Origin of the sequence: Paenibacillus sp. 7523-1 (assembly GCF_002276415.1) — a bacterium.
Classification (GTDB): domain Bacteria; phylum Bacillota; class Bacilli; order Paenibacillales; family Paenibacillaceae; genus Paenibacillus; species Paenibacillus illinoisensis_A.
On record NZ_NPBR01000005.1, the window covers coordinates 288,358 to 346,028 of the forward strand.

The 57,671-nt window shown below is 45.1% G+C and carries 47 protein-coding genes and 1 pseudogene (2 of these 48 only partly in view); 10 read left to right on the forward strand and 38 right to left on the reverse strand.

The window, feature by feature from the left end:
• Positions 1 to 1,088 carry the 3' portion of a GxGYxYP domain-containing protein gene (locus tag CHH60_RS04775; protein ID WP_095358165.1) on the forward strand. 970 nt of this gene lie to the left of the window's left edge, so 1,088 of the gene's 2,058 nt are visible here — the last part of the coding sequence; the start codon falls outside the window, past its left edge; its stop codon occupies positions 1,086 to 1,088.
• A gap of 143 nt (positions 1,089 to 1,231) precedes the next feature.
• Here CHH60_RS04775 and CHH60_RS04780 read toward each other — a convergent pair whose 3' ends face one another.
• The 8 genes and pseudogenes from CHH60_RS04780 to CHH60_RS04815 form a co-directional block, all read right to left on the reverse strand.
• Entirely contained in the window at positions 1,232 to 2,368 is a 1,137-nt protein-coding gene (locus tag CHH60_RS04780) for a glycoside hydrolase family 76 protein (protein WP_095358166.1), read from the reverse strand.
• 33 nt (positions 2,369 to 2,401) lie between these two features.
• Positions 2,402 to 3,289 (reverse strand): carbohydrate ABC transporter permease, encoded by an 888-nt coding sequence (locus tag CHH60_RS04785; RefSeq protein WP_095358167.1) that lies wholly within the window; start codon positions 3,287 to 3,289, stop codon positions 2,402 to 2,404.
• A 10-nt stretch (positions 3,290 to 3,299) separates the two neighbouring features.
• Positions 3,300 to 4,247, reverse strand: a complete 948-nt coding sequence (locus tag CHH60_RS04790) for an ABC transporter permease (RefSeq protein WP_095358168.1) — start codon at positions 4,245 to 4,247, stop codon at positions 3,300 to 3,302.
• Positions 4,248 to 4,361: 114 nt separating this feature from the next.
• Positions 4,362 to 5,999, reverse strand: a complete 1,638-nt coding sequence (locus tag CHH60_RS04795) for an extracellular solute-binding protein (protein WP_095358169.1) — start codon at positions 5,997 to 5,999, stop codon at positions 4,362 to 4,364.
• 212 nt (positions 6,000 to 6,211) lie between these two features.
• Positions 6,212 to 7,867 carry a sensor histidine kinase gene (locus tag CHH60_RS04800; RefSeq protein ID WP_095358170.1) on the reverse strand — a complete coding sequence of 552 codons (1,656 nt, stop codon included), beginning with the start codon at positions 7,865 to 7,867 and terminating at the stop codon, positions 6,212 to 6,214.
• Positions 7,836 to 8,588 carry a response regulator transcription factor gene (locus CHH60_RS04805; protein ID WP_095358171.1) on the reverse strand — a complete coding sequence of 251 codons (753 nt, stop codon included), beginning with the start codon at positions 8,586 to 8,588 and terminating at the stop codon, positions 7,836 to 7,838. The genes CHH60_RS04800 and CHH60_RS04805 overlap by 32 nt, the downstream gene beginning before the upstream one ends.
• 248 nt (positions 8,589 to 8,836) lie before the next feature.
• A complete protein-coding gene (locus CHH60_RS04810; protein ID WP_095358172.1) occupies positions 8,837 to 9,343 on the reverse strand; it encodes a GNAT family N-acetyltransferase in 507 nt (168 codons plus the stop codon).
• Between the two features lie 108 nt (positions 9,344 to 9,451).
• Positions 9,452 to 10,035: pseudogene (locus CHH60_RS04815) on the reverse strand (arginase family protein); the annotation flags it as partial.
• 209 nt (positions 10,036 to 10,244) lie between these two features.
• Here CHH60_RS04815 and CHH60_RS04820 point away from each other — a divergent pair.
• Positions 10,245 to 10,583: a winged helix-turn-helix transcriptional regulator gene (locus CHH60_RS04820; RefSeq protein WP_095358173.1), complete on the forward strand. Its 339-nt coding sequence runs from the start codon at positions 10,245 to 10,247 to the stop codon at positions 10,581 to 10,583.
• A gap of 38 nt (positions 10,584 to 10,621) precedes the next feature.
• Here the strand turns inward: CHH60_RS04820 and CHH60_RS04825 are convergent, their stop codons facing one another.
• From CHH60_RS04825 to CHH60_RS04870, 10 genes are all read right to left on the reverse strand, one after another.
• The gene (locus CHH60_RS04825; RefSeq protein WP_095358174.1) at positions 10,622 to 11,653 is read right to left on the reverse strand and encodes a phosphotransferase enzyme family protein; all 1,032 of its coding nucleotides are present in this window, start codon (positions 11,651 to 11,653) and stop codon (positions 10,622 to 10,624) included.
• Between the two features lie 193 nt (positions 11,654 to 11,846).
• Positions 11,847 to 12,323, reverse strand: coding sequence for a GNAT family N-acetyltransferase (locus CHH60_RS04830; protein ID WP_095358175.1), 477 nt, complete (start codon positions 12,321 to 12,323; stop codon positions 11,847 to 11,849).
• 119 nt (positions 12,324 to 12,442) lie between these two features.
• Positions 12,443 to 12,958, reverse strand: a complete 516-nt coding sequence (locus tag CHH60_RS04835) for a nucleoside deaminase (RefSeq protein ID WP_095358176.1) — start codon at positions 12,956 to 12,958, stop codon at positions 12,443 to 12,445.
• 55 nt (positions 12,959 to 13,013) lie between these two features.
• Complete coding sequence (locus tag CHH60_RS30055; protein WP_217989972.1) at positions 13,014 to 13,184, reverse strand: hypothetical protein; 171 nt, start codon at positions 13,182 to 13,184, stop codon at positions 13,014 to 13,016.
• A gap of 582 nt (positions 13,185 to 13,766) precedes the next feature.
• Positions 13,767 to 14,468: an ankyrin repeat domain-containing protein gene (locus tag CHH60_RS04845; RefSeq protein WP_095358178.1), complete on the reverse strand. Its 702-nt coding sequence runs from the start codon at positions 14,466 to 14,468 to the stop codon at positions 13,767 to 13,769.
• Between the two features lie 9 nt (positions 14,469 to 14,477).
• Entirely contained in the window at positions 14,478 to 15,986 is a 1,509-nt protein-coding gene (locus CHH60_RS04850; RefSeq protein ID WP_095358179.1) for an S-layer homology domain-containing protein, read from the reverse strand.
• 119 nt (positions 15,987 to 16,105) lie between these two features.
• Complete coding sequence (locus tag CHH60_RS04855) at positions 16,106 to 16,798, reverse strand: response regulator transcription factor (protein ID WP_095358180.1); 693 nt, start codon at positions 16,796 to 16,798, stop codon at positions 16,106 to 16,108.
• Positions 16,799 to 16,803: 5 nt separating this feature from the next.
• Positions 16,804 to 18,273, reverse strand: a complete 1,470-nt coding sequence (locus CHH60_RS04860) for a sensor histidine kinase (protein WP_095358181.1) — start codon at positions 18,271 to 18,273, stop codon at positions 16,804 to 16,806.
• 223 nt (positions 18,274 to 18,496) lie between these two features.
• Positions 18,497 to 19,069, reverse strand: coding sequence for a sugar O-acetyltransferase (locus tag CHH60_RS04865; RefSeq protein WP_095358651.1), 573 nt, complete (start codon positions 19,067 to 19,069; stop codon positions 18,497 to 18,499).
• A 37-nt stretch (positions 19,070 to 19,106) separates the two neighbouring features.
• Positions 19,107 to 20,069 carry an ROK family protein gene (locus CHH60_RS04870; protein ID WP_255247826.1) on the reverse strand — a complete coding sequence of 321 codons (963 nt, stop codon included), beginning with the start codon at positions 20,067 to 20,069 and terminating at the stop codon, positions 19,107 to 19,109.
• Positions 20,070 to 20,366: 297 nt separating this feature from the next.
• Here CHH60_RS04870 and CHH60_RS04875 point away from each other — a divergent pair, with 297 nt between their 5' ends.
• Complete coding sequence (locus CHH60_RS04875) at positions 20,367 to 20,978, forward strand: TetR/AcrR family transcriptional regulator (RefSeq protein ID WP_249280998.1); 612 nt, start codon at positions 20,367 to 20,369, stop codon at positions 20,976 to 20,978.
• A gap of 41 nt (positions 20,979 to 21,019) precedes the next feature.
• Positions 21,020 to 23,335 carry an MMPL family transporter gene (locus CHH60_RS04880; RefSeq protein WP_095358182.1) on the forward strand — a complete coding sequence of 772 codons (2,316 nt, stop codon included), beginning with the start codon at positions 21,020 to 21,022 and terminating at the stop codon, positions 23,333 to 23,335.
• Between the two features lie 209 nt (positions 23,336 to 23,544).
• Here CHH60_RS04880 and CHH60_RS04885 read toward each other — a convergent pair whose 3' ends face one another.
• The gene (locus CHH60_RS04885) at positions 23,545 to 24,018 is read right to left on the reverse strand and encodes a GNAT family N-acetyltransferase (protein WP_176475983.1); all 474 of its coding nucleotides are present in this window, start codon (positions 24,016 to 24,018) and stop codon (positions 23,545 to 23,547) included.
• A gap of 116 nt (positions 24,019 to 24,134) precedes the next feature.
• A complete protein-coding gene (locus CHH60_RS04890; protein ID WP_095358184.1) occupies positions 24,135 to 24,338 on the reverse strand; it encodes a DUF6366 family protein in 204 nt (67 codons plus the stop codon).
• A 229-nt stretch (positions 24,339 to 24,567) separates the two neighbouring features.
• Here CHH60_RS04890 and metE point away from each other — a divergent pair, with 229 nt between their 5' ends.
• Positions 24,568 to 26,862, forward strand: coding sequence for a 5-methyltetrahydropteroyltriglutamate--homocysteine S-methyltransferase (gene metE, locus CHH60_RS04895; RefSeq protein ID WP_095358185.1), 2,295 nt, complete (start codon positions 24,568 to 24,570; stop codon positions 26,860 to 26,862).
• A gap of 90 nt (positions 26,863 to 26,952) precedes the next feature.
• On the opposite strand, the gene CHH60_RS04900 is transcribed toward metE, so the two are convergent.
• The 9 genes from CHH60_RS04900 to bamE form a co-directional block, all read right to left on the reverse strand.
• Positions 26,953 to 27,789 carry an alpha/beta fold hydrolase gene (locus CHH60_RS04900; RefSeq protein WP_095358186.1) on the reverse strand — a complete coding sequence of 279 codons (837 nt, stop codon included), beginning with the start codon at positions 27,787 to 27,789 and terminating at the stop codon, positions 26,953 to 26,955.
• A 229-nt stretch (positions 27,790 to 28,018) separates the two neighbouring features.
• Complete coding sequence (locus CHH60_RS04905) at positions 28,019 to 29,104, reverse strand: YhgE/Pip domain-containing protein (protein WP_095358187.1); 1,086 nt, start codon at positions 29,102 to 29,104, stop codon at positions 28,019 to 28,021.
• A gap of 98 nt (positions 29,105 to 29,202) precedes the next feature.
• The gene (locus tag CHH60_RS04910; RefSeq protein WP_176475984.1) at positions 29,203 to 29,634 is read right to left on the reverse strand and encodes a MarR family winged helix-turn-helix transcriptional regulator; all 432 of its coding nucleotides are present in this window, start codon (positions 29,632 to 29,634) and stop codon (positions 29,203 to 29,205) included.
• A gap of 177 nt (positions 29,635 to 29,811) precedes the next feature.
• Entirely contained in the window at positions 29,812 to 30,486 is a 675-nt protein-coding gene (gene bshB2 / locus CHH60_RS04915) for a bacillithiol biosynthesis deacetylase BshB2 (protein ID WP_095287745.1), read from the reverse strand.
• Positions 30,487 to 30,509: 23 nt separating this feature from the next.
• Entirely contained in the window at positions 30,510 to 30,854 is a 345-nt protein-coding gene (locus CHH60_RS04920; RefSeq protein ID WP_095287272.1) for a YojF family protein, read from the reverse strand.
• A gap of 160 nt (positions 30,855 to 31,014) precedes the next feature.
• Positions 31,015 to 32,400, reverse strand: coding sequence for an MEDS domain-containing protein (locus tag CHH60_RS04925; protein ID WP_095358189.1), 1,386 nt, complete (start codon positions 32,398 to 32,400; stop codon positions 31,015 to 31,017).
• A 197-nt stretch (positions 32,401 to 32,597) separates the two neighbouring features.
• Positions 32,598 to 33,278 carry a hypothetical protein gene (locus CHH60_RS04930; protein ID WP_141236935.1) on the reverse strand — a complete coding sequence of 227 codons (681 nt, stop codon included), beginning with the start codon at positions 33,276 to 33,278 and terminating at the stop codon, positions 32,598 to 32,600.
• Positions 33,279 to 33,442: 164 nt separating this feature from the next.
• A complete protein-coding gene (locus CHH60_RS04935; RefSeq protein WP_176475985.1) occupies positions 33,443 to 34,135 on the reverse strand; it encodes a CPBP family intramembrane glutamic endopeptidase in 693 nt (230 codons plus the stop codon).
• Between the two features lie 188 nt (positions 34,136 to 34,323).
• Positions 34,324 to 35,061 (reverse strand): outer membrane protein assembly factor BamE domain-containing protein, encoded by a 738-nt coding sequence (gene bamE / locus CHH60_RS04940; protein ID WP_176475986.1) that lies wholly within the window; start codon positions 35,059 to 35,061, stop codon positions 34,324 to 34,326.
• A gap of 293 nt (positions 35,062 to 35,354) precedes the next feature.
• Here bamE and CHH60_RS04945 point away from each other — a divergent pair, with 293 nt between their 5' ends.
• Together CHH60_RS04945 and CHH60_RS04950 are read left to right on the forward strand one after the other, a co-directional pair.
• Entirely contained in the window at positions 35,355 to 36,134 is a 780-nt protein-coding gene (locus CHH60_RS04945; protein WP_095358193.1) for a DUF817 domain-containing protein, read from the forward strand.
• Positions 36,135 to 36,263: 129 nt separating this feature from the next.
• The gene (locus CHH60_RS04950; protein WP_095358194.1) at positions 36,264 to 36,812 is read left to right on the forward strand and encodes a hypothetical protein; all 549 of its coding nucleotides are present in this window, start codon (positions 36,264 to 36,266) and stop codon (positions 36,810 to 36,812) included.
• A 121-nt stretch (positions 36,813 to 36,933) separates the two neighbouring features.
• On the opposite strand, the gene CHH60_RS04955 is transcribed toward CHH60_RS04950, so the two are convergent.
• From CHH60_RS04955 to CHH60_RS04970, 4 genes are all read right to left on the reverse strand, one after another.
• Entirely contained in the window at positions 36,934 to 42,627 is a 5,694-nt protein-coding gene (locus CHH60_RS04955) for a pectinesterase family protein (protein WP_095358195.1), read from the reverse strand.
• A gap of 229 nt (positions 42,628 to 42,856) precedes the next feature.
• Positions 42,857 to 44,002: a glycoside hydrolase family 88/105 protein gene (locus tag CHH60_RS04960; RefSeq protein ID WP_095358196.1), complete on the reverse strand. Its 1,146-nt coding sequence runs from the start codon at positions 44,000 to 44,002 to the stop codon at positions 42,857 to 42,859.
• Positions 44,003 to 44,034: 32 nt separating this feature from the next.
• On the reverse strand, positions 44,035 to 45,534 hold the full coding sequence (locus CHH60_RS04965) for an extracellular solute-binding protein (RefSeq protein WP_095358197.1): 1,500 nt from the start codon (positions 45,532 to 45,534) through the stop codon (positions 44,035 to 44,037).
• 62 nt (positions 45,535 to 45,596) lie between these two features.
• The gene (locus tag CHH60_RS04970) at positions 45,597 to 46,454 is read right to left on the reverse strand and encodes an ABC transporter permease (protein ID WP_255247859.1); all 858 of its coding nucleotides are present in this window, start codon (positions 46,452 to 46,454) and stop codon (positions 45,597 to 45,599) included.
• 414 nt (positions 46,455 to 46,868) lie between these two features.
• Between CHH60_RS04970 and CHH60_RS04975 the strand changes: the two genes are divergently transcribed.
• Positions 46,869 to 47,753, forward strand: a complete 885-nt coding sequence (locus CHH60_RS04975) for a carbohydrate ABC transporter permease (protein ID WP_095358198.1) — start codon at positions 46,869 to 46,871, stop codon at positions 47,751 to 47,753.
• Positions 47,754 to 47,867: 114 nt separating this feature from the next.
• Here CHH60_RS04975 and CHH60_RS04980 read toward each other — a convergent pair whose 3' ends face one another.
• On the reverse strand, positions 47,868 to 50,111 hold the full coding sequence (locus tag CHH60_RS04980) for a helix-turn-helix domain-containing protein (RefSeq protein ID WP_095358199.1): 2,244 nt from the start codon (positions 50,109 to 50,111) through the stop codon (positions 47,868 to 47,870).
• A gap of 233 nt (positions 50,112 to 50,344) precedes the next feature.
• Between CHH60_RS04980 and CHH60_RS04985 the strand changes: the two genes are divergently transcribed.
• On the forward strand, positions 50,345 to 51,139 hold the full coding sequence (locus CHH60_RS04985; RefSeq protein ID WP_095358200.1) for a helix-turn-helix transcriptional regulator: 795 nt from the start codon (positions 50,345 to 50,347) through the stop codon (positions 51,137 to 51,139).
• Between the two features lie 68 nt (positions 51,140 to 51,207).
• Here CHH60_RS04985 and CHH60_RS04990 read toward each other — a convergent pair whose 3' ends face one another.
• The gene (locus CHH60_RS04990; protein WP_095358201.1) at positions 51,208 to 51,954 is read right to left on the reverse strand and encodes an SDR family NAD(P)-dependent oxidoreductase; all 747 of its coding nucleotides are present in this window, start codon (positions 51,952 to 51,954) and stop codon (positions 51,208 to 51,210) included.
• Between the two features lie 326 nt (positions 51,955 to 52,280).
• Between CHH60_RS04990 and CHH60_RS04995 the strand changes: the two genes are divergently transcribed.
• Positions 52,281 to 52,727: an Lrp/AsnC family transcriptional regulator gene (locus CHH60_RS04995; protein WP_095287284.1), complete on the forward strand. Its 447-nt coding sequence runs from the start codon at positions 52,281 to 52,283 to the stop codon at positions 52,725 to 52,727.
• Positions 52,728 to 52,803: 76 nt separating this feature from the next.
• Here the strand turns inward: CHH60_RS04995 and CHH60_RS05000 are convergent, their stop codons facing one another.
• From CHH60_RS05000 to CHH60_RS05010, 3 genes are all read right to left on the reverse strand, one after another.
• Positions 52,804 to 54,357, reverse strand: a complete 1,554-nt coding sequence (locus CHH60_RS05000; RefSeq protein WP_095358202.1) for an acetamidase/formamidase family protein — start codon at positions 54,355 to 54,357, stop codon at positions 52,804 to 52,806.
• A gap of 237 nt (positions 54,358 to 54,594) precedes the next feature.
• On the reverse strand, positions 54,595 to 57,165 hold the full coding sequence (locus CHH60_RS05005) for a glycosyl hydrolase family 95 catalytic domain-containing protein (protein ID WP_255247827.1): 2,571 nt from the start codon (positions 57,163 to 57,165) through the stop codon (positions 54,595 to 54,597).
• A protein-coding gene (locus CHH60_RS05010) for a glycoside hydrolase family 88/105 protein (protein ID WP_095358655.1) crosses the window boundary here: on the reverse strand, positions 57,162 to 57,671 show its end. It continues 594 nt past the right edge of the window; the window shows 510 of its 1,104 coding nt (coding positions 595-1,104); its start codon lies beyond the right edge, outside the window; the stop codon is at positions 57,162 to 57,164. Before CHH60_RS05010 ends, CHH60_RS05005 begins: the two co-directional genes overlap by 4 nt.

The window sequence follows — 57,671 nt, forward strand, 5'->3', positions numbered from 1 at the left end:
CCGGAACGAAGGAACTGACGGCTGAAGTGGACATGTGGAACCAGTATAAGGTATCCGCTGGGAATATCCGTCCTCTCTCTGCAGAACAGCGTGAACCCTATGGTTATTTAAGGGACTATGCGGTCGCCAATAAAGCGATGGTGTTTTGGCTTGACTCCAATGTACCTGAGCAAAAAGCTCTTTTTGAGAAAATCATGTCTGATGTAAAATCGGGAACTCCCTACCTTGGCTGGTTTAGCAATGATGTGGAAGGTGAATTCAGCTCTGTTGAAATTGCCTCCCGTTATGGTGTTTACGTACTCGCTGCCGACTGGTTCAGTAATCTGACTGTATTCTCGGGAACCGAGCCGAAGTTCAAGCCTGTCCAAAAATCTCCACGTCCCCAGTTGGAGAATAAAATTTATGTAACGTATACCTTCACTGAAGGCGATAATTTTCAATACAATCAGCATCGCATGCGAGTGATGTGGGACGATCCGGCGCGAGGCAAGGTTCCACTCAACTGGACGTCAAGCCCGCTTCTCTATGAGGGCGCACCAGCGATATTGAATCATTATGTAAATACGGCGACTGCCAATGATCTGCTGATTGCCGGACCATCCGGTGCGGGATATTTCTATCCGGGTGCATGGCCAGATTCGAGCTTTCGGCAATTTTTGCAACAAACCGAAAAATATCTCAAAAAGACTGGTATGACAATCTCGTATGTTTTAAACCGGGAAGACAGCGAAAATATACCACTCACCCCATTTAAGGCAAACGCTTACGAGAAAGACTATCATTCGCCAGGTCTATTCATTAGTTATGAAGATAACTATGGCGTTGAGATCGTTGGCAAAAGTCTGCCGGTATCTACGATTCGTGGAATAAGTACGGCCCAGGACGGGCTACAGGTCCTCAATGAAGCAAAAGCGACCTGGGATGGAAAGTCGCCGTTGTTCATTTCTCTTGGATTGCTTGCCTGGAGCATGACTCCATCCGATGCACTTGCACTCACCGAAGAGCTGGGAGGAGAATTTGAAGTGGTTCGAGCGGATGACTATTTCTCCCTCATTCGAGAAAGTAAGCAATTGCCTGCTATTAAATAGTCTTCATGCTTCATACGGCATAGTACCCCAACGCTTAAAAGCATCGTAACCCTTAATAGGGCTACGATGCTTCTTTTACGTAGTGCGACAATCCGAATTGCTCATGCCCAAAAGGTTTCAACCTAACACTTTTTTAACTTTTGCTATTTCTGTTGTTTTCCTGGCTTGGAATGTTTACCTGTCTCCAGCTTCGCAGCTGCCTCAAGCAGAAAGACACCGCTTAGCTGGGCCGTAAGATGGAGCGGATTCTGAGCGGGTTGACCCCAGGCCTGACCGAATAATCCGTTTTTCCGGCTGCCTTTCGATAACGCATCTGCATTTCGGAAGATCGCTTGCTTCAGAGTCTTGTTATGCCCGGCATCATACAGCTCCGCCATATAACGGATCAATATGCCTTTGAACAAGGCACCATCTCCATCCCCATCTTCTAAGAAAATTCCTGTTTTCTGATTCGTCAAGGTCTTCAGGGAACCTGCTGCTGTCTTCTCTGCATCCTGCAAATACACCTGATCTCCCGTAATCCGGTAGAGTTCTACTCCGGCACCTATGAATGTGCCCTGGTTATAGGTGAAGATCCATGCTTCATTCACATCAAGTGTACCGTCTTCACGCAGCACCAAGCCATCTGCGACAAGTCCTGTTTGCGGATTAACGAGATAGCGTTTTTCCCAGTCGTATATTTTTTGAGCCCATTCCAGATCCTGAGGATCACCAAAACGCTCATACAGCCTTGCTGCCAGAATCGAAGCCGGACCACTTGAACACGCATTACGGTTGTATCGCTGGTCCTTCTTCCAAGCCATGCCTCCAAGGTCATCTTCCCACCAGGCTGTCTTGATATCTGTCCAGAGTTCCAGCACGTAATCTTTCATTTCTTCACTGCCTGTGGCATCGTAAAGGCGTAGAGCAGCAAGAGCCAGCCATTCCATATCATCATAAAATTCATTATGAAGCGAACCATTGCGTTCAATAATACTGCGCACCAGTTCTTCCGCCCGTTCCGTATACGCTTCGTCACCTGTTCGTTCGTATCCGTCTACCAGTGCATCAACCGCATGAGCTTTCCACCAATAATTCAGAGGCTCTTCACCTTCCGGTGTCGAAGGATAAGCGTTATTCATCATTTGTGCTTCATCGTTCCAGTAATACTGTTCCAGTTTCTCTTGCGCCCACTGCGCTTGACTGGCATAGTGCTTTTTGCCTCCACCACTTGCACCCATCGTCGTAACCAGAATTATACTGAGCACCACCGTCAGACTTACGATTTTCTTCTTTCGCATTCGAATATCCCTTCCCTTCTTAAAGTCATCAGATTATTCCTTTACTGCCCCGAGGACGATACCGTGGATCAAATAACGCTGTAGAAAAGGATAGATTAAAAGTATGGGAATCATCGAGACCAGAATTTTGGCAGAATTCAAAGTCGTGTTCGAAATTTTATTATACTGCTGAAGCTGTTCAACAGAGAGATTCTGCATTTGGTCTCGCGTGAGACTAAGCCGCTGCAGGTAAGTCTGTAGTGGTATTTTGGAGCTGTCGTTAATGAGAATGATTCCGTCAAAGAAGTTATTCCAATGTCCAACGATGACAAATAACATAATGGTCGCCAAACTCGGCATGGAAATCGGGATGAAGATGTTAAGCAGAATTTTGATCGGACTCGCTCCGTCAATAAAGGCAGCCTCTTCAAGTTCCTTGGGTATGCCTTTGAAGAAGTTCATGAGCAGAATCACATTGAATACGGGTACCGCACCCGGTAAAACCAGCGCCCAGATGCTGTTAATCAGCCCTAGCTTGCTAATCACCATGTACCAAGGAACAATACCTCCGCTAAATAACATCGTAAACACGATAACCCACATGTATGTGTTCCGGGATCTGAACTGTGAAATACTGCGTGACAATGGATAGGCCATTAGAATGGTCAAAATCATATTGATCGCACCGCCAAGCACCACCCGTTCAACCGAAATCAGAAACGCATTCCAGAACTTCGTATCTTTCAAAATCTGTGCGTAGGATGAGAAGTTCAGCTCCACCGGAAGAAAATAAACCCGGCCTGCATTAACTGCCGTACTGCTGCTGATGGAAACCATAATCGTATTTACAATCGGGGCCAGGGACATGAATGTAATCAGGATCAACGTGAACATAATCAATAGTCGGGATAGCCTGGAACCGAGTGTTTTGGATTGAATCATGCTAACCCTCCTAGAAAATTCTGTACCCTGCATACTTGGAAGCCAGTTTATACGAAATGACAATCAGAACAAAGCTGATTACCGACTTCATCAAACCAATGGCTGTTGCGAACGAATACTGCATATTGATCAGACCCATGCGGTACACAAAGGTATCAATGATATCACCCGTTTCATATACAAGCGGATTATACAGGTTGAACACCTGATCGAATCCGGCATTAAGTACGTTTCCGAGACTCAATGTACCCAGTAGGATAATGGTTGGAAACATGCCTGGCAGCGTAATATGGAGCGTCTGCTTCCAACGATTCGCACCATCCATTGCAGCGGATTCATACAAGGCAGGGTTAATTGCCGTTAATGCCGCCAGATAGACTATGGTTCCGTAACCGAACTCCTTCCAGGTATCCGTTACAATCAGCAGCGGTCTGAACCAATCGTTGCTTGCCAGAAACATGATGCGTTCCAAACCGAGAAGCTCAAGGAAATTGTTAATCATGCCGTCAAAAGAAAATATCATGGTCAGCATCGTGCCCAAGACAACCCATGACATAAAATGCGGTAAGTACACAATTGTTTGAATCGAGCTCTTGAACACTTTCAAACGAACCTCATTAAGCAGAAGGGCGAATACAATAGGGACAATCAATCCCAGCACAATTTTCCCGACCGCGATGACCAGCGTGTTGATAAAAATCTGCTTCGCGTCCGGCAGTTGAAACATATAGGTGAAGTTGCTGAGCCCCGCCCATTTGGAACCGAATATGCCTTTGGCAGGAATGAACTTCTGGAACGCCATGATTACACCGAACATGGGCACAATCGAGAAAATAAACAGCATCACCATGCCAGGCAGCAGCATAAAATGATAGGTCATTTCGTCAAATCGCTTACGTTTCTTCTGGACTGATCGTAGTTCCCTTTTGGGTGGTATCGACGTTTCTGCTTGCGCCATTGCCTTCTCACCTCCATCTTGCTGTATCTACAGGCAGCTCATATCGCAAAAAGAAGTGCGGAAGTCTGGTACCAGGCTTCCGCTATACTGCGGTCCTGCTTCACACAGTCTGTATTACCTTTGAGCCATCTCATTCACTTCCTCTGTAATCTCATCTCCGCCTGTGCGCTTCCATGTATCGACAAACGTATCAAATTCATCAATAGGCGCTTGCCCCATAATGATCTTGAGAATTGTTTCCTCTTCCAGCTTTTGCAGGTTCGCCCATTTCAGCTTCATCGTCTCTGTAGTCCCGTAAAAGCCTGCAGGAGTCACTTCCAGATTGGGATTATTCGCTTCTCGTTGTCCTTCAATTCGAGATAGATATTCGCCATAGGTGTTGACGTCAACGTCATTGCCTTTCTCTTTGAATTCCTGATAAGCCTTGAACGAGACAACCCGGTCTTCCTGAACGGTGGAAGCATCTCCGGACTCATCGGCTTTCATGAGATCTTCGTAATAGCGCTTGAGCACATCGTCATAATCAACCTGCATTGGAATCTGAGTAGGATCGTTATTCCAGCGGCTCGCATCAGTCAACATCTCATCGGGATGTTCCTTCTTGTAGTTAATCGCATCATCCGTTAAGGAATACAGAAAATCCGTAGTCAGATTGACCGATTTCATTATGGCTTCAGGATGGGCAAAATTCTTGTTCACGACAACAATTCCTCCCCCTACAGGATCCTGACGAATCGTTTTGAACTTGCCATCCTGATCCAGCGGTGCAGATACCGCGACCCATACGGCTTCGGGATTTTGCTTGATGGAATCCTTGTAATTGGTATAGCCGATCCACCATGGATTAAAGACAATTCCTGCCTGCCCGTTGATCACCAGCGCTTCCTTCTCTTCACTCGACCGGACTGCAAATTGTTTATCAATCAAGCCTTCTTTGTACATGGAGCTAACCTCAGCGAGTGCCTGCTTCATCTCAGGCTGAACGGATCCGTATACCACCTGGCCCTCTTTCTCGATCCAATTCGTTGGAAACGCGCCATGCGTCGCGAACATCGGGCTAAAATTCATCGCATTCGAATCCATCACCATGCCCACCGTCTTGCCTGTGCCAGATACGTCCTTTTCAACAAATGTTCTGGCGAGATTCCACACATCTTCGGCGGTTTCTGGCAGCTTGGCACCCACCTTATCTACCCAATCCTTCCGAATCCACAGCAATTGGTGCTGATTACCGATGTTTGTCATCGGAAGCCCCATAATTTTGCCATCGACCTTCACCTGATCGAGCAGCAAATCGCCGTAGGAGCCATAGATGTTCTTCACACCTTCGGATGCTGTCTTCTCATAAACCTCTGTCATATCGGCGATCAGATCATTATCTACTAACTGATTAAATATCTCACGGCTAACTAACATAACGTCAGGCAATTCACCCGTGGTCATGGATAAGGACAGCTTCTGATCCATGTCGTCTGTTTCCCAAGCCACCTTCGCTTTGACATTCACCCGATCTTCTACATACCGTGTGGCCAAATTGTCCTCAATGGTGTCACCAGGAGGCAGGTTATTCACATGATTGGTATTACGGCCGATCGTGAACTCGACTGGCGTCTCATACTTGCCGTAAGGTTCGTAGTCCTGCTCTGAAATCTGCGGCTGTGCGTTATCACTGTTACCCCCGCTGCAGCCACTAAATACAACCAGCACCATACAGGCCATCATCAGTGAAGCGATCTTGCTCCGTTTGTGCATCCTGTCATCCCCTTTATGTGATTTACTTGAATAACCAAATTGTATGCGTTTTCATTTTTGGCGTATATGCAATTTTTTTCGGATATGTATCACTTTTTTCATGACCTCAATTATCTTGTGGGCCTTGTAATTTCTAACACGGAAACAAAATAAGCGGCTGCCGCAGCAACCGCCTTCGTTTCTTAGCATTTTATTTGGAGTATTCCTGCTGCTTACGGTGAAGATGCCGGAATCACCATGGATACTTCTGTTCCACAACCGGGTTCACTACGAATAACGAGCCCATAGTCCTGCCCGTAATAGAGCTTCATTCGGTCATTAACATTGCGCACACCGCAGCCTCCATTTTCACTGGTTAACAGCTGTGTGATCTGCTGTGAGGTCATGCCTACGCCATTATCCGTAACAGCTAAACTGATGCCTTCGCTCACTCGCCGGACCGTAATCTGAATGCAGTAATCCTTCGCTGCTGCCTCTACAAAACCATGCTTAATCGCATTTTCCACAATCGGCTGCAGCACAAAATGAATGACTTGTTCCAGCTGTACCGCTTCGTCAACATCATAATCCACGTCAAACAGACCATCATTCATAATGAGCTGCAAGTCCAGATATGCCTTAATATGCTGAATCTCAGCCTCAATCGTGGTCATATGCCTTCCTTGATTCAACGTCGTTCTGTAGAAACGTGCTAACGCTGATACCATATAGCTTGTTTCAATATCGGCCTTCTTCTCGGCCCTCCATCTGATAAATGAGAGTGTATTATACAGAAAATGAGGATTAATCTGACTAATCAGCCTGTTATATTCACTTTCCTTCTTGGCGATCTCAGCGCGATAGACCTGTGAGATCAGACTGTTGATCCTTCTGAGCATCTTCCCAATCCCATTCGTCAGCTCACCAAATTCATCACGGGAGGAGCTCTGAATGATCACATCCAGATTGTTTCGTTCCACCTTGTCGACTTTGGTCTTGAGGCGAAGAATTCGGCGTGTAAAGTTAGTGGAGATGATATATATCAGCAGAAAGGTTATGATCAGACTGAGGATGATGACGAATAATGTGATTTGAAAAATGCTCATTGCATTCGCGTAGGCATTGGTATTCAGCAAATTGTAGTAGATCGTCCAGCCATTGCTGGCAAGGGATCGGCTTAAGCTCAGGTCTGTTATTTCCCTTTTCTCCAAATCGACTGCACCAATCCGCTTTCTTTTTTCCTGAAAAATGATATGTTGATCCGGATCTTCCATATGAACGGATACGTGCTCAGACAGATTATCCAGATCTCCAAAAATGCTGTCATGCTGTATGGATATGACCATAAAGTTGCTGTCTCTGGGATTGCTGATCAGTTCCTGAACCAGGTAGAGCTTCTCTCCGTCCACTATCCAGCGTCTGCCCCGGAAACCATCGTACCACGCCTTGCTCCTGAGCTCCCCTATCGGCAATATGTTATTGCGAATTCCGAGCAGTTCTCCGGATGTGTAGAAGGTGATCCCTTCAATATCATCGTCCATCATTTTGATGTTCGAGATCATCGGCTCCATAATGTCACGAAAATCCAGGTACATCTGATAATAATTTTCATCGTAGTCTTTGGTAAAAATCTGTGAGAAATCTCGATTAAGTACCATAAACTCACTAAGCGTATTGTAACGATTGATTTTGTAATCCATAATGCTGGCTACCTGTTCCATGCTTGCTTCAGCTTCGCTTCGCAGCTCTCTCATCTGAATACGATAGGATTGAATGAAAGAGAGCAGCCCAAGCAAAAGAATGGGAATGAGGGCAATGACCAGATGAGACAGCAATAATTTGTTGCGGAACCTGATATCATTGAACCTGCTCTTGATCCACCCGATCATGAAGCACCCCGCACTCTCTGAACTGTAACGGACTAACGCCGAACTTGTTTTTGAACAGCTTGGCAAAATATGAATGGTTGTCAATGCCGACAGCCACCGCAACATCATTAATTTTCATATTGGAGTGAACAAGCAGATGGCTCGCACGGCTCAACCGGTAATCCGTCAGATATTTGGAGAAGTTCTCTCCGGTTTCTTTCTTAAACAGAATGCTTAAGTATCCTGGAGACAGGTACACGTCGTGAGCTGCTTCTGTTAGAGAGATATCTTTCTGATAATGATCCTTCACATAGTCCTTCACCTGTCGGATCACCTTCATTTCCATCGTTTCAGGCTCAGGCTTCCCAGCGTAAGGACTCATTTTCGTAATCTCCACCATCACCTGCAAAAACTCTTCCTTCATAAGCGGTTTGAGCAAATAATTGACGACACCGAGCCTTAGGGCACTGCGTGCATATTCAAACTCATCATACCCGCTGCAAATAACGATATCGATATTTTGCTGTGTTTTGCGTGCGATCCTGCTAAGTTCCAGTCCGTCCATGAGCGGCATTTTGACATCGGTAATCAAAATATCGATTGCATTTCGTATCAATAGCTGCTCTGCTTTCTTTCCGTTCTCCGCTTCCATGATGTGAAAAGGAAATCCATACAGGGCGATCAAATCCTTGATTCCTTCTCTTTGAACACACTCATCATCCACAACAAGAACATTAAACATCCAGACATCTCCTTTGCGCGTGAAAGTGAGAGGATAACCAGCAGAAATATCTCTTCGTTATTCATGGGTTGTCAGTTACAACGTAGTATATCATAGAATGAAGAAAGGGCTTTCATTAATATGTGCATTTTTAGATCCGTGTTTTATCCAATAAAAAAAGCCGCTATTTAAGCGACTTCTCCTCTTATGCTAATGAGTAATTCATTCATTGTCTGACTCGTCCTGTTGAACTGACCTGAAAGCTTCGTTTAGGATACGTGGATTGCCTTTTCCATAACAAAATCATCCATCACAAATCCATTGCCGATATCCGCAACCTGTTCCCGGACAGTCCTGAATCCTTTTTTCTCATAGACAGCAATACTTGATTCGTTATGGCGATTGACAGTCAACCAGATCAGGTTAATGCCTCGTTCTATACATTGATGCTCCAGAAAAGCGAACGCCAGGCTGGCAAAGCCTTGGCCTCTATGTTCCTTCCCGATGTAAAACTTACTCAGAAACATTTTTCCTTCCTCTACTCTTACAGACATATATCCTACAGGCTTATCATCACGTTGCATGAAATAATATTCATAGCCCTGCTCATGGATTTGTTCTGTAACAGCTGATACCGATTGGTATTGTTGAATCATGTAATCAATCTGTTCAAGCGTAATAATGGATACGTAGTATTCCTGCCAAATTCCGGCGGCCAATCGGGACAGCTCAGCGATTTCTTCAGGTGTACTAACTTTCGGAAAGATAAGATTCATGGTCAGCCTGCCTTTCTTAGCTCTCTATTCAATTAATTCAGACTCCCTACATCGTATCAAATATTCCGATAGAATGTTAGCCACACCTATGTTCGAATCTTTGCACAATTACGTATTTAATATCGGTATCTCGCTGAGCAGATCTCTCATATGAATCGCGTCCCACGGCATATGCTCGTTTATACCCAGTCCCACGACCTCTGTTTCCTCAGACAGCTCCTTAAGCAAGTGCAGAAGTTGTGGTAATTGCATGCTTCCGGCAGGTGAGAAAACATACGGTTCGTCAGGGTTAGCAAATAGTAGAGAACGGAATTTTTGGGGGTCCAGCACATCCAGATCAATATGGATAGCGAGATGTTTGATCCCACTTTCTCTGATCCATTCTTTAATCACTTCTGTGCTGTTGGATAACTCCTCTGTTCCGGCTGTTTTGATTCCCATTCTTTGAATGACTTCTCTATCTGATTCCTCAGTGTATACACCCAATCTTTCAAATGCTTCCGAAATCACTTCCATCTCTTGTTCTGTAGGAACTGCCAATCCAGCCATAAAGATATTTTCGGGTTTCAAAGGAACCTTCACATGTCTCGAGAACTCCTCGTCTCCCTCACCAGAAGATTCCCGAGTGGCAGCGTATGTCCGTCATCATAGCCAACATATCGAACCAGATCACTGTGTGCATCAATCCAAATTTATCGGGTGCCAGACAGGCTAAAAGTTCGGCTCCAAAAGAATGTCAGGATTGTTGTCCCCCCTGCCATTGCGGCATGAGCAAGCGTATTGTTTTTGTAGAAATATGATACTCACCTTTACTTGAAAGTAAGGCTAGTATAAACTGAACGAAAATATAATCGTAGTACGCACTTTAATGATAGGTACTACCCGGAAGGATAGTGTACGTATGAGCATGGCTGAATATAAAGGTAAAGTGAAGAACATTCAGGATACCCCTTTTGGTTATACAGTGTCTGTCATTGGAGGTAAATGGAAGATGGTGATCCTCTACCTTCTGGCTGAAGGTCAAACCGTTCGATTCAATGACTTGAAGAGGCAAATTGGAGCGATAACCTATAAAATGCTAAGTTCACAACTCAAAGAGTTGGAAACCGATGGTCTGGTGAACCGGAAGGAGTACCCGCAAGTTCCACCCAAGGTCGAGTACAGTCTCACCGCTAAGGCAGAGAGCTTGCTGCCGATTATGGAAGAGTTATGTGAATGGGGAGTTAGGAATCAACCCTAACTCGTATCTAGCGATTCAATGATTTCATTGTTTGCAATTCACTGTTGAACCTTACCCACGTCCACTGGTTCAATCGGAACAAACAAAAAAGGGTTTCCTTTTAAAAATTCTCTGATTAATGCTTGAGCATAGGGTTGTTCATCCACTAAATTTGACGTTTCTTCTGGATTAGAGGCGTGATGACAGTAGTTCTCAATCATGAACATAATGAAGAAACATTCCAAGTCTCGAATATAATCTGTTCCCAGTTTTCTCACGTTCTCGTAACCTTGGATAAAGGTCATTCGTTCTCTGGGATAAAGTCCAATTAAACTACCTGCCAGATCATAGAGAAAATAGCCAAAGCCACATCTTCCAAAATCGATTGGATACGGTAGACCATCTTTGAAAACGATGTTATCGGCGTGCAAATCAGCATGAATTATTCCATAGTTTTGTTCATTTTTGTCCATGTCAGCAAGTCTGCTTAATATCTTCTCGATAGCATGTTGATATTCCGTCCAGGCTTGATCCGACAAAAATCGGTTATAATAACGTTCAAGCTTCACCAGCTCACTTCGAAAAGCGTCTGCTCCCCAGACCGGACGTACAAAGTTGGGAGGTAAGCTAAAGCCCGAAACAGCTTCATGAAGCCTCCCCATCATCGCTCCCATTCTAGAAACAATAGCACCCGTAATTTCGCCCTTCACATGCTCTCCTTCCATCCACTTCATCACCGTAACATACGGTCGTCTATAACCCTCAATCGTATCCATCTCTACGACATGAGCACCATTAAGAGAAGCGATTCCCACTGGGACATGAATGTCATCCACTGCATCCAAGAATTGAAGAAATAGAAGTTCGGATTGTATTTCTTCCTTGCTCCAACGATCGGAATGAATCCGAAGCAAATAAGAATCGGGTGTACTTGTTTCAATTTTGTACGTGATCGTATCGGATAAGTGTATAAACTGAATGCGTTCCCATGCCAAATCATACTGCTGTAATGCTGTTAGTGCCACATTTCTGGCCCTAGCCAGCAGAGATTTTTTTTCTTCCATCGTGTCATAGCCAAAAAAGTCCTTCATGTACTTCTTCACTCCTCTTCATTTGTTTTGGTCCATGTTCCTCATATAAATAATTATAGGTATTATGTTGTTTGGGATATAGGTAACGTTTCATTAGAAACTGATTTTTACCTGTCAGGGGATTCATATATTCTCAAACCAGAGAAAAACCATGACATCAGGACTGTCATGGTTTGAATTTTATATAAATAATTCAGAGTTCTAGTACCGTTACAAGCTCGCCATGACACACTTCACCGTTCTCGTTGAAGCCTAAGCTCTCGTATAACTTCTTCGCAGCCAGGTTATCTGGGCTATACGGAATCCAGCAAAGTTTGGCCGGACCCGCCGGAAAAGTGCGAATGAATTCAATTACCTCTATCATTGCTTCACGGCCATATCCTTTATTCTGGTGTTGCTTGTCTATCATGAGTCGTAATATGCAGTAGTTATTATCAGCGATGTTGGAGAGATCATAACCTGTAATTCCATACGTAATCATTACAAACCCAACAGGTTGCTCATCTGCGTAGATTGCAAATGGAAAAGGCGAGCCTCCATTGGTCGCTAAAACATAACAGGAAGCTACACTTGAAAGATTGGATGCCACATATTTTTGCTGCTCTTCTGCAACTTCCAAGTTAAAAATCGTACGTCGGTTATCCAATGTAATCTTTCTGAGCGTAATCACGATTGATCCTCCTTTCCTTTCAGGCATTATGGAGAGGAGCATTTTTTCGTAAAAGAATCCTTTCAGCCTTCTATTGAAATAGATTTAATGTGGTCTCCTGATGGTTTCTTGATGTTTAATCACATCTTTTCCAAGTGCCAGTCTGTGCTTAAATAACCACGACTTGTATTGAAATCTGCCATTAGTTTTCTTTGCCTCACTTCGAGATCTTTATATGGAGCAGCTTCAATAGATATGTCTTTGAATTGATCCAACAATAAAGATTCTTCTGAAAACTTGCGCATTGCCCCCATAGCTACATCGTTGGCAGCCCACACCACTCGCTTGATTGAGAATGTCATCATTATGGTACAACTGCACATAGGGCAAGGTTCACAAGTTGTATATAACGTTAAAACGTTATTCTGGTTGAATCTCTTGCTCTTCATATTCAACATGAATGAACCTGCTTTTCTAATTGCTTCTACTTCCGCATGAGCGGTTGTGTCATATTGGGAGAATACTTTATTCCTGCCAACACTGATGAGCTCACCATGGTCATCAACAATGACTGCCCCAATGGGAAAGGTTCCTTCATCTCTTGCCATTTCAGCCTGTTCAAATGCTTTTAGAAGATACATGCGGTCTCGATCCATGTTCACACCTACCTCTTTGAGATTGAGCTGAATGAAACTATTATCATCCGATATATTACGTCAATGTCTGAAAGAATCTCCTTTTCACTTCTAACTTATTGTGCTCTGCCCATTGGTGAAGCTGCTGTAACCCTTCGCGTTCTTCATTCTTATCAAAAAAGAAACATAATTCCATCGGCACTAACCACCGGCCATGCAGTTTGAAACCAATTCTCTGGTTATTCATGTAGATACACTTGATTTGAGAAGCTTCGAATTTCTTTCCCTTCGAGGAAACAACGTAATCTGTTCCGAACGTAAACGTTAGTTTCGTAAATAACATTTTTAACAGCACAATGATATATATCATGATGTACATAATCAAAAACGCGAGAAAAATCGTAGACCATCGCTCATCGCTCCTGTTGAGACTAACAAAAAAATAAATTCCCATCATGGACATCGTTATCAAATTACGTTTCACTCTTGAATAAATCGTATTAAATGTTCTTTCCACTTTCCCGTTCCTTTCCGCCTAAAATTCACACCGCAAGATTCAATCTTCTCAAATAATAACCCATATTACACCAATAAAGATATATTTTTATAAGTGAAAAGGTATATCCAACACCCTTCAGCCTAACATTTGCGATTGCAAAGCCGAAAAACGAGTGGATTGGAATGTATTCATTTCAACCTTCAAACTTCTATCCCTAAAACAAAAAAAGCCGCCATATCGGCGACTTCTTCTACAATCATATGCATAATAGATAATCCACATGCTACGTTGCAATGCTGTTTCTTTACATACTATCGATCTTCCCTTACTCTACTTCGCACCTGCCTGAAGCAGAATCTCCTCGATTTCCTTGAAGCCCTTCTTCTTGGCATGACTCAGAGGCGATACACCATCGGCATCCGCAAGATTCACATCTGCTCCATGATCTATGAGCAGCTGGATCGTTTCCTGCTGCCGTGCATTCCCATCGTTCAATAGGATCGCTTCAAGCAATGCCGTCCAGCCCAATTGATTGACATGATTCACATCCACTGAAGTTTCAGTCAGAAGCTCCCGTATCACATCCACATATCCATGCTCTGAAGCGGGAATCAGTGCTGTTCCTCCATATCGATTCGTCATCGATGGATCGGCTCCAGCATCAATTGTGAGCTTCAAAATATCCAAGTACCCTTCAGCACCAGCGTACAGAAACGGGTTGTTCTTCATATCGTCCTGTATGTTAACATCTGCACCAGCTTCAATCAGGATTTGAGCCGATGCCAGATCATGGTTGTAGGTCGCAATCATCGCAGCTGTTCTTCCGCTATTATCTTGAGCATTGATATCGGCACCCTCTTGGATTAGTCTTTCGATCCTCTCAGGGTTTGAATCCTCCGCCGCTTCTAGAAGCTGTTCATTCAGGGAAGTTGCCTGCTCCTCCACTATGGAGTTGTCATTTACTGCCGGAGCACAGCCTTGGACGACGAACACCGTGCTGATTAGAATAGCTATCAATATTGACTTGCTCATACTGCCTCCTTACTGTAGCGTTACGGTTACCTCCGAAGCGACACTCCAATCCCCTACTGGGCTGACTTCATAGGTCGTGTCTGGACTTAACTTGCCATCGTTAACGAGATCGAAAACTCCTGTTGCACCTTTCCGGCTTGAATATTTATATGTCGCCGTCAGGGTATCACCGCTCGGGGAGGTTAACGTTACACTTCGGCCCGAAAAGAGCTCATCCCCAGGATCTTGTGCAAGTGTAACTTCAATGGAGGTTTCACTCACGGCCTGTGCACTTGCAACTTGCAGTGCATCAAATGATTGTGCCGTGATTGTTGAATTATCGATGTTCGCCCAGTCCGAAGATACGGTATATTGGACACCGGATTGCAGGGTCTGTCCATCAGGCAATCTGAACTTCGGTTCTTGTTTGCCGTCTGTTGATTGCGTAAACGGAACATATCTGGCAACGATCGGTTCTCCGCCTTCCGGCGTAATCATGACTTGTCTTGCTTGCATGGAAGAGATAATCTGATACGTTTGGCCTCCAGCTTGTTCCTTCTCATCCAGCACGAACGCATTAGCTCCTCGACCACCGCTGTAAGCCGAAATAATATAGCCATAATCAACTACACCGTTTTCCCGCAATGCTTCAATCTCGAACGTATCGTTCGTGACTTGACTAACCTTCGTCATGTTTAATTTTGTTCCACTGCCTTCGAAGGAACCTGCATCTTGTCCTTTATAAGTAAGGTTATACACCTCACCTGCTTTTTGAACAGATGTTGGAACGATGTAAGTTGCAATTGATCCTGTTTTCAGGCGAGGCATATTGGTTAACGTCAATCCGCCACTTAGCGCAAAATCCGTTTGTGCTTTGGCAAATACTTCATCTGCTGCTGTGAGTGGTTTATCAAAAGTCACGATCAGCGTAATGGCATTCAGTGATCGTACACTCTCGATCTTAGCCTGCTCAGAAGGAATGGCTTGGCGGGCCGTATTCAGCAGCACCGCTGTTTCGCCGCGGGTAGACGACCCGTTCTCGGCATAGAACGTGCTCATCCAATGGTGAATGGATTTCACGTCACGCTGCATCGCTTTGGATACAACCTGCTCAAGTTCGGCATCGGAAACTTGGCTTTGCGGATTGAATTGACCGTCATTTGCCTCCATGATGCCCAGTTCAACGAGCTTTGTTGCATAAGTTGCATACCATGCAGCCGGATTAACGTCTGTTAAATCTACGCTATCTCCCGTCTTGTCTTCTAGACTGAAGGTTTTATACACTAGTGAAGCTAGTTCTGCGCGAGTAATGGCTCTTTGTTCACCCATGGATTGATCGGCATATCCGTTCATGATTCCCAAGCTGTTCAGTTCCTTGATGGCAGTGTCGATCTGCTGACTGCTAAGCTGTGCCGTTGTTGCGGCAGCGTTTGTAACGTATGTAGCTGCATGTACTTGGTTCGCAGCAAGCGGGAATATTGATGTACCTAATGCAGATATGGTCAGAAATGCAGCGATTTTTCGGGTTGTCGGATTCATGGTTGAATTCCTCCTCTATAGGTTGTTCTTGCCTGTATCTATAGAATAGAGGACAAAAAGAAACTCCCAAGGTCAAAATGATTAACAAAATATAAACAGAAACTAATTTTTTCCGAAACTTAAACGGTAAACCGGTAGCCCGCACCCCATACGGTTTCAATGTAATCCGGATTTTTGGGATTGGTCTCCAGCTTACCGCGCAGCTTGCGAATATGAACCGTAACTGTTGCTATGTCTCCACTGGAATCCATACCCCAGATCCGCTCGAACAGATCGGATTTGCTGAACACACGGTTCGGATGACTCGCCAAAAACACAAGTAGATCGAATTCCTTGGTTGTAATCGCGACCTCTTCCCCGTTCAAGAAAACGCGGCGCGATCCTTTATCGATATGAAGCCCGCGAATGTGAATCTCATCCTGCTCAACCGGTTTGCTCATGCCCAGCAGTCTCTCGTAGCGGGTTAAATGAGCCTTTGCTCTAGCAACCAGCTCACTTGGGCTGAACGGTTTTGTAATAAAATCATCGACCCCCAAATTAAAGGTTCTGATCTTATCGATCTCTTCTTTTTTGGCAGAGACGACAAGAATCGGTACTTCCTTCACCTCACGTATACGCCTGCAGCATTCGAATCCGTCAAGCCCTGGAAGCATCAGGTCAACAATGATCAAACTATAATCTCCCTCCAGAGCGTGCTTCAGGCCTTCCTCTCCGTTATGACAGAGCTCCACCGTAAATCCGTTAAGCTCAAAATAATCGCGTTCCAGTTCGGCAATTGTTGTTTCGTCCTCAATGATTAATATGCTTGTCACTTCCGCTACTCCCCCTTGTCCATAAGCCTTTTTAATTGAATATAAATCGTTGTACCTTCACCAGCCACACTGTCTGCCCAAATGCATCCTCCGTGTCCATCGATAATCTGACGGGCGATCGCAAGTCCTAGTCCGCTTCCTCCTGTCGAGGAATTGCGAGATTGCTCTGCACGATAAAAACGCTCGAAGATGTGAGGCAGCGCCTCTTCCGGTATTCCCTTGCCGTTATCCTGAAACGCCATCGTAATCCATTCGTTATCTGCTTGAAGTGTAATGCCGAATCGTTTGTGTTCATTCTCCATGTACTTCAGTGCATTATCGACTATATTGACGACAGTACGTTTTAGTTTGTCGAGATCTACTGAAGCTATTACTGGACCTGACGACTGGTTATCCCAATCGAGTGCGACCCCGTTATCCTCCAGATCGTATCTCAGCTCTTCAATGCTGTCTTCAAGGAAATCAACAAGGTCTATGACCTTGAACAGGAAAGGCTCCTGATTTAAATCCAGCTTGGAATAGAGGAACAACTCGTCCACCAACTTATCCATGCTGACTGCCTTCGAATGAATGATATTAACGTAGGTCTCCATTTTCTCCGGAGTGTTCGCCACGCCATCACGAATCCCCTCAATATAGCCTTTAATGTTGGTGATCGGTGTCCGGAGATCGTGCGAAATGTTGGAGATGAGCTCTTTGCGATTCACTTCGTCCTGCTGCCTTAGTTCATTGGAACGCTGCAGTTGGTTCCGCATGCTCTCAAACGCTTCGCTGAGCTGGCCTACCTCATCATTGGAATGAAGCTGGAGCTTGAAGGAGAGATTCCCTTCCTTAATCTGCTCTGCGGAGTTCCGCAACTGATTTAACGGTTTAATGAAGCTGCGAGTAATCCAGCGGAACAGCAGCAGATTTGCAATAATGAGCACCCCGATGAGCAGGAGTGACATCACGGGCAGCAGCTTACGGGTCAGTTCGGCAAAAGGACTCCGTTCACGAATGACGAAGATGCTTCCCCGCTCCCCGTCTGTATACTTAAAGTCAAATTTGGCATAGGCATAGAAGCGTTCACCAATATTAAACGTACTGCGTATCTGATAGTTGTTCAGATCATAGGCAGGCAGTGCCTGCTTCAGTTCAGGCTGGTTGAAGGTCAGCGATTCGAAGATCTGGCTGTTCTCGCGTCTGACATAGAGACCTGACTTCTCGGCTCGAAGTTTCATGTCATATTCACGCAGCAAATCTTTGTTTTGCAGCTCATCCGGTTCATTTTTGGCCATAAACTTCATCTCTTGAAAGATCGATTCTCCCTGTTCAGTCAGTGGGTTGATCTGATAATGCACCTTATAAATATCACGAAAACTCTGCAGATCTCCTGTTGCCGCAATCGTGTACAGACTTGCCGTTAGCAGGATAAACAGCAGACTTATCACGAGCATGCCCGTGAAGGACAGCAGCATCTTTATTCGAATGGACATGGGTTCCCCTTTATAAGCATGGTATAGGATTAGTTAGTGCACATGTTAACACAAGATGGATTCAATTGCCCAGATGCAAAAAAGCCAATATGGAACGCTCTCCATATCGGCTTTGATTTAATTCTATCATCCCATCATGCAGATTTAGCTGTCTTCCACGAATCTCATAACAACAACCTGTTACAAAGATATGTGTTCTCAGCTTTCATTACAGCATAGGAGGTTACTGCGAAACTTCAATGCTCTTGATCACCTTGGCTGGTTTCCCCCCAACAACCACGTTGTCCGGAACATCCTTGGTTACCACGGCTCCGGATGCAATGACTACATTATTACCAATGGTGACTCCAGGATTAATGATCGCTCGTCCACCTACCCACACGTTATCTCCGATTGTTACCGGCTTACCGTATTCGGGGCCTTCATTTCTTTCCAACGGATCAATCGGGTGTGTCGCCGTATAAATATGAACACCTGGCCCAAACAAGCAGTGACTGCCGATTCTTACCTCACACACATCCAGGATGGTGCAATCGAAATTGGTGTAGAAGTGATCACCCACATGGATATTGTAGCCATAATCAAACCGGATGTTAGGCTCCATGCTTAAGTGCTCACCAGTTGATCCCAACAATTTTTTCAAGATATCTGTTCGAAGTTCCTCATCCGTTTCGGTACTCTGATTATACATACGAGTCATCCGTCTTGCGTACGCTCGATCACGCGTCAGTTCAGGGTCCCAAGCTTTATAGAGCTCTCCAGCGAGCATCTTCTGTTTTTCCGTTTTTGTATCCATATATCCAGCATCCCTCTCCGTATTGTAATAGTTCACGTTACCTCCGTTTTTCCACAAGCTGCAGCGAATATGAGAGGCTTTCCAGAGTCATTGATATTAATCCAAACATATAATTCTCATCTGGGTCATTCAATAGTCTCATCTGAGGCATATGCATCTCTGGTATGTACTTCAAGCATTCATTCCGAATAATCTCTACATCCTCCGGCTGTACCAACGTGCCAGTCAATGCAAGGGTCTCGGGGTTCATTACGGCTATCAGACTTGATACTGAACGTGCAGCAAGTGTATGGAACGTATCTCGATTATGGAGTAACATGAATTGCTCATCATGGGAAAGGCCAAGTGGCAAAAAGGCGATCTCTCCGGCAAACTGGGTGTTCCCCCTGTGAATATGCCCATCAATCATGATTCCTGCACCAGGTAAGGAGCCTTCAATGAAGGTCGCGACAATAATAGACTCCTCATCTTCGTATTCTTGTTTCTGATATAGACCGTACACCGTCAGGTTCATGTCGTTCTCTACAATAACCTCGACCCCATGTCTTTCTCGAATGGAATCGGCCAGTGGAACATTGACCAGGTTAGGGATATCCGACACATTGATTATGCCTCGATGAACAGCACCTGGAACACCGATACCCACAGCTCGGATCTGCGGATGGTTATCGATGAGGCTATCCATAAGCTGAATGATGAAGCCTTCATTCATTTGATCCGTTTCCGTATTCAGTTCCCCTTTTTCCACAGTTTCCCCTGCCAGATTAACCACGCCATAAGTGATAGAGTGATGACTGATTCCTGCCTTCACGATGAGACACACGATGTAGGCATAGTTTTCGTTGTACTTATAAATCTGAGCGGGCCTGCCCCCACTCGATTGCTCCATATCCAGTTCCACCAGTTCACCTGCATTCAACAGATCGATTAATATGCTGCGGCAGGTAGCGACACTTAACCCTGTTGCTTGTGCAACCATGGATTTGGTACCTTGTCTCATTGTCCTTAATGTTTGTCGCACCAATTCCTCATTCATTTTCTTCACTCGCATGGTGTTGTTCGTAATGGGTCCTTTTGTAATGCTTCTCACCTCTCACACTTATGAAAATACTTTCGTTAAGTATTAACATAATTGATTTTCACAACGCTGTCCACAAATTTCATCAAACATAATCTTAACAATACGAATAACTTCCTTTTGCGCAAAATTACACTTTGGGTAAAATTGCACAATGGGCAATGAATTGATATGATAGAACCATTCACAAATCCATTGAGGAACTGGAGGTGAGACTATTTGAAACAGAGTTTGCGAGCCATTAAAAAGGAAGCGACTGCAAGTGCCCTATCTGAAGCTGCATTCCAACTTGCATTAGAGCATGGAATGGACGGATTTGTGGTTGAGGATGTTGTGCAGCGTGCCGGATACTCGCGAAGAACGTTCGCCAATCATTTTTCCTGTAAGGAAGAAGCCGTGGTCATGGCCGGTGAGCACTTTCACAGGATGGAGGAATACTTCGAAATGATCAGTCAGCTGCCTGAAGATACAACTCCGCTTGAGGTAATGTATCAGTTCATTAAGATGCAATTGACTGAAGAAGTCCTTCGTCGAATTTATCAGATTTTGGAACTTTCAAAGATCTATCCAAGCTTAATGCCTCATACGCTAACCCTGCTGAATCGCTTGCAAAACGGTGCTAAATTGATGTTAAGTGAACTATTCGGTGATCGTTACCCGGCGGGGTATAATCACTTTCTTGCTGGCGCTGTTTGTGCGGCAATTATCCCTATGCTGGATGGGAGTGTACACGTACAACTTCCTGGGCTTCCTTCAGGAGATAAGGAAGAATCTATTTCATTTGATGAATACATAGATTCTATGTTTACGTATTTGCGAGATGGATTTTAGAAAAGGCGAACATTAGAGATAGAAGGAGAGAAATCAATTCGATGTCAAAATTACTCTACAGGCTGGGGAAAACGGCTTACGATAAACCGTGGTATTTCATTATGGGTTGGATTTTGGTGCTCGGCATTGTAGGAACGGCACTTGGCATAAACGGAGTGCACGTTTCTTCAGACATCAAACTTGAAGGAACCGCATCCCAGAACGTCTTGGACAAATTGGAAAAGGAGCTTCCTCAAGCCTCTGGTGGTCAGGGCAGCGTAATCTTTAATATCCCTGAAGGCGAGCGTTTGGATACGCCTGAGAATTTGGCAGCCATCAGTAAGGCAGTAAGTGAAGTTTACAAACTGGATTATGTTATTAACCCTGCTGAGCTCGCTGCTGCCAGTGGCGCCGATGCCTCAGCTATGCAGGAACAGGCCAGTCAGAGTGCTGCTGGAGCAGGCGAGCAAAGTGCGGATCCAAGCAACCTGCCTCCTTATGGACCACTCATGATTGAAGGAATGCCAGTACCTGGCGTGTTGATCTCAAACGCTGGAGATGTTGCGCTGTTCCAGTTCCAATTCACAGTGCAGCAAAACTCCCTACCGAAAGGTGTCACGGATTCGGTTGTGAATGCAGTAAGCGAAGCCCAACGAGGTACAAATATCTCGGTTTTGCCAAGTGATTCCCTGAAAGAAGTGGGCATACCGATTGGAACCAACGAAATCTACGGATTGGTCATTGCGGCAATTGTGTTGTTCATGACACTAGGATCCGTAGTTGCCGCAGGTTTGCCGATTGTCATTGCCCTGTTTGGGGTTGCGGCTGGTGTTGGTGGAGCATTTGCTGTCTCCAACTTTGTCAGCATGACATCCTTTACGCCTGTACTCGCTCTCATGATCGGACTTGCCGTTGGTATTGACTATGCATTATTCATCGTCAATCGTCAGCGCAGACTGATTTTCGACCAGAATCTGAATGCACGCGAAGCGGCCAGCAGAGCTGTAGGAACAGCAGGAAGTGCCGTGTTCTTTGCTGGATTAACGGTGATCATTGCACTTTGTGGAATGCTGGTTATTGGTATCACCTTCCTGAGCATGATGGCTATCGTCGCATCGGTTACCGTACTGTTCAGCGTACTGATTGCCCTTACTCTTCTCCCTGCATTGCTGGGTCTACTGGGTGAGCGCATCTGCTCTCGTAAAGCAAGAGAGAAAAATCAGGCCAATGCACACAAAAAATCAAACGGGTTTGCTAATCGCTGGATCTCTGGTGTCGTTAAATTCCGCTGGCTTGTCATTGTAGCTGTTATTGTCGTTCTGGGTACGGCTGCAATCCCGGTAGCCAAAATGGAACTGGGCATGCCTTCTGGCGCAACTGCTAACCTGGATACGACTGCACGGCAAAGTTACGATGCCATTACGAAAGGTTTTGGTGAAGGATTTAACGGTCCTTTACTCATTGTTGCGGAACCTACGGACTCTTCTCAAACCGTATCATTACAAACATTGGGCGCCATCGCCCAGGATCTGCAACAATTTGAACATGTCTCTGTCGTCACACCAGCAGGTGTGAGTGAAGATGGAAAAATGGCTATTCTGAGTCTCATTCCAGATTCGGGTCCAACCGATGCCGCAACCAAACAGCTGGTTGAAGAATTGCGTTCTCCTGACTCTACCATTGCAACCAATCATAATATGAAGCTTGGCGTTACCGGACTTACAGCGGTCAATATTGATATGTCAGCCAAATTGGCTGAAGTCTTCCCGGTATATATCGGAATTATCGTTATTCTGTCTCTGGTTATCCTGCTTCTGGTCTTCCGCTCCATCCTGGTTCCAATCAAGGCAACGATTGGATTCCTGCTTAGTATTCTGGCTACATTCGGTCTGACCACTGCCGTATTCCAGTGGGGTTGGGCAAAAGCGTTGTTTGATTTTGACACGGGCGGTCCTCTGCTCAGTTTCATTCCAATCATGGTAACAGGAATTCTTTACGGTCTGGCTATGGATTATCAGGTCTTCCTTGTTTCTTCGATGAGAGAATCTTATGTACATGGTCATCGCGGGAATCAAAGTGTAATGAACGGCTATCAAATGGCCAGCCGCGTTGTGGTTGCAGCGGCGATTATCATGGTATCCGTGTTTGCAGGCTTTATTTTCACGCATGATATTATGATTAAACAGATTGGATTCGCCTTGGCCTTGGGCATTTTGATTGATGCATTCGTTGTTCGGATGGCGCTGGTTCCGGCAGTCATGTCTCTCTTCGGAGATAAAGCCTGGTGGCTGCCAAAATGGCTGGATCGCTCGCTTCCCAACCTCGATGTTGAAGGTGACAAGCTCATTGCTGAACTGAATGCAAAGGAAAAACAGTAAGATAATTAGGATCGGATTTCACCTGTCTGTTGTGACAAAACTGGACTCATTTCCTACGTTATAAACACATGATTTGTTGAATCTGTTAGCCCTTAACAAACCAAAAATATAGCACTTTCTTGGCCTCTACTTGTCCTATGACAATTAAAAAGCCTTGAGAGTGCTTTATTTATGCATTTTCGTGATCTACTAATACATATTTAGTCAATTCAATTCACTCGCTGATGCACCAGGTCTTTCTGAAAAGCCAGAACCCTGTCCCAGTCTCCACTAAATATCGGAATGCTGTAGTACCCTACTCTTTCATAAAGCGCTGCAGCTTCTGGCTGAAGTGGTCCTGTCTGAAGCTTCAGATTGGTATAACCAAATTCCGCGGCAAGGCGTTCGGCTTCCTCAAGTATGGCCTGAGCAACTCCTTTACGACGAAAACCGGGTCTGGTGTACATACGCTTAACCTCAACGGATTGATCATCCAGCGGCCTAATGGCTCCGCACCCTACCGGATGCCCATCCAGTCTGGCTACAATAAAAGCAGCACGTGGCGTTTCGACGTCTGATGGTTGAAAGCCTGCGGTTCCATCCCCGCCATATAACGAGCCCAGCTCACTGCTTAATTCCCGGATCAACTGTACTGAATCCTCGCCGCGTACGTCCTCAGCAGCCGCTTGTACAACCAACGACATATGCAAAATCCCCTTTACTCTATTGGTTTTATTGGTATTACGGATGTGTATAAAATAACACCTGTTGATCCCAGCGTCAATCATTCCATCGATAGATCTTTTGTATAAGTAAAAAATTATTTCAACCATACAAAAACAGCAATAATTACTACGATAACCACGCCTGTACCGATCCATCCCAGACTGCTTGCCAGTTCTCCCAGATTACCGAATTGTGCACGATCCAATCCATTCTTGAACGTACCCCCAGCATGATCACGCTGCTCTTCTCGTTGTAGTCGCTCTCTCATCTTCTCGGGAGTTTCTTGATCTTTATTCATCATTTCCCCTCCAATGGTTCAGATCGATGACTTCTCTCATCAGAGTCAGTGTTTGTGTATGCATTTAGGCAATCATACCATATGGAGTAAACTTCCAATTCTTTTTCCACCAATCTCCGCTCTTCTGATATAGTCTCAGGCTATAGCTAGATATAATTTAATGGAATTACGTTATAACTTCATAACTGTGATAACTTTTCTGTAACACATTTGAAGAGGGGTTATGAAGATGACTAAAAGCAGTGTATTGGGTTACCCACGAATTGGCGCTGATCGGGAATGGAAAAAAGCTCTGGAAGCCTTCTGGTCGGGCAAACTGGATGAACCTACGTTTCACACCCGTTTACAGGAGATTCGGTTAGACCATTTGCGCAAGCTGCATGATCAAGGAATCGATCTCATTCCAGTCAACGACTTCAGTTATTATGATCACATTCTTGATACGGCCGTGATGTTCGGTATTGTTCCCAAACGATTTACATATGATGGCGGGGTCGTACCTTTGTCCGTGTATTATGGCATCGCACGAGGCACCAAGGATGCTGCAGCCAGCGAAATGACGAAATGGTTCAACACCAACTATCATTACATCGTCCCGGAGCTGAATGATGTAACTCCTGTACTTACCGAAAATAAACCTCTTATCGCTTACCGCGAAGCCAAAGAGAAGCTCGGGATTGAAGGCAAGCCGGTGATCGTCGGACCCTTAACCTTCCTGAAGCTCTCCAAAGGTTACGACAAATCCGAGACGGAAGCCTGGCTGGAACGTTTACTTCCACTCTACACACAGGTGCTTAGGGAACTTGCAGAAGAAGGTGTACAGTGGGTTCAGATTGACGAACCTGTTCTGGTTACCGAATTAAGCAAGGATGACTTACAGCTTCTGCAAAACATCTATACGACGTTTGCAGCCGCAGTCCCTAACTTGAACATTCTCTTGCAGACTTACTTTGAATCTGTGGAGAATTATAGCGACATTATTACCCTTCCGGTACAGGGAATTGGACTGGATTTTGTCCAAGGGCTCTCGGGCAATCTGCAATCCATTAAGACAAATGGCTTCCCGGCTGACAAGATTTTGGGTGCAGGCATTATTGATGGTCGCGGAATCTGGAAGGCTTCACTTCAAGAGAAACTGTCCCTGCTTGATGTACTGATTGAACAGGTCGCACCTGAGCGTATCATTGTGCAACCGTCCTGCAGTTTGCTGCATGTGCCTGTTACAACAGAACGCGAGTCGAACCTCGACCCTGCGCTCAAGAGCTCGCTCGCCTTTGCAGATGAGAAGCTGAAGGAAATTGCTCTTCTGACAAAAGCATGCACATCAAGACATGCCGACATTCTGAACGCGATTGATCATGCAGATCAGGCGCTTCTGCCTCTTAAGCAGTCACAAGAACGTAATCGCATTGACGTGCAGCAGGCTGTTGCAGCACTCCGATTACAAGAGCCTGCGCGTTCGCTCCCGTTCGCTAAACGTCATATTGCCCAGCAGGAAAAATGGAAGCTGCCTCTTTTTCCGACAACCACGATCGGCAGTTTCCCTCAATCTGCAGAGGTACGCAAGACCCGGCAACTATGGCGCAAGAGTGAGTTGAGCAACGAGCAATATGCCCAGTTTATTCGGGAGCAAATTGATGCCTGGATTCAAATTCAGGAAGAGATCGGATTGGATGTCCTCGTGCACGGGGAGTTTGAGCGTACAGATATGGTGGAATTCTTCGGTGAGAAACTCGCAGGATTTGCCTTCACTCAGTATGGCTGGGTTCAATCCTATGGTTCCCGGTGTGTAAAACCACCGATCATTTTCGGTGACGTTGCGTTTGTTCAGGCAATGACGGTTGAAGAAACCAAGTACGCTCAGTCACAAACCCAGCGACCTGTAAAAGGGATGCTGACCGGACCGATAACCATTATGAACTGGTCCTTTGTCCGTGATGATATACCGCGCGAGCACATTGCTTATCAGCTGGCCTATGCGCTCAGACAGGAAGTGGAAGCTCTTGAGCAGGCGGGTATTGGCATGATCCAGGTGGATGAACCTGCTGTTCGTGAAGGCCTTCCACTTAAGCAAAATGAGCAAGCCAATTATCTGGCCTGGGCGGTCAAAGCATTCCGCATCTCCACATGTACGGTACAAGAAACAACGCAAATTCATACCCATATGTGTTACTGTGAATTCCATGACATGATCGATTCCATTGAAGCCATGGATGCTGATGTCATCTCCATAGAAACATCACGAAGTCACGGCGAGCTGATTCACAGCTTTGAATTAAATACGTACAAGCTCGGCATAGGCCTTGGTGTGTACGATATCCATAGTCCTCGGATCCCGAGCGTGGAAGAAATGACAACCATGATTGAGCGCGCCCTGCGTGTGCTGGATCCCAAGCTGTTCTGGATTAATCCCGATTGCGGCCTAAAAACCCGTGGACGTGAAGAAACGGTTGCTTCCTTGCGTAACATGGTTCAGGCGACCCAAATCGCTCGTGAACAACATCATGCCATCAAAGCGGTGTAAATTTAAAAAGCAGGACGCCCCTCCTTCTCATGGGGTGTCCTGCTCTTTTTCATTTCGTGCTTTTTTCTAAAGTTATCAGTTCAGTTAACCTTAACCCTGTAAGAAATCAATCAATGCTGCATTAAATTGTTCAGGGTGAGTCGCATTAAATCCGTGTGGTCCACCTTCTACAACCACCAGACGGCTGCCAGGGATCGATTCATGAGTTCGTTGTCCACTCACTTCCAAAGGCACGATGGCATCGGAATCACCATGGATAACCAGTGTCGGAATATTGAATTTCTCCAGATCCTGACGGAAATCGGTAAGAGCAAAGGCAGCGATACAATCCAATGTTCCTTTAGGGGAAGCCAGAGCTGCAATATCCCGGTTATAGATACGGAACGGTTCGCTCACAAGGTCCGTACGGTCTCCTGCGGCGAAAAAGTTAGTTGTGAAGCCTTCCAGGAATGCAAGACGATCCCCTTTTACGCCTTTTTGGAATTCTGCAATCGTTGCATCATCCAATCCACCTTGAGGGTTGTCTTCAGTTATATAGAGATAAGGAGGAACTGCTCCCGCAAATACAGCTTTGGAAACACGTTCGGTTCCGTAAGTTCCGACATAGCGAGCTACCTCGCCGCCTCCCATGGAGAACCCTACCAGTGTAACATCGCGCAGATCAAGCTGCAGAATCAATTTATGTAAATCCGAAGCAAAGGTATCATAGTCATAACCATCCCAAGGTTGGGAAGACTGACCAAAGCCACGACGGTCATACGTTATAACACGGTAGCCTGCTTCGATCAGGGCAGGTACTTGCTTCTCCCAGGATCGTCCGCTCAATGGCCATCCATGAATAAGGATGATGGGTTTTCCCGCGCCATGATCTTCATAATACAGTTCAATTGGTTGTGCATTCTCTTCGCCTACATTTACTTTAGCCAAGGAAAATCCCTCCGTTAGTTATTATATTTTTGTTTGTTACTATTTAAATGTTACATATGCAAACGTTGATTGTCAATCGTACCCAAGAATTAGATGGAGTATGCCATTTGAACTGAATACAGCGAATAACTTCGAAACGACACCTGTCATTTTAGCAAAAAAGCCGCCTGCTAGGCGACTTATCATGCAAACACATTTCATTTCTGTGCGTATATAATTCTTGTCATGTTTAATGAGCGTTAGTGATTGCTGCGCCAGGTGCTGGTGCTCTATGCAAAGCCACACGTACACAGGTTATTCCCCATGTAACCAGTGCAATCAAAATAAGGTTAATCACGATTGAAGTCACTGGTGCTCCGCTATAGATGAGTCGGACGTATCCCCGAACCGCGTTGGATGCAGGCAGGAAATCTCCGATGTGACGATAGAACGGCGTGAGCATTTCAGTTGCAATAATGTTGCCTGCTGTCATGAGCTGGAAAGGAATCATGGCTACGTTAAACAAAGCTCCTAATCCACCAAATAATACAAATGACATTTGAGTCAGACATACGCAGGCAATGTATACGAGAATATGGAATCCCCACATTTCCCAGAAGGAAGCGACAGGGGTAACAAACAACATGGCTACAGTCGTAATAATGAGAGGTGCTACGATGCACACCATCAATAGCAGAAGCTGTCTGGCCCAGAAAATTTTCCATCGATCGTACTTGTGGCTAAGGATCATGGTTGACAGATTCAATTGAATATTCATGGTCATCACTGCGATATATGTGATAAAACCAAGGATCATGGGCAGCATACTGAGTGCAAAATTGGTGATGTTGTTAGACTTAACCACATTTGTCGTGACCACTTCTTTTTGAACGATTCCTGATAGCTGAGCGCCTACGCTGGTAGATATCCCTTCAGCCGAACCCTCCAATATGGATCTGGAAACTTCCGAAGCTGCCTGATTGACATAATACGTTAATTGCCCTTCCCCTTTGTCCAGGTTCGCAGCGAACTGGGCAGGAATACTTACGATCATACCAATATCCCCATCATTCATGTCTTGCTCAGCTTCCTCAAGAGATGCATAGTTTGCTGTTTTGAAAGGGACTGTTTCCTGAATGATCTTTTCTATTTTCTGTCCATTTGCTCCGTCCGAGTTAATAATACCTATTTTAAGTTGGTCCAATCGTTCAGTTGCTCCGTTGTAACCCGTTAACCAGACAATGGTGAATATCAGTGGAACGACCAAAGCAAAGACCAACCCGATCTTGGTTTGTAGAATCTTCAAAAAATCTTTTAATACTGAAAAAACAGACATGAATTTCTCTCCTTCTTGGAAAAGCTCCAGATGCAAATTAATAGGCTAACATATAATAGGCCATGCATGTATCTCTGCAAAAAAAGTCAGCTGACGAATCAGCTGGAGATTCCTTCATAAATTTTGTTGAGCAGTACGGCAAGTTCTTCTGCCCCTTCCGGGGTAATTAATTCCCTTAATGATTGATCCATATTATTCATCAGAGGAACTACCTGTAAATAAAGCTCTTTCCCTTCCTCGGAAAGCCGCAGCAGGATGGCTCGGCGATCAACAGGATCAGTGCTTCGAATAATAAGATCCTTGTGCTCCAAGCGCTCCAATGTCTTGCCGACACTCGTTTGATCTTTACCGTGAAGTTCGGATAACTTCTTCTGTGTAATGCCTTCGTTCTGATACAGTTGTTCGAGCATCCCATATTGTTCAGGTGTTATGCCGTAATCCTGCAGTAGATGGGTAACTCTTTTTTTGTGGACAAAGTATGTTCTGGATAATAACAATCCAATGGGATCTTTCTCTTGATGAGTTGACATCAGGTTAAGCCCTCCCTGAAATACTAGCATAGCCTATTAATATTCTTTAAGAAGAATATCCCTAATTTGAATCTTTGTCAATCTAATGTTTCTGATCCGTACGTTCTCTCGGTTAAAATGGAAAAGCCGCCATGAAGGCGGCTCCGCTGTTCTTTGGTTGAACAGAGTTAAGACATTTTACTCAAAGCGATACGTCCAGAATGCTTCTCTGCCGAATCTGCGCTGAATTTCTTCGTCATCCAATTTCCGGTTGCCGACAAGCTCTGCAGCCTGAAATTGCGAACGGTGAGCCTGAATGGCTCCCATTTTTTGCTCCAGATATCCCCTTACATCAACATGTACATCTGGCTTTCCAATGGCCTGTTCATGGTTTTTGGAGAAGGCTACACAATATACGATGGGTCTCTCTTCTGCCGGCAGCCGGGAAATAGTCCGTATGACTGCAGCACCCGTAGCATCGTGGTCGGGATGCACGCTATAACCTGGATAAAAGGTAAAGACGATGGTAGGTTTAAGCTCCTCTATCAAATCCATGATGCGGCTATCGAGCAGATGAGCGTCCTCGAATTCGATCATCTTGTCGTGAAAACCAAGCATTCTCAAGTCTTGAATACCAATCGCCTGAGCAGACTCTTCGAGCTCCACCTTGCGGATGGCAGGCAGAGTGACCCTGTTCGCAAATGGCGGAATGCCCATATTGCGTCCCATCTCGCCTAAAGTCAGGCAAGCATACGTAACGTATGCACCGCCATCAATATATTTTGCGAGCGTTCCGGCAACGGAAAAAGCCTCGTCGTCAGGATGGGGATATATCACCAAAATTCGTTCATTTTCGTATGATTTATTGTTCATGCTGTTTCGATCCTCCGCTTCCATCAGAAACTCTCCCGACTAAGTTGAAAGGCCACAACCAATTTCCCCTGGCTGTCGTGACCCGCCAAAATCAGCCGATCCTTTTCATTTTCATCAATATGGGTAAGGCCTTCCGCATAAACCCAACCCGTCGTCGTTTTTAAACCAACCCGGTATGGGTTGGTGCCTGAAATAGATCCCTGTGTGTATCGAATGGCCGCATTGGAAATAAAAGCCGAGGCAGGGTGACGAGTACTATCATAGTGATTGGCGTACGCACCTGTCGTCATTTCGAGGTGTAAGTATAGATCCTGATCAATGAAACCATTGAGCCGGGCTTGGACATCTTGAGGTTGTATAAGTTGCATAGTGATCTCCTTATGTGGTCTAAAAGATAAATACTTCATTCATTTTACCATATGTTCATGGAGAAATAACAATTCGTAATCACCTGACCGCTTACAATACATCGGTGAGCACTACTATGTCCTCTAAATGAGCCTCTAAGTTATAGGTTTATTGCATTCCTTATGCTGTATACGTATCGAATTCCGCTGTAAAGGTAATTGTGGTCCCGCGCACAGTCGGATCTTCCGCTTCAAGAGCAATTTCACCATTCATGAACTGTACAATTCGATGACATATCGCTAATCCGAGACCTGTACCTTCCGTCCGGCGAGTAACACTGTTATCCACTCGGTGAAATGGAATAAACAACTGACTCCGTTTATCCTGAGGAATTCCGATTCCTGTATCCCTGACCGTAAATTGAAGCCGGACCTTTCCAGCATCTGTGGAGAGCCGTCTGGCTTCCAAGGAAATGTCACCTTCATCCGTAAATTTCACTGCGTTTCCCAGCAAATTTAGAATCACCTGTCTGAATCTTCCATCATCCCCGATCAGAATCTCTGGAATATCCGGATCAATGGAAACGTTGGCTTGCAGTTTCTTATTCAGAATTCCAACCCTAAGAATATCCAGCGTATCCGTTACGGCTTCTCTGATACTAAAGGCTTCCTTCAGGAGCTGTTCATGATTTGAATCCAATTTGCTATAATCCAGAATATCATTGACGATACGCAGCAGAGACTTCCCGCTTCTTTGCAGTGTGGCCACATATTCCTTCTGCTTATCGGTAAGATCGGTTGAAGCCAGCAGATCCGTGATTCCCATCACGCCATTCATCGGGGTACGAATCTCGTGATTCATGGTGGTAATAAACTCGCTCTTCACCTGGTTGGCCATTTCCATGGCTTCCTTCTCGATTAAGAGATGCTTCTGTTCGTTCAGCAATCTTCTCTGTACTGAAAGTGAAGGGAATATGACCTCTTCCGAAGGCAGGTGACTATATAAGGGTGATTTTACAAATTCCACGTCAGTCATTATGTACTCATGCTCTCTCATCATCTTAAGCTGCAATGACGAAGAAATGGCGGATGCGTTATATGCGCATACAGATACCATCCCGTATTCACGGACTACACCGCAAGTCTGTCGCTCATAATTGATCAAATTCCCCTGGATTTTGTCTTCGCTATGTTCCCCCCACGTCATTACATTGGCCCACGTACGAATGGACATGTTATTCTCTTGTACCATCCCCATTACCTGATGAAAATGAGTGAGAATATGCTGAAAACTAAAATCCCCTCGTGATCCGTAATAATCCACGTTGTTAGCATAATGAAGATACTGAAGCTGGTCACCAGAGATAACATCGTTGAGCTTGTTATAAATATCAAGATATGTGTCTGCTTCTTCTATCAATAAGATGTGATGACCTTGGTCTATACCCGTTAGAATATAGGATACCGCATTATCAACATAACGATCGAAATCCTCGAACAAATAAATGATATGGCCTCCGTCCGTGACACTGGTCAACGAATTTAACGGTACTGCTTGTTTGTTCATATAAGGACTCCTCGGATTTTGCTTTTATTTTCTACTATAAAGGATATAAATTTATACGTCACATTTATTATGGAAAAAATACGAAACTGTCGACGTAATCGAAAAAAAGCCGCCATATCGGCGACTTGTATCGTAATCTATCCTGGCTTCTATTTTACTCAGGGAACATTATACGTCTTTCAGTGACATGATTTGGATTATCCTCCAAACTCGCTCTTCATTTTGATTAGTTTCTCTAAATGAGGCTTGATGGCTCTCTGAGTAAAATCCTTAATCTGCTCTTTGGTTGAAAATTCTCCCCATTCGATAGCGTAAATAGCCTTTTCCTTAAACTCTTGCAGCGTATCGTCCAGAGCTCTCAGCTCTTTGGCCATGGAATGGAGCATTTCTTTTGTTCCCTGAGGAATCTGTTTGGGTTTATCTTTCCAATAGTTGTAGCTAATCTGGTACATTGTCATAAACACACCTGCTTGCGAAGCAAGGATATACATATCCTCCTGCTTCTTCGAGGTCATAACCGTGTGATTAACCATGAATTGAGGATTGATGTCATTTACATAACTATCACTAAACTGAATAAGAGTTCCAAGATAGTAATCAGCTTCGTCTGCTTGGCTCTTGGCCAGTTCGATGAGTTTCTGCACCTTAGCAGGATCTTCCTCGTCGGTTACTTTGCTGATTTTCTCAAGTGTTTCTGCCAAGGGGATATAGGAATGCCCTTCTCTCAAAAGCGTCAAAAAGCCAATATCATTCTTGGTCTGGTACAGTTTTTTCAAATTTTCCGTCTGTTCCCTCGCCGCATGGAGTTGATAGTTGTAGAACCCAATAATAATTAAAATAAGGACTGCGAATATCCAGATCAACTTGGAATTTTTCATAATCAAATCATCATCTGCCGTTTCTAGAGATATTACAAGCCAAAATATGAATGCAAAAATTGGCACGTCTGAGAATTGTAGCATACCACGAGTTAATCTAGTACTGGAGATTATTTCTATATAATTTCAGATAGATGTACTTTTTTTCTATCCAGATTCCTGGTTCAACTAAAAATCATACCCGTCATCGTAAAAATGATATTCATATAGATGTGCATCAGAATGGAAGCAATGATTCCCTTAGATCGAATGGCGACTCCCCCCATAAAGAACCCACCGATTGAAAAGGCAATGCATACCCAAATGGAGAAACCCAAGTCATAATGGGACATCCCAAAAAGCAGACTTGTAACGATTAATCCATAAACGCTACCAGACCATTTTATATATTGGCTAAGTGCGACGCCCCTCCATACCCACTCCTCTAAAATGGAGTTTACGAGAGAGAATATCAGTCCATAATACAACAGCAGCCTGAATTCGTTATGATTTAAACCACTTGCATAGGAATAGATAAAACAACTTGTTCCGATCACCATTACAACTGCAAAAATGCCAAGAAATCTCCACACCGGGTCTTCTTTTCCTCGCCATATCAAGGGGAAAGAAATGCTTGCCCGGAAGTTTCCTACTCGTAGAACTTCAGCAGAAAAAATGCTCCGCACATTAATCATAAGGAAAGGAACTATGTAAGCAATCACACTAAATCTGGATAGGATAATACGCACTTCATTAGCTACTCTCAGGGAATAACAAACCTCATTAATCCACTCCCGCAGGAAGTGCGATATGGTATAACCGATCAGGAATATAAGGATAATTTTGAAACTTAGTAAAATCAGTGATTTGATTTTCATAAATGGCTCCACAATCATTTTTAATCTCTCACGCTATATATTCACACTTGAGAATCCAATATATAGTATCATAACATACCGTGATCCATACTTACGCTTTATGCCTTGAATAATCACCTGAGTTTTATTCAACAACAAAAACCCGACAACAAAAGTTGTCGAGTCTGACAGTACGCTGGACACATATTTTACTCGCTATCATTCTTGGTAACGACTAAAGTTTTAGGTGATCCATTCTTTATGGAAATTGAGTAAGGCTCTTCATTAAAGTTAAAACTTTTACTTTCCAGGGTCTCCACATCAATGTCCTTATAACTTGTCAGAATTTGATCAATGGTTTTCTCACTAACGTTCAGGGCATGTAACACCAGAACAGGATATTCAAGATCTGCACCAATATAATAGATCTCGTTTAATGTCCCATCCTCTTCGATTTCAAAATGCATCTTGTTCGTATATTGATTGGCATCATTAATCATTGCTGGATCGGATACCGTAATGATCGTGTCTTGTCCATCGTAAAAGATTGTTCTCTTGAAATCCAGACCTTCCGTCGAAATCGGCTGAAGGAACTCCACGTCTTCATTTTGACTGACAAGGTTGTTGAATGCGGTGATGAACTCCTTCAGCTCTCCTTCCGGAGTGTATTTTTTCTCTTCGGCCTTGGGCCCCTCAAACAGCTTTTTCTGAGATTTAAACAGAACCTGATCCTCTTTGGAAAATTCAATGCGCACCGTTGCGCCTCGTTCAATTCCATCTTGTCCATCATAAATCCATACATCATAGGGATTATTGGTTTCTTTCTCAGCGGGCTGACCCGCCAGTTCTTCTACTTCTTGCTGGCTCATGCCTTCCTGAATTTGTTTGTACACTTCCGGGGTTATCCCTGTTTGCCCCCCACAAGCCAAAAGAATTCCGAAAAGCATGAATGTTAATAAAGTGTAATGCCATTTCTTCAAACCTAATCTTCCTCTCTCTCATATGTAGAAATCCTAATTTTCTCTCATGAAGCAACTTTTGTATATAGATTTAAACCATTTTAGGTCTTTTGACACGTATATGCCTAAACGAAAACAAGAAGAGATTCATCATTTAATTTCTCTTTTTTCTTCGGTTTCGTCTCTGTATGATTAACGGTAGCTCTACATATGTACTTATAGAAGACAAACATGAATTCCAGAACATTTTTAGAACAAGTACCGGAAGGAGATTTCCCGATTTGAAAGCTTTTATTCAATTGCTGCATTTCGGCTATCATCAGGCGATGAGCTGCATTTTCCCTGTGGCCATCTTCGGCACCCTAGCCATCACCAGCGTGATCGAGGTTCCATTCTTTCATCGCTATGATGCCATTCTATTGATCTTGCTTGGCGTCCAGTATCTCATGTACCGTAGTGGGTTGGAGACCCGGGATGAAATTAAAGTCATATGTGTGTTTCACATTATTGGACTGGTGCTTGAACTGTACAAAGTAAGCATGGGTTCATGGTCATATCCAGAGCCTGGATTCACCAAAATATTCGGAGTGCCGCTGTACAGCGGCTTCATGTATGCGAGTGTGGCAAGCTTTATGTGTCAGATCTGGCGCAGATTACGCATGGACATGACAGGATGGCCTGGTTTCATCCCCTCCTTTCTGCTCGGAGGAGCCATCTATCTCAACTTCTTCACCCACCATTTCATTCCTGATTTTCGTTGGTGGCTCACGGCTCTGGTCTTTATCGTATTTTGGAAAACATGGATCATCTATCGGGTACGGACCAAGACATATCGCATGCCGTTATCGCTCGCTTTTGTCATTGTAGGTTTCTTCATCTGGGCTGCCGAGAATATTGCTACATTTTTTAATGGCTGGAAATACCCCGACCAGCACGATGCCTGGCAATTGGTTAGTTTCAGCAAAATCAGCTCGTGGTTCCTGCTCGTAATCATTAGCGTCATCATTGTCGCCCAGCTTAAATATGTCAAAGCCAATCGAACTAACATTGGCCCCAACTAAGTATTAAGACTGACATTAGAAATGGTCTAACCGTCCAACAATGACTTCTTTAGCAAAAATTAGGAGACTCATTCCCGTCTGAAACGTATAAGATGGATAGTTATTCTAATCGAAAGGAGATGTTGATGGATGAAAAGACATTCTTGGCTCTTTGTGTTCATGTTGTTATCTATTATTTTAATGATGACAGGGTGTTTTCAAACCGAGGCAGAAACCGAGCAATCCGTACCTAATAAAAATACGACCATGACACCTACTCAAGAAGCCACCATTGCAGCGGAAGTCTTTAAGACAAAAGAATATACCATCGACAAGGTCCCGGAATCTCCCTTACCTGAAGATGTTGTGCTGGAGCGGTATGCTGAGATGGAGCCTTACTATGCTGAACGTTATGCGGATAAACCAGTGAATTATAGTTACGCATTGCTGGCATTGAACGCAGCACAGATTCAACAAGCCTCACTTCAACCCGAAAATATGAAGTTCACTGTGTATCAGGAGCTCGAAAATTATGTTGATCTGGACTACACAATGGATCTCGTGTTGGATCAGCAAAATGGAAATCTGGAACGTGTTCCATTGGAAGGACGACTTTCCCTTATCAAAAAAGATGGTAATTGGCTAATTCAAGCTGAAGATTTTGATAACAAAGCTTTCTTGAAGCTTATTCCTCAATAACAACACAAAAAGGGCGCCAATGCTGGCGTCCTTTACTGTGACTGACTGAATTCTTTTTCTTCTAGAAAATTAATCTTTAAGTTCTACTTACTCTGACCGCTCCAAATCAATTTAGCATAGTTTACTTTTTTACAACGACTTTAACCGATGATCGCGAGGTGTTTCCTGCTCGATCTGCTGCCTCATAAGTAATCGTATATACACGATCCTGACCTTTGCCTTTTCCTGTACGTTCGGCACGTAGCTTAAATTCAAAATCAGGAGTTCCGTACGCTGCTCCCTGAATGTCAGGTGATTTGTTTCCACTTCCCTTGCCTTTATCCGGTTGGTTGCTTGTAATGGATATGAGCTTGACAGAGGCTACCCCTGTTCCTTGATCGGTGGCATCCGCTGTAACACGGATGGTCTCCATTTTGTTTGCATTTTCTTTCAAAACCGGTTTATTCACTTTGAGCCGCAGCACAGGTGCCGTGGTATCTCTAACGGTTTCCGCCGAGAAGTTGATGATATAGGATTTCACGCCACCGTCTTGCCCTGTAACCTTCACCACGGCCTGACCTGGTACAGCCGCAGCTTGCTTCACTTCAACATCAGATCTGCCGGATACAGCATCCGCTGAAACAAGAGGCAGGGCGCTGCCAGCTTTAACTTCAACCTCATAGTTCTTCTGAGACGAGTTAAATCCCGACAGAGGTTTACCATTCACGGATAAACTGGTCAGATCCCGATTCGCATGAACCAATGAAACATCTAACGATGGATTCCATGCATCGGATCCTGCAAAATGTTTAGCCGGAAGGTATTTTTCCGCTTCTTCCGCAGTCAACTGAGTGGACCAGTTACTTCTTCCTTTGGCATTGGCACCAGGTCCATAACTGGCATACTCAGCGAAACGGGCGGTCTTCTCATTATCAGCATTGCTCCAATTATCCCAACCTGCAGGACTGATATGATCATCCAAATAACTGTTAATGTAGACAACACTCGCGTTCGGCCGCCACGGTCTGCCAAGAGCCACATTGCCTGTCAGTCCAGATTCGGCAGTAATTCGGCTGTTTAGAAAAACATACCCTGGCTTGCCTTCGGCTGTGGAGGCCGCAGTCACATACCCGTTACTCATACTATGGATGATGCTGTTCTCAAAGAGAGCAGCGGCATTTCCAAATATGAAGTCGACATCGCCTTCGATGTAACTGTCAACATAGTATTGTCTGCCGTCATTGACATATAACGTATCCTGCCAGCCTTTCAGACTGACATCCCGAAACACAAGGCGATCCCCACGTGCCAATAGCGCTACCGCTTGCCCGGCATGATCACCCGCATCATTCTGTATTGTCAGATGTTCAGCTGTAAAGTCATTCGTTTGAACCCTGAAGCTGTAGCTGTTCGATGTACCGAGTGGATTGCCATTCCCGTCTAGTGTGCTAGCCGAATCTCCATAGACCAAAATGGTCCCTTCACGGCTCTCTCCGATCATCCGTAGGTGGTTTTTACTCGATGGCACATTTAATTTTTCACGATAGACCCCATCTTTGATTCGAATAACGGTAGGTACAGTCGCGTTGTCAGGACTTGCATCAATGGCTTCCTGCACTCGCTCGAATTCTCCACTACCATCGGAAGCAACGGTTAAAGTGACTGCCGGAGTTTCAAATACTGAAACAGATGACATCCCCTCTCCTGCTTCGTTTTTTGCTGTCACCAAATAATAGTATGTCTTCCCGTTGGTTAGGCCCGAATCGGTATACGATGTTTCGGTCACCTCCGCAGCAACCGATGTGAAAGACCCGTCGGGGGAGTCACTACGTTTTACAGCATAGCTGTCTGCTCCCTGTACGCCTTCCCAGGTTAAAGTGATTCCACGATCTTCCGGCTCTGCTTGCAATCCTGTTGGAGACATGAGGGTTCCGTCATCAGCGGACGGTCTTGCACCTGTTGGGGCAGACTCAAGACTATGCGTATCTCCGTTTACAGCAATAATTTTGTAATAGTAAGGTACACCGTTCGTGAGTCCTGTATCTGTGTATGAAGTTTGGGACTGGGCTTCAGCTACCACTTCATATGTTCCATTTAAATCATTGGAGCGCTTGATCTGATAGGTTGCCGCTCCCTCAATCGGTTGCCACTCCACCTCGATTGAATTAGGCTGAGGTTTTACGACAGGCTCAGGTGTAGACAACGCTCTGGACGGTGTAACAGCAACAGGCGCTGAATCAGCTCCTTCACCACCAATGCCAGTTGCTGAAACGACATAATAATAGGTGACCCCGTTATCCAGTCCACCATCTCGGAAGGAAGGTTGGGTCAGTTTCGCTGCTACAGAAGTAAATGGGCCATCTGCCTGAAGGCTACGTTTAACCGTGTAATGGCTCGCCTGTTCGATGGGCTGCCATGCCAATTCCGCCTGTGTATCTCTGGATTTCCCCTCCAGTTTCTCTGGAGCTTCGGGTTTCACGGCATCCTCTGAAGGTGTGACTTCCACTTGGTTGGAGGGTCCGCTTTCTCCTGAAGCACCCAGTGCTGTGACGACATAATGGTATGTTCTACCATTTACAACAGTGTCGTCGATATAGCTGGTCTCTGCGACTTCAGAAGCAATTGGTTCGTAAGCTGACTCTCCCCCTGTGCTTCGTTTGATATTGTAAGTTGATGCTCCTTCGGCTTCGTCCCAGTTAAGTTTAACCATTCCGTTTCCGGGCTGTGCAGTGAGCCCTTTAGGTGCTGCCACAGGTTCAACGTAGAGACGAAGGTTATCATAATATATCGTTCCTTTTCCTGTACCAGGGGTTTTGGCCAGAATGCGACCAATTCCATCGGAGAGCACATCCGCCTGGAATGGAATGTTATCCGCTACTCGTACATTGTCGATATAGATATCCGCTTTTTGCATAGCTACATTGCCAGTAATCTTCAGGTTGTACCATTGATTGTTTGCAGGAGCGTCTATCAGTTTATGATCCAGGCCGTCTTTCTTATAAACCAGCGTATAGGTGTCTTCTGCTGTGGGAGCAGCCGGTTTGCGCATTTCAATCGAAAGAGGCGTGCGGGTTCCTGCGTTATTCTGCAGCTGCAATACATAGGCTGTTCCAGGCCAGGAAGGTGACATGAGATCCGTTTCCAACACAAAGCTGCCAAGCTGAGGTTGAAATGCACGTGTAAATTGTGTTGTGCCTGGGGCATTATCATACAGTTTTAAAGACTTTGTCGACGTATTACCGGTGGATCCAGAGGGTACTTCCGCCACCTCAACCCGATGATCCGCATCTTGAGGATCAGGGAGCACGACATACCCGGGTGGTGTTTGGTTAACCTCAAGTCCTTCATAGTCATCATGAATATATTCGATGGTTTCAAGCTCACCTTCGGGAACGGCGTACGCTTCTTCAGAGGAGAAGCTCGTTCCTTTGTCATTTACTGCTTTCACGACGTAATAGTATGTCTTCCCGACAGTCAGGTCCGGATCCGTATATGAAGAAGATGTAATCCCGCTCTGGAGCTCCGTGTATGGCCCTCCGGAAATTTCCGCACGGAAAACAGAATAGGAGACAGCATGGTTCACCTCATCCCAGGATAATGTGACCGATTTGGGTCCTGCTTCTGCTCTTAGTTGCGTAGGGGCCGTAGGGAAATCTGCATCCAGCTGCTGAACAGCTGCACCAGAAAATACAGATGTATTTAGTTTATCTACTTCGTCGTCCGGTTTGGAAGCATCCGCCGCAAGTCCGACGTAAACGGTGCTGCTCACAGGGAAGTCTACAGCATTCACGACGGACCAGTCTGCTCCGTCTTTGGAGACGAGAGATGTAACTTGATCACCGAGCCTGACCAGCTTCACCCAGTAAGGGAGCGTGATAAACGTCTCTGGTTCCTGAACGGAGACATCCGCCCCTTCGGTTTCACGCGTCAAATGAACCGCCTTTTGCCCGCCTTTGACATAGGACGTCATTAGGGCGACAAATGGAGAGGAAGCGTCCAGACTCTCGCGCATCATTACACCTGCTTCTGCTCCATCATCCGTGGCCGTCACGTGATCGACTCTAGCGACGATCTCACCATTACCCTCCAGTGTCTGGTAGGCATAGTGAAAATGATCCGAAGTGCCAGCAATGTCACCTGATGATTTTACAGTGACATCCGTATCTAAGGCACCAAGCTGTGTATGGCCGGCAATGCCAGGTGCTCCAATGTCTGTTGAAGCCCATGGTACAATACTGCCTTCCTTATTCACATGTACAGAGACATTATTCGATTGGGTTGCCGTTCCCGTATCGTCAATGGCTCGAACCGTGAGATAATGTGTACCATCTTTTACATTGTCCCAGCTCAAAGCATATGGAGCCGTATCATCTTCGCCCAGTTTAATATCGTTTTGATAAAATTCCACCTTGGAGATTGTGCCATCCGGATCAGAGGCCGAAGCCACAATTTCAATGGAAGAACCCTCTTTTGCAATCGTATGGTTGGCAGGAGAATCAATCGAAGTTACAGGGTTCGCTGACCCATTACCTGTTATGCTGTTCAGATACATTTCAAGATAGGTATATCCCGATTCATGAATTTCATTTCGGTCAGAGGCATCGTTTGGATTCAACCCTTGAGCGATTTCCCAATCATTCGGCATTCCGTCATAATCATCATCTGCCAGCGTGGATAACACTTCTTCAAACTCCACATATCCTCCCACTTCTTTTTGGGAATTGAGATGCTGACCGGAACGGTTTTTAACATCATTAACGATTCTTGCGTCAATCGCATCCCTTCTCGGTAAAACAGCTCCAGCTTCGGCAAGGACACGATCATACGCCGTTTCCGCATCATCCATTGGTGATGGATTGGCCATGACAACCGGAGATTCGAGCTTCGATTCCGGATTTGCCAGAGTCCCGACCCCAAGCCAGTTATCCGCAGTAATCTCCGGATATCCGTCTACTATATTGCCGCTAACATGGAGGCGGGTATTGGCTCCTACATCAAGGAAAAGCTGATCCCGTACGGAACGATACGTATTAGGGCCGTATTTGTAATAATTGTTCATCAAATTGTAGTTGCCTTCCTCACCGCCATAGGCAGAGAAAAATCCCCAGTTGTATACGACATTGTTGTAGGATTCGGTATTAAATCCGGGAGACCCGGCAAATCTCGGGTTACGGCTTACATTGTGGGCGATGATATTATGATGGAATGAGGTATTGTTTCCGCCCCAAATGCCGGCATATCCATGCCTGCCCTTTTGATGAGTCGTCATCAGCATGCTCTCGGCAATGACGGACCACTGCACGGTAGTATTTTCGTTCACATACATGCTAAGGACTTCATCCACAGACCAGGTGAATGAACAGTGATCGATGATGATGTTTTTATGATATCGTCCTCCAAATACATCATCCTCACTTGGGTGTTTGTCTCCAAGCCTGAAGCGCATATGTCTTACGATAATGTTATCTGCCTGAAATGTGGTCCAGTAATCGGAGACGGTGATCCCTTCTCCAGGCGCAGTCTGTCCTGCCAGCGTAATATTGGAACCCGTTATTGCCAGAGGAGATTCCAGATGAATGGTTCCACCCACTTTGAATACGACGGTTGTATCATTTTGACTAACGGCTTCGCGAAGAGAGCCAGGGCCCGAGTCAGCCAGGGTAGTTACTTCGTAAACTGCACCTCCCCTGCCGCCAGTCGTATACATCCCACCGCCCTCAGCTCCAGGAAAAGCAGGCAGCATACCTGAATCTCCTGTTTCTTCTGCAGCAGCCATTCCCGGCAAAACACTGAACAGCATTGATACGATCAAGATGAGCGACACAATCCTTTTCAATAAAATCTTCCTCCTCCGGTTTCGTATACTCCAATTGGCAAACGCAGCACTGAGAGGCAATTAACCTTTCAGCAGATCCGATCACCTCCTTCAATAAATGTAAGCGTTATCACATTTAATCAAATTGAATAACCCGTATTGTCCTGTGAACAAAAAAGGTGTAAGGAGTATGTTATGCCCGTATCGTTTTGATCCATTTAACCGATACGGGCATTATAGCTGGAATGAACTATCCCTTTCGATTTAACATGTATTCATATTCGGTGCAGGCCAGCAAGAAAGCTCCCAGCCCCTTTTGATCGTTGGTAATAATCGGTTCACTAATATAATAAGCATAGGTACCGTCCCGTCTCGGTACTCCTCCAAGACCTGCAACCTGACAGTTTTTGTACAGGTTGACCCAGCCTTCTTTGGTTTCCATGACAAATTCTGAAATTAAACCGGCGTAGGCATGGTCCAGCGAGTTCAGCCAGTTTTCGTCCTGTAACCAACCCAGTCGAATGGCTTTGGCCATGGCATATACAATCATGCTTGAGGCAGAGGCCTCCAGATAATTTCCTTTTCGGGTTCCTTCATTAATCACCTGATACCACACCCCGGTAGAAGTGTCCTGGAAACTTCGCAGTGCTGACATCGTATCATTCAGAATCTCAATCAGCTTCGTGCGGTCCTGATGAGTGTCCGGAAGCAATTCCAGTACATCAACCAGCGCCATGACGAACCAACCCATGGACCGGCCCCAGAAGTTGGGCGATTGTCCGGTATTCGGATTACTCCAAGGCTGCGTACGCTTCTCATCCCAGGCATGGTAGAGCAGGCCTGTATTCCCGTCACGGTTGTGTTGTGCGCAGAGAATAAACTGCCTTGTCACATCATCCAGGTCCTGCTCATCTTCCTGTTCGAACTGAAGCATATATTCAAGATAAAAGGGAGCGCCCATATATAATCCATCCAGCCAAATCTGATAAGGATACACTTGCTTATGCCAGAACGCCCCTTCTGACGTACGCGGGTGACTGCGAAGCTGCTCTCTTAGAAGAGAGGCAGCCACTTTGTATTTCTCCTCGCCAGTCATCTGAACCAATCCAAAAAGCAGCTTGCCGTTATTCAGATGATCAATATTATGCTCATCCTGGCGGTATCCGCGGATTGTTCCATCCCTTTGTATGAAATAATCCATGTTGTCCCGAATGTACTTTGCATACTTGCTTTCGCCGGTCACTTTCCACAGCAGCTCGAATCCCTTCAGAATAACCCCATAATCATACGACCATTTTCCATGATACCCGTTTGCCTCATACAGTCTGGGCGTACGCTCCATAATGGTATCTGCGGTATGCACTGCCCATAGGCATGGAGATTGAATCTGAATCATGGCTTCTCTTCCTCCTTCGATGAATCATGATTTTACTTGTTCTGCACAGCTTGGTACGCTGCCTCATATTCCGTAATAATCTTGTCACCACCTGATTTTCTCCAAGTCTGCACCGCATCCTGGAACCCTTGCAAATCCAGCTTGCCGAGAATGTATTTGTACGTAGCATCCGTGATGATTTTTTGCAGTTCCGATCCTTGCTCGGAGAACGTCGCAGATTCAAGGGAGTACATCGGATTAAGCACTGCATACTTTGTGTTCTCCTGAATTAAACGATCGGACTCCACCCGTAATGGGTCTGAATCATGAATGTCGTACCCATTCTCATTCGGACGTGATGAAGAGAACGGCTGTACTTCCTGTTCCCAGAGTTTGGTATCGGTAATTGTTGCCGCATTGCCCTCCAGGCTGTAGTGTACATCCTTAATACCATAAGTCATTAATGTATATATTTCTTCGCTCATCAGATCGTCCATAAATTTCAAGACCTGTTTTAACTCAGCCTCATCTTTCACTTCCGATTTGGGGAATGCCAGCAACCCTCCTACACCATTGGACGTGGACCAGATGGCCCGATCACTTTCGTTACCTGTTGAAGTAATGTCATTCACCATGATCAAATCCATATTATCCTGTACACCTTTGGCCAGATTGAGCAGGTTTTTGCTATCAAACAGCGCACCAACATAGATTCCCGCTTTGCCCTGTGCAAAGCCCTCCTGCTGATCTTTTTTGGCCGTTACTGCAAAGTCCTGGTTGATATAGCCGTTGTCGTACAACTCTTTCATATAATCCATTGCTTTAACGTAACCCTCGGATTCAAACTCGGGCGTTACTTTGCCATCCTCGCTGACCGCCCATCCGCTCGGGGTTCCAAAGTATGAACCCAGTGTCTTGAAAGCACCAAATACAAGATCGCTGCGATCAATGAAACCGGTCGTATCTTTGCTGCCATTACCATCAGGGTCCTGCTCGGTAAATGCTTTGGCAACTTCCATCAGCTCTGCAGTCGTTTTGGGTACAGGTAATCCCACGTTATCAAGCCAGTCTTTGCGAATGATGACACCGTTACGGGAAACCTGTTTCTGCATTGGAATCCCATACAACTTCCCATCAATCGAAGCGGAGTTTCTCATATCCACAGATATCTCTTTCAGATTCGGGAATTCGTCCAGATAAGGCCCCACTTCCCAGAAGACACCGGCCTTCAATGCATTTCGAACCGACGAATTCTCCAAAATCGTGAGTGAAACAATATCTGCCAGAGAGCCGGAGGCTAAGGAGGTGTTCAATCGCTCCTCTTTCGAGGCATCCGGAATCCAGGAAAATTGAATATCCGTATTCGTCAGTTCCTCGATTTTGTTCAACACGGTATCCGTTGGCGGTGAAGCAGAATGCAGAATGTTCAACCAGCTAATCATAGGCTTTCCCTCTGCATTCGTTTGCGGCTCTGCATTCTCTCCCCCGCAGGCACTCAGCAGCAGACTGGTACAAATCGAAAGCGCTATCAACTTGGCGTAACGGAATTTCATGTACATATCCCCTTTACATGTTTTATGTTTTGTTGTTATCTATTTCAGCTATTCTAAGCGAGTTAATAGACTCCATCTTCACCAAACTTTTTGGCGAGCTTATTGGCTATAATCACCAATATCAGTCCAACCAAGCCTTTGAACAAACCAACCGTGGTACTGAAGCTTAATTGCCCGTTCTTCAAGCCGGCCGTGAAGATGTACGTATCGAAGATCTCTCCAACTTCCCGATTGAGTGAATTAAGAAGCAGATACATATGTTCAAAGCCCAGCTCAAGCGTATTACCGATTTTAAGAATCAACAACGTAATAATAACGGGGCGAATGGCTGGCAAGGTCACATGCCACATTTTACGTAAACGACTCGCACCGTCCATATCTGCCGCTTCGTAAAGCTGCGTGTCTACCACCGTAATAGCCGCAAGATAAATGATGGTGGACCATCCGGCCTCTTTCCAGATAATCTGCAGAATGTACATTGGACGAAGCCACTCTGGCGAGGTGAGGAAGCTGATTTTGTTGCCGCCAAAAGCAGCAATCATCTCGTTAACAAGCCCGCCATCCACACTCAGAAATACATAGGTAATCGATACGATGATGACCCAGGACATAAAGTGTGGAATGTAGACAATGGTCTGAATTGAATTTTTGAACATCTTACTCCTGACTTCGTTCAGCATTAGCGCAAGAATAATGGGAATCGGAAAAAAAATGATCAATTCAAGTGCAAACAATATTAGTGTGTTGCTGAGCAGCATGGCAAAGGTTGGTTCGGTAAACAGCCGAATGAAATGCTTGAAACCGACCCACGGGCTATCCTTAATACCGAGATACGGCTGATAGTCCTGGAATGAAATGATCAATCCACCCATCGGAAAATACTTGAAGATAACAAAGTAGACAAACCCCGGAAGAATCATCAGGTATAGAAGTTTGTTGGCGACGACACTTCTTAATTGATGACCGATTCCGGTCTTTCGATGCAGTTTGCCTTGTAACGAAACAACTGAGGAATTGGAATCTTTCACTGCTCGCTGACCTCCTTGATCGGTTAACATGTGTTCGAAGTCAAGCATATCCGCTCAGATTCATTCCGTACATAATCATTAGCTATCATGCTTCCGGTAATCGTGACATAAAGGCTTGCGACAAGGTTTTTTCCAGTGTGAATTGTAGCTTATGATTATTAACTCGGTTAATGATTATCCGGTTGATTCTCCTTGAAATACCCTCTCAAGCCGGCTGCAGCAAGGTCTTAGGATATGATTATATACGTTATCCATAACCCTTGATATGGTGGGAAGAGATCAATACTTAAGGAGGAACCTATCGACATGTCAAAAGCCGCACTCAAGAAGGAAACGCTCGGAAGCGTCATATTTAACGTTGTGAACTATACACTTCTTCTTCTCTTTGCCCTTGCCTGCCTCTTGCCTTTCATTAATGTGGTTGCCAGCTCGTTTGCCTCAACCCAGGAGATCGTGCAGAAGAAATTCATTTTGTTTCCAACGTCATTTTCACTCGACGCCTATCGGTATATCCTGTCCACTCCAACCATATTCAAAGGGCTCGGTGTTTCCATCTTCATCACCCTCGTCGGTACCGCTGTCAGCATGACACTTACAGCACTTATGGCATACGGATTATCCCGACGCTATCTTCTGGGAAGAAACGTCATCAACTTTATCGTTGTATTTTCCATGTTGTTTAGCGGTGGTATGATTCCCACCTTTTTAATCGTAAAAGCAGCCGGGTTGATCGACTCCTACTGGTCCATGATAATCCCTACAGCAATTAACGCGTTTAACCTGATTATCATGCGCAACTTTTTCCAAGCCCTACCGGACAGCCTGGAGGAATCCGCCAAAATTGATGGTGCAAATGACTTCCGCATATTGTGGCAGATCATGCTCCCACTAGCTCTGCCATCGATTGCCACATTATCTCTTTTTTACGGTGTGTCCTACTGGAATACTTATATGAACGCCATTCTGTATCTCAATGAATCCAAAATGTGGCCGCTGCAGGTACTTCTTCGTCAAATCGTCATTGTATCGAGCGGAATGGAAGGTAATAGTTCTGCGGTTGATATTGTACCTCCGTCACAGACCATTAAGATGAGTGTAATCGTCGTTGCAACCGTACCTATGCTCATTGCCTATCCTTTTGTACAGAAACATTTCACAAAAGGAGCTTTACTCGGATCAGTGAAAGGTTGATCGACATGCTGCTTCTCGATATAAAACCAATCCCCTTAGGCCAAGGACCTAGGGGGATTGGTTTGCTTACATTACTCCAAACGTTATCGCCATGGTGGAATAACTCCCTTACCTTCACAGCTCAAGCTTCATTTTTCGATAGGCGCCCGGCGTGACATGCTCTTTTTTGCGGAATGAACGAATAAAGTTCTGCGAATTCTGATAGCCGAGACGTTCTGCGATGTCCTTGATTGGCATGTCTGTATCAACCAGCCATTTCCTTGCTACTTCAAGCCGGAACCCCATCAAATAATCGCTGAAGGTCATCCCGTACTCTTTGCGGAATATGCTGCTGAGATAATTGGGGGTATAATGCAGCCGTTCGCTGATGGATTCGAGTGACAGATCTTGGTCATATTCCGTACGCACAATAGCAGCGATCTGATCAGCGACCGAACGAAATTGGTGGTTCGCTCTTTCCTGCATACTAACAACCATTGGATAGATGACTTCATGAACCAGAATATGCTCGATCTCCTCCGGGTTTAGCGTATTCAGAAGCCTCTGGTACAGCGTGGCATTGCTCTGAGTTAACAAAACTTCTGCTCCAATCAGCTGCTCCAGATGGATCAGGTTGTTCACGAATCGAATCAGTGTGATCTCCAGGTTCATTGGATTCTGACTATGCTTCATCATGTCGGCGAGAAGAGGATACAGCGTTCGGGTTGCTTCATCCTTGTCTCCAAGCCGAATGGCATCAAACAGCTGGGATTCCAGCTCCTTGGGGTAATGAAGTAACGTTGGTCCGGTATTCCCTCTAGAGATATCTTCATAAAAGATGACGGATTCCTTACCCAGTTTCAAACGCTGATATAACGCTTCAAGACTCATTGCACATGCTTCACGGCTGTTCATTAGATCCTCATAAGGTGCACTAACACCCACACTCACCGAGGCATTCCAATAATCTCTCGAAGAGATGATCATCTTCTTCGCATATTGCGAGATCAGGTACCGCATCTCAGCTACCTTGTCAGAACTGCAAAACAATAACGTCGCTTGGGTACGCTCGTTCAATACGACGGGCAGCATGCGTTCTGTCGCCGGAATAATCTCTTGTACCAATTGGTTTACAGTAAGTAAAAGTACATCTTTGTCCGACAGTGACCCTTCACCGCATCGATCCACTTGGATCAGCATCGTGATGAAAACTGAACTGCTGTCGATGTTATATCCGAATCGCTCCAGATTCTTCTCTACTTCTTCTCTTGTCAGGCGGTTCTGTAGTAAATTAAGAACAAATTGGGATTCGAGCTTTGGTTTTTCTAGCTGAATAAGCTGTTCCAAATCCTTTTTCTCGGAAACGATTGAATCGATCGACTGAATAATCCAATCGACTTCATCCTTGACCATTGGCTTGGAAGTATCTGCCAGACTCTTTTGAATTTTGCGAAAAGGCTTGGTGAGATAGATGGAAATGATGTAGGCTATAATGACCATAAGCCCCATGATCACGATCCCCATCACAATAAGACCTATTCGGATCGGCGTTAAGGCGCCGCTGACTTCTTTGGGGTCAAGCAGCGTAACATACGTCCAGCCATTGTAATCTGATCGTGCGTATAGGGCGATGATTTTATCCCCAGATGTGCCTGGCAGTTCCAATTGCCCAGTCTGTGCTTGATTGACGGTACGCTCGCTGATGAGTTTCATTTGCTGGTTGGATAAGTGTTCTTGATCCGACTTCGTTGTGTACAGGGCCTCTCCTTGTTTGTTTAAAATATATATGGATGTATTCGGCTTAACCAAAAGCGAACGATTAAGCGTCTGAAGGGAGAGATCTGACAAGGCAATGGCTTGTTTTTTCTTGGAATGTACAGGAAGTCCTTGCAGGAGCCTGATACCATCTGCCGTTTTCGTCCAATATAAGCCGCTGCCTTCCTGCTCTGCGAACTGATTCTGATACTCCTGTGTCTCTTCAGAAGTCAATCGGAACACCGTACCGTTGGACAAACTCCACTTCTGCTGCAAGCTGACTAACGTGTACTGAACTCCTTCAAGACCCATGGTAGCAATATAGCCCAGTTGGGACTTCAATTCCCGATACGCTTCAAATTCCTGTTCCGTCATCGGACTATTGATGACCGATCGAAACGACGGAGTCGTGCTGTAGGTAGCAAACGCATATTCTATGGTTTGGATTTTCTGTTCCAGTGTATTACGAATCTGTGTGATGAGACTCTGTTGGCCGTCCCCAACCCGGTCCACGACAGAATTGGTGGTTGAGATATAGATGTAACTTCCAAAACCGATTACAATCCCAACACTAAGAAGCAGAACTGGAATAAAAATATTGTAAAACGTTTTACTTTTTCTCAAAGCACAGCTCCCCCCTTCCACATTGTGGCGTTATTCAATGGGCATCCATCGGCATACAAATACCGAAGATAAATGAGTATTTCAAGTGTAAGCGATTACAAATAAAGGAGGAGAAACTCTCGTTTTCTCCCTCCATTTGGTAATATTCACTTGAATTTTAACACAGCAAATGATATGAGTTTAGACATAACGTATTCGAAAGTAGCCAAATATTGCACAGGAGTGATTGAATCATGCTGCCATTTTACGAGATTCGCAAAGATGACTTTGCAATTATCCGCAATGCCAGGCAAATCGCTTTTCCCTCACATATGCACAGTGCAATTGAGGTATTATACGTCTACTCAGGCACACAGTCTGTCGAGATTAGCGACGTTTCTTATGAATTGCAACCAGGTGACGCAGCTGTCATTTTTCCGGATATCATTCACCGATATGTTAAAAGTGGTCAACAAACTGCAAATGCCATTCTGCTTATTATTAATCCCAAAGTATTTGAAGGCATTTTCCCCGATTTCAATCAGCTTCAGCCTGTAACTCCCTTTGTTTTGAAGAAATATATACATAGAGATGCGGTGTATGCATTTAGAAAGGTGAAAAAAGAAGATGATTATGCCATCAAGCTTGGTTGGGCCCATATCATCTTGTCGCATCTGCTAGCTCACACCCAGCTGGAACAGCGACAACGAACTCCTGTACTGGATATGCCTTATAAAATTATGGAATACATGGCTAATCATTTTACGGAGCCCCTCTCCCTAGACACACTTGCTGCCGAGTTCAATGTGAGTAAATATTATATATCCCACATCTTTTCCGCACGTATACAGATGAATTTTCGCAATTACCTCTCCATGCTGCGGGTCGAATATGCAGCAAAATTAATCCGAACAACGAATGTATCCTTAACCACTGTAAGCAGCAGTGCAGGCTTCGAAAGCCAGCGGACATTTAATCGCGTTTTTCAAGCCATGTATGGAATTACACCCAGGGAATTTCGAAATAATGTGAGCACCTACTTAAAATGACAACAAAACAAAGTAGGAATTAAAAAAGGCTCCCTTTAAGGGAGCCTTCTTCATATTAAAATCCATATTTATTGAGCAAGATATCCGCCATCTACGAAGACCGTTGTTCCTGTAACGAAATCATTCTCAGCCAGGAATACGACTGCATGTGCAATTTCTTCCGGTTTGCCCAGACGTCCAAGTGGATGTTTGGCAACCAGGCCATCATAGAATTCACCAAGAGCTTCTTTGTTTACCATGCCACTTTCTACAAATCCGGGAGCAACTGCGTTGACACGGATGTTACGGTCAGCATACTCCAAAGCGAGTGATTTCGTAATTTGGTTGACTGCACCTTTACTTGCCGCATAAGGCATAGATGTTGGTTCACCAACGGAACCCAGGATCGAGGAAGTGCTGATTACAGATCCTCCACCCGTTTTCAGCATTTCACGGATCGCATATTTCGCACCGTAGAATACACCGTCCTGATTGATTGCAATGACACGTTTGTATTCTTCGTCCGTTAATTCATGCGAAGGCTTTTGAACACCAATACCTGCATTATTGAAAATGACATCCAGTTTACCAAACTGCTTCACTGTCTCGGTAACCAGGTTTTCAACTTGTTTTTCGTCGGCAACATTAACTTTGATGAACACGACATCATCATTATATGTTTGTTTCAATTCCTGCTCGGCAGCTTTGCCGTGCTCTTCATTATAATCTGCAATAACAACCTTGGATCCTTTATCCAAGAAGGCTTTTACTGTAGCCAAACCAATTCCGGAAGCTCCGCCTGTAATGATCGCTACTTTGTCTTTAAGATTAGTCATGGTGATTCCTCCAGTAATTGTTGAATTTTAGACAAAACTAACGCAATTTTATATGTAACCATAATCATATGATTTAGTCATTACGTAAGTTTTGTCGTTTATTTGACACAATTAATCGTACTCCTCTTAATGAGTATTGTCAAGCTACTATATATTTACCAGTTAACATGCCGAGTAATATTAAGCGGAAATATTGAAGCAACTCAGCAGAAATACTTCATCCCAATTCGGTTGTTAGTGTGTTCCAAATTTCAGGGATTATGTACCCCGCACGGGCGGGCTGTCTTTTTTTCTGTTACAATATGAAGCGGAAAGGAGTGAAACTCATGTTAGATTCAATTGATAGTCATATTTTACGAAGACTGGCTCAAAACAGCCGGATATCTTATACCGATTTGGCCAAAGAGGTTGGATTGTCTGGAGTTGCCGTCAAAGAGCGCATAGACCGGCTTGTCAATCAAGGAATCATTGAACAGTTCTCCATTGTAATTAGCGCTGAAAAGCTCGGCAAAAAGATATCTGCCTATTTGGAGCTAGAAGTGGAGCCTGCACATTTGAATGAGATCATAGAGGCGTTGAAACAAAACGATAAAGTTGCTGTGTTATACGAAATGACTGGTCCCTGCATCCTCCATATACATATTCTTGTCGAGAGTATTGAAGAGATGGAACAATTCATGAACGAATCCATATATTCGCTGAGAGGTATCGTCCGCGCTGAAACGCAGATTCTGATGAAACGACACAAAAATCAGGATGGATTGAATATATAAATTACAAGAACCGTCAGGCATTAAGACCAACGGTTCTTGTTATTAATGATATGGAATTATTGCTTTATGAAATGAGTTAGTTTGTCTTGGAAAGCTTGGCTTGATAGAAATCGACGAAATACTCGCTTACCTCAGCTGACTTCTGGGCATCTAATTGAATAGGAGCAATCAGTCTAACAGTTTCTCCATTGAATGAAGCCTTCGTTTCTCCAAGTTTCGCTGACAGTGTATTGCCATTATACAGGATGGATACCATTTTCGACTTTGGCTCCCATTCGATCTTGGCACCAAATTGTTCAAAGCTGCTGCGTAATGGTGTCATAACCCGTTCAGCTTCTCCAAACAACTTTTTGTCAACAATCGCATGAACTCCCCAGTTCCCATCGACTACCTGTGTAACTCCAAAATCGGTGGTTACCGACATTAAAGAGTAAGCTTCGTCTTCGGTTAGTTCCATGCCTCTCATTAGAAAAGCCTTGGTTTTATGCGCAGCATCTTTCATCGCCTTATCGAGGGAAGATTTTTCGAAGATTTCCTTCTGGGCATCCTCACCCAGTTCTTCAAGATAGTTAGCATAGCTGAAGCCATGGACCACCCACTCGTTCTCATTTTCCAGCAGCGGGAAATTTAATGACTTTAATTTGTTATCCAGCTGATCCTTTTTATGAAGAATAATCTGAACATCTCCGGTTACAGAAGTTTCAATGGCTGTTCCATTTAATTCAGAGTCTCCCTGCCCTGCGTGCGGATCACCGATCGACAGCAGTGCTCCCGGGACGGAAACCGGATAGTACATGGTTGCTCCTTCCGTAACACGCCAGTCATCGATATTTCCGCCATAATAAGAAGGTGGAACCGAATCAACGATATCCGCTTCCTTCGGCGCTACGCTCATGGTACCGAAATGGAGCCTTACAGGCACTCGAACGTCTTTCAGGACATTGTGATTTTCCTTCACCGTTGTATGATCGACGACCACACCAGGATAATCTATTGTAGGATGCACATTTCCATCCGGATCGGTTTGAGGAGTCCATCTGTAGCTATATAGTGCCTTAGCGTAATCCGTACCGCCTTCTGAATCCATTTCGTAAATCGTCACAACCTCACGTGTCACCGGTTCTTCTTCCATCTCTCCGTATAGAAAGCCCCAGTTTGCAGCCACGTTGGAACCATATGTTTTCCCTGCATATTCGCCGTTACCATTAGGACGAAGTTTCATATCCAAAATCTTCACTTCCAGTACATCTCCCGGTTCCGCTCCTTCAACCGCGATTGGGCCTGTCATGATATGTACTCCCGGACCACGATCTGCTTCCGTCTTCTCGGATTCGGTCCAATGAAAAATATCTTCGACACCAGCGTCACCTTTGATCATTCGTTCATAGTCGTCGCCGGAATGGTGGGTAATCGCATCCACCGTAACAATATCTCCGGAGTTGACGGTTAGTACTGCTTCACCCTTGCCGATGTTACCCCACCGGACATTTTCAGAATTTGCCTTCAGGACATGCGTCCTTGGTTTGATCGACACTTGATCAATGTCAGCATTAACTACATTTACACCTGGTATTAGCAGTGAACCAATGGATAAAGCAGCGAAAACCTTCCATTTCAGTCGATTTCCCATTCGTAACTCCTCCTGTCATCTTCTCATGTCATATTAGTTAACTTGTTATGAACCAAAGTATAACAGACAATCCGAAAGTTAACAATATAAAGTTTTAATCGTTTTTCAATTTACTTTCTTAATATAAACAGCGAAAATATATTAATAATATTAACTTTTCCTAATCCTCCGGAATTCTATGAACTATAAATACACTAAAAGAAGCCGCCACTTGGGCGACTTCTTAAGCGTCTCATATTACACCGTGTTCAGTTTCACTGACCAACATTCTCCCTCTTCTAAATGAAGCAGGAATGCATCGTTTTCCATGGAAATTGGTTTGAATTTCTTCTTGCCTTGCTGTTTACATAATGAGATATCGACCCAATCTGGAAGCTGGAGTTTTGAGGACATCCGCCGAGTGGCGGCTAACTCGGCTTGAAATGTCCCTGACTTGCGGTCCCATGCAAGCGACAGAACGCCTCCGGGTATACGCCAATTGTGCAGCTCTCCACGAAGCATTCTGGCAGGAAGTGCCGGAAGCAGCTTGATCCGTTGAGACGAGACCAGAAGCAGCATTTCCTGTACGGCATTAACCCAGCCCATATTGGCATCCAGCTGAACTGGAGCTACATCTAACGTCAGGCAAATTCCCATATTGCGCCAATCGTTATGGAGTGTGAATCCGTTAGATAGTACACAGGACCGGGCAAGATGATCCAGGCTGTCCAAAGCCCGTTCTCCATCGCCCAGCCGAGCATAGATCGATGACATGTGAGCCAGGGACCACCCACTCTGTGCTCCAAGCCTCCGCTGGTGTACTGCTTGCTCGAAGGCTTCGAATAATAGTGGGTCGTCTTCCCGATTGACTTCCTGTCCTGGAAAAACAGGGTAGAGATGGGATAGATGACGATGATCTTGCCGATCCTCAAACGCAGGATGAAGCCATTCCTTGACAGCACCCTCCTCATTCAACATGTAGGAAGGCAGACGTGTAAGCATGGCTTCCCACTCTGGTATTTTGCTGCTATTAACACCGATTATCCGACTCGCTTGTATGGTATGCTGTAATAATTCCTTGATGATGGCGACGTCCATTGTGGCATTAATGGCTGTAGGCATCGGATGTGCGAGCTGTTTACCATCCTGAGGCATGAAATTCTGCGGTGTGTTCTCGGGTGAAACGGATGGATATATCATATACAAGCCCTCTTCGTCCAGCACCAGAAAATCTTCATAAAACTGCAATGCCTCTCTCATAAAGGGCAGCGCCTGCTCACGCAGAAATTGCATATCACCGGTATACCAAAAATGCTCATAATAATGTCTGGCCAGCCACCCGGCGGCTCCGGTCCAGTTCATGATTACAGGAACAATCTGATTAGGGATGCCCATGCCTGGCGTAGTTCCAGCAGGGATGTAGATCCCGCGGCAGCCATAGAGCTTGCGTGCATTTTCCTTGAAGACATCCATCATACCGGTATAATACCGGAACAAAGACAGGTTCATGCAGGATAATCCGCCAACAGCCGAATGCCAATACATCATCTGAACATTTTCATTCGCCATGTGATGACCCCAGATTAATCGGTAATCTCCTCCCCAGAGCCCGTAAAGCCCAAAAGGCATATGTCCTTCCTCAGAGGTTCCGCTAATGAATAAATATCGACCGAATGCCCACATCTTGCGAATCAACCCCAAGGGAGTTTCGCCTTCATAGGCATCTAACAGAAGCTCTTCATTACTGCTCCCGTCATCAGCCGCATCATCCAGATCAAGCTCTGCGGAGTGAAACAAGGGCTTATGCAGCTCTGTATGTCTGGATAGTATTAAATTATAATCAGCCTCTAACCCTGACAACTCCCGCTTCAGTCGTACCCATTCCTCTTCTCGTTTGCCTGTAACAAACATTTTAACGAGAACGAGCACATCGCCCGACGTTTCAAATGGGAGTTCTGCGTGAATTGCTTGTTTTCCGCTGTCATTTCGCTGATCCTTGCCTAGAATGGCAACCCCTTTTCCCGGGAAATGTATTGTTCTATGGGAAGGCTTCACCCCAGCCCCAGGTTCCTCTCCCTCACGGATTAGCCGCATGACAGCTCCATAATCCTGTCCATCATCATTTTTGCCACTATAAAATACGTATTGCTCATCTTCATCCGTTCTGACCGTAACGGACATTTTCAGTTCCTTAAACTCTTCATCATCCCGCTCACGGTCACCCGGCGGAAATTGAAGACCCACACTTCCCGATATCAATTGTGTACTTCCTGATTCCCCAACCTGTACCGAATCGCTCGTGCTCAGTACTTCAGCGTTTATTCTGAACACAACACAATCATCTGCACGAGAGACAAAAAGACTTCTTGAAATCTTTCGTCCCCCTTCCTCCCAGCAGACATGAACTTCTCCCGTTTCCATATCCAGTTCCCTGCGATAATGGTGAAAAGCATTGTCACAATTCATGGTGAGTGTCAACTCAGCCAGAGGAAAACGGGAGGACAATTTGGAAGCATATCCTTCTGCTTGCACGGCACGGGTCAGATGCCAGCTCGCCTCCGAAAATTCCCCAGCGTCCATAAGTCTCCGGGTCTCCTGCAATGTGTGACTGACGTCGGGGAGTTTATCCTTTCTTCCCCAATGCCATAGTTCACCATGCTGCAGTAAAATCACTTCTTGATGTATACCACCTCGCACAGAGGCACCCATTATTCCATTACCGGAAGGAAGCGCCTCCCGCCACATCCCCTTCCACCATGAAGCGGGATACTTTAGAATCATTTTGTTTTTGTGGGGTCTGCACGCATGAGTTCCGTTTAATTTCCTCACGCTTTCCCTGCTCCCCGCATCTCCATTTCAATACTGGCCAGCAGGAATGGCGCAACTCCCATTTGGGCATCGCTGACGATCTGTTCACTAATATAGTAGGCATAAGAACCGTCCCGATATTTCTTGCCTCCGAGTCCAGCCCCATGACAAATGCAGTGCAGGTGCACCCCCTGTTCATCCTCCGTGACCAAGCGACTGAGAATACCGGCATACGCCCGATCAACAACTTTGCGATCCAGTTCAGCCAAATAATGCAGACGCTGGCCCTTGGCGAGGGCGTAAGTCAGCATACATGAAGCCGACGCTTCCAAATAGTTGCCTTCCCTGCCGTTCTGGTCCATGACTTGATACCACAGTCCGCTCTCCTGATCCTGGGCATGGGCGATTGCATAAGCCATTCTCTCGAAGATACCCATGATCTGGCCGCGCTGAGAATGATCCATTGGAAAATGCTCCAATGCATCCACTACAGCCATCGCATACCACCCCATCGCCCTGCCCCAGAC

Bases quoted from the DNA above. Each gene is read 5' to 3' on its own strand.
- CHH60_RS04780 (WP_095358166.1), bottom strand. From the start codon at position 2,368: ATGCGAAAGAAGAAAATCGTAAGTCTGACGGTGGTGCTCAGTATAATT.
- CHH60_RS04785 (WP_095358167.1), bottom strand. From the start codon at position 3,289: ATGATTCAATCCAAAACACTCGGTTCCAGGCTATCCCGACTATTGATT.
- CHH60_RS04790 (WP_095358168.1), bottom strand. From the start codon at position 4,247: ATGGCGCAAGCAGAAACGTCGATACCACCCAAAAGGGAACTACGATCA.
- CHH60_RS04795 (WP_095358169.1), bottom strand. From the start codon at position 5,999: ATGCACAAACGGAGCAAGATCGCTTCACTGATGATGGCCTGTATGGTG.
- CHH60_RS04800 (WP_095358170.1), bottom strand. From the start codon at position 7,867: ATGATCGGGTGGATCAAGAGCAGGTTCAATGATATCAGGTTCCGCAAC.
- CHH60_RS04805 (WP_095358171.1), bottom strand. From the start codon at position 8,588: ATGTTTAATGTTCTTGTTGTGGATGATGAGTGTGTTCAAAGAGAAGGA.
- CHH60_RS04810 (WP_095358172.1), bottom strand. From the start codon at position 9,343: ATGAATCTTATCTTTCCGAAAGTTAGTACACCTGAAGAAATCGCTGAG.
- CHH60_RS04820 (WP_095358173.1), top strand. From the start codon at position 10,245: ATGAGCATGGCTGAATATAAAGGTAAAGTGAAGAACATTCAGGATACC.
- CHH60_RS04825 (WP_095358174.1), bottom strand. From the start codon at position 11,653: ATGAAGGACTTTTTTGGCTATGACACGATGGAAGAAAAAAAATCTCTG.
- CHH60_RS04835 (WP_095358176.1), bottom strand. From the start codon at position 12,958: ATGGATCGAGACCGCATGTATCTTCTAAAAGCATTTGAACAGGCTGAA.
- CHH60_RS30055 (WP_217989972.1), bottom strand. From the start codon at position 13,184: ATGAATAACCAGAGAATTGGTTTCAAACTGCATGGCCGGTGGTTAGTG.
- CHH60_RS04845 (WP_095358178.1), bottom strand. From the start codon at position 14,468: ATGAGCAAGTCAATATTGATAGCTATTCTAATCAGCACGGTGTTCGTC.
- CHH60_RS04850 (WP_095358179.1), bottom strand. From the start codon at position 15,986: ATGAATCCGACAACCCGAAAAATCGCTGCATTTCTGACCATATCTGCA.
- CHH60_RS04860 (WP_095358181.1), bottom strand. From the start codon at position 18,273: ATGTCCATTCGAATAAAGATGCTGCTGTCCTTCACGGGCATGCTCGTG.
- CHH60_RS04865 (WP_095358651.1), bottom strand. From the start codon at position 19,069: ATGGATACAAAAACGGAAAAACAGAAGATGCTCGCTGGAGAGCTCTAT.
- CHH60_RS04870 (WP_255247826.1), bottom strand. From the start codon at position 20,069: ATGAGACAAGGTACCAAATCCATGGTTGCACAAGCAACAGGGTTAAGT.
- CHH60_RS04880 (WP_095358182.1), top strand. From the start codon at position 21,020: ATGTCAAAATTACTCTACAGGCTGGGGAAAACGGCTTACGATAAACCG.
- CHH60_RS04885 (WP_176475983.1), bottom strand. From the start codon at position 24,018: ATGTCGTTGGTTGTACAAGCGGCTGCTGAGGACGTACGCGGCGAGGAT.
- CHH60_RS04890 (WP_095358184.1), bottom strand. From the start codon at position 24,338: ATGAATAAAGATCAAGAAACTCCCGAGAAGATGAGAGAGCGACTACAA.
- metE (WP_095358185.1), top strand. From the start codon at position 24,568: ATGACTAAAAGCAGTGTATTGGGTTACCCACGAATTGGCGCTGATCGG.
- CHH60_RS04905 (WP_095358187.1), bottom strand. From the start codon at position 29,104: ATGTCTGTTTTTTCAGTATTAAAAGATTTTTTGAAGATTCTACAAACC.
- CHH60_RS04910 (WP_176475984.1), bottom strand. From the start codon at position 29,634: ATGTCAACTCATCAAGAGAAAGATCCCATTGGATTGTTATTATCCAGA.
- bshB2 (WP_095287745.1), bottom strand. From the start codon at position 30,486: ATGAACAATAAATCATACGAAAATGAACGAATTTTGGTGATATATCCC.
- CHH60_RS04920 (WP_095287272.1), bottom strand. From the start codon at position 30,854: ATGCAACTTATACAACCTCAAGATGTCCAAGCCCGGCTCAATGGTTTC.
- CHH60_RS04925 (WP_095358189.1), bottom strand. From the start codon at position 32,400: ATGAACAAACAAGCAGTACCGTTAAATTCGTTGACCAGTGTCACGGAC.
- CHH60_RS04930 (WP_141236935.1), bottom strand. From the start codon at position 33,278: ATGAAAAATTCCAAGTTGATCTGGATATTCGCAGTCCTTATTTTAATT.
- CHH60_RS04935 (WP_176475985.1), bottom strand. From the start codon at position 34,135: ATGAAAATCAAATCACTGATTTTACTAAGTTTCAAAATTATCCTTATA.
- bamE (WP_176475986.1), bottom strand. From the start codon at position 35,061: ATGCTTTTCGGAATTCTTTTGGCTTGTGGGGGGCAAACAGGGATAACC.
- CHH60_RS04950 (WP_095358194.1), top strand. From the start codon at position 36,264: ATGAAAAGACATTCTTGGCTCTTTGTGTTCATGTTGTTATCTATTATT.
- CHH60_RS04960 (WP_095358196.1), bottom strand. From the start codon at position 44,002: ATGATTCAGATTCAATCTCCATGCCTATGGGCAGTGCATACCGCAGAT.
- CHH60_RS04965 (WP_095358197.1), bottom strand. From the start codon at position 45,534: ATGAAATTCCGTTACGCCAAGTTGATAGCGCTTTCGATTTGTACCAGT.
- CHH60_RS04970 (WP_255247859.1), bottom strand. From the start codon at position 46,454: ATGATTCTTCCGGGGTTTGTCTACTTTGTTATCTTCAAGTATTTTCCG.
- CHH60_RS04975 (WP_095358198.1), top strand. From the start codon at position 46,869: ATGTCAAAAGCCGCACTCAAGAAGGAAACGCTCGGAAGCGTCATATTT.
- CHH60_RS04985 (WP_095358200.1), top strand. From the start codon at position 50,345: ATGCTGCCATTTTACGAGATTCGCAAAGATGACTTTGCAATTATCCGC.
- CHH60_RS04990 (WP_095358201.1), bottom strand. From the start codon at position 51,954: ATGACTAATCTTAAAGACAAAGTAGCGATCATTACAGGCGGAGCTTCC.
- CHH60_RS04995 (WP_095287284.1), top strand. From the start codon at position 52,281: ATGTTAGATTCAATTGATAGTCATATTTTACGAAGACTGGCTCAAAAC.
- CHH60_RS05000 (WP_095358202.1), bottom strand. From the start codon at position 54,357: ATGGGAAATCGACTGAAATGGAAGGTTTTCGCTGCTTTATCCATTGGT.